Raw genomic sequence first — 57,671 nt, 5'->3', positions numbered from 1 at the left:
TCGAGACGCTGCAGCAGCAGGCAATGCAGGCTGCCAACCAAACCTGATTCTGTGTTTTGTCGTGCCGTCGACACGCTGTCGGACAGCTGATTTTCAGCTGTCCGACAGCGTGTCGACGGCACGACAAAACACCAAGACAATCTACAATCGGCACCATGGATTCCCGCATCGTCGCACCGCACATCACCTCCACCACCCAGGAACCGCCGACGCTCACGGACAGCGCTCCCGCCATCTCCATCAACCGCGAGTCGACCTACGACGGCATGAGATTCACGGTCCCCACCGCCAGCGACTCCCCCATCCGGAATCTGCACGGACTGCTGTGCACCTTCCTCGACTGCGCCTTCCCCCAGCTGCGCGCCGACCACGCGGATCTCGACCAATCGCACGTCCAGCACTGCAGCTTCGACACCTGCAGCGTCACCGAGCTGTCGGCCGTGCGCGCCCAGTACGGCGAAAGCCTCTTCACCGGCTGCCGCATCGGCGCCTTCGACGCCATGGATGCCTCCTGGACGTCGATCATCGTCGAGAACTGCAGGATCGGCTACCTGAACCTGCGCGCCGCCACCTGGCGCGACGTCGCGTTCCGCGACTGCATCATCGACGACTTCGACGCTGCCGACGCACGCCTGACACGCGTCGCCTTTCCCGGTACGGCCATCGGCAGACTGTCGACGCGGCATGCCCGGTTGGAGCACGTCGACCTGCGCGGGGCGCAGCTGCGGCAAGTCGAGGGAGTGGAACACCTGTGCGGCGTGACCATGGACGCCGCACAGGTCGCCGACCTGGCCCAGGCTTTCGCCGAGAACCTGGGCATACGGGTCGATTGACGGTCAGTGCGGGAAACGGAAACGCCGCACCGGCTGATCCGCGCTGTCGGTCACTTCGGCGTCGACAATCGTCGTCTTGTCCTGTTCCGCGTGTGCCGTGTCCGGCATGTCCGACCGCACTGACTGGCGACGCCGGTGCACCACGTAGCTGGCACCGACCAACGCACCGATCTTCGCCAAACTCCTGGCCTTGTTCGGCGACATCAGCGCACCGCCCAACACAGCAGCCACGGATGCGGCACTGACCTGTTTGATCTCTGGCAGCATTGCCTCGGCGACGTCGAGCAGGCTGCTGTCTTTGCTTAGCTTGCCGACACGCACGCCTTGGATGGCCCTGTTGATGACCATGTGTCCGATGGCGAGCCTGTCGATCTTCGATTTGCCCATGGCGCCTCCCTTCGCGGTCGTACCGGCGCTCACTGCACCTGGATGTCGAGCGCGATGTTCGACAGCAGCATCTCGCCCTGGTGCGCGATGGCGTCACGCTCCGCCTTGCCCATGGTCAGCTTGTTGTCCATGAAGTTCTCGCGGGCCAGCGGCACGCCGGTGAAGGACGACGGCGCAATGACCATCTTGAGGAAGTTGAGCGTCGGGATCAGCGTGGCGAAGGCGTCGCGCACGCAGTTCATGCCGCCGGCGCCGCTCACGGTCACGTTCTTGCCCAGGATTACGGCGGGCGCGCCGTCCTCGAGCGGTCGCGATAGCCAGTCGAGCAGGTTCTGCAGCGGGCCGGGCACGCCGTGGTTGTATTCCGGCGTGAAGATCCACAGGCCGTCGGCGGCGGCGACCTCGGCGCGGGCGGCAGCCACCGGCTTCGGCGCCGGGAACTCGTCGTCCTGGTTGAAGATCGGCACGTCCTTCCAGTCGAGCATGCGCACGTTCGCCTTGCCTTCCAAGGTAGTGGCGGCGACTTCGGCGAGCTGCCTGTTGAAGGACTGCTTGCGCAGCGAGCCTACGATCATGAGGACAGTCGGCAGGCTGCCGTCGTTCTGCGAGATGCGTTCCTGGGTGGTCATTGTGTCGGTCATGGACCTTCCTTCCGTTGGGGTTCCATCTGACTTCCACTATCCCGGCTTCGTGCATGCGATGCACACGATTATCTCCAGTGGCATACAGTCGCGCGTTTCGGGAATAACCGGCCGCGTCCCGCTGTTTTCGATGCCCCATCGATGGCGTTCGACGCCTCTTCGAGTGAGCAAGCGGCGCGACTGGCGCCGCTTGCTCACTGCGTCTCCGGCACCGCCAGGATCGTGCACTTGTTCAGATCGCGGCGCAGGTCGCGCCAACGGGGCAGGGCGTCGTCCATGCGTGCCTGGAAGCCGGCGCCGTGGCCGCCCTCCCACAGGTGCACCATTTCGTGCACCAGCACATACTCCAAGAACTTCGGGTCCATCAGTCCCAACTGAAGATTGAGGCGGATGCGGGCTGTCTTGGGGGTGCACGAACCCCAGCGCGAAGTCATGGTGCGCACGGTGACCTTGGAGGGACCGCGGCCGATAATCGGTTCCCACTTGCGCAGCAGGTCGGGCAACTGGCGGTCGATGGCAGTTCGCGCCTGTTCCACCGCACGTTCGTTCCAGGTGAAGTCATCCGTCGGCTCGGCATGGGAAGCATGTTCGACGTCGGAACCGGAGACGGTGGCGGTGACGCGCAGCACGGACTCCTGGGCCTCACCGCCGGCGAAGGTGCGGGCACGGGCAGTCGCCATCTTCGCGAGTGCCTGTTCGATCCACGGCCGCCGTTCGCGCACGAAATCCTCGATGGCACGCACGGGCATGTGTACGGGCGCGGTGACCTCGACCGCCCCGTAGGGCGGCCTGACACGCAGGTACATGTTGCGGTTCTTCTTGCGCAGCACGGTCACCTGCATGCCGTCGATGCGCACGGTTTCCCGGTTGACGAGGGAATGGGCGGATGCGGTCTGGCGCCCCAGGGAGCGCGCCCGCGGAACGGAGCGGAAAGCCATGCGAACAATTGTTCGCATCCTCAAGGACAAAGCAGTGGTTTCCGTCGTACCCGCAAGCGACACGCCGGACTTGCGCTCGTCTGACTCGCTGGCTATTCTTTATCTCTGTTGCGTAACGCGACTGATTGGGCCCGTAGCTCAGGTGGTTAGAGCGCATCCCTGATAAGGATGAGGTCGGAGGTTCAAGTCCTCCCGGGCCCACCGGGGAAGATCTTCTCACGGATTTTCCCTTTTCGGGGCTATAGCGCAGCTGGTAGCGCATCTGCTTTGCAAGCAGAGGGTCCCCGGTTCGAACCCGGGTAGCTCCACCCGTGATTCCCTTGAAACCATGCGGTTTTCAAGGGTCTTTCCGTTTTCTGGGCACCATGTGGTTCTGGGCGTTTTCAGGTGTTTTTCCGATGTCAAATTGCACGTTGGGCGCACGCTGGACAATGAAGGGCGCTGAAAGGCGCTGACCTGGTGCCAAGGCAGATGCACGCCGTTGGCCGTAATGCCCTTTTGAGAAATCTCGCGAAGCAACGAGAGATTTCTCAAAAGGGCATTACGGCCAACGCTTACAGGTCGAAGGTATGCGCCACCTTGGCCTTGTCGTCCATCGAGAACAGGTCGGTCACCTCCACGGTCACCGGCGAATCGTCCTTGAGTACGTAGGCCTGGGTCACCGTACCGGTGGCGCCGGGCTGCAGGTCCTTCATGCTCGAACCGGAGTCGTAGCCTTCCGGCGCGTCCATGCCGTACATCGCGGTGTCGAGCTGCTGGCCGTTCTGGAAGACCTTGTCCGAGGTCGCCACCATGAACGAGGTGTTCTTGTCGGTCTTGTTCGTCCACTCATAGGTCACGAGCACGGTCGGCTGCCCCTCGTAGTCGTCCACGGACTTCACGGCGGAGACGATCTTCACGTGTGCATCCTCGAGGTCGCCCTCCTGGTCCTGCACGCCGTCCTGCGCATCGTCGCCGGCGGCGCTGCCGTCACTGTCAGCCGAGGCCGACGTCGAGGATGACGTCGACATCGAAGACGACGCCGTGCCGGTCGCCTCGTCGATGGCCTTGCTGAACGATGCCTGCATGCTCAGGGTGATCACGATCGACAGCACGGACAGCACCGCGCCGACGATGGCCAGCACCTTGCCGTTCCTCTTGCCGCGGAAGGTGCCGACGATGGCCACGATGGCCAAGATCGCGCCGATGAGGCCGAAGAAGAAGGCGGCGTTGTTGATGATCGGGATGAAGCTCAGCACGAGGCCGATCGCGCCGAAGATGACGCCGAGGATGCCGCACACGCTGGTGCCCTTCGGCTGCTGCGGCATCGGCTGCTGTGGCGGTTGCACCGGCTGTCCCTGCGGTGCCATGGGTTGCTGTGTCATGATGCGTCCTTCTTTCTCCCCGGCCGCCAGACACGGCCACTGATGTCCCTGACTCTAGGGGTTCCGGGCCGCCGGCACCAGTGTCCGAAAGGACATACCTGAATGCCCGACCGGGCAAGACATGCCACGCATCCATGCCCCATCCGCCCTGTCCGTGTCGCGGCCTCGCGTGGCATGATGGACAGCATGAGCAGCATGAGCACCCCCACGGACATCCCCGTACGCACCCGTCGGTGGTGCACTGCACTCATGGTGCCCATTGCCAGTTTCATGAACCTCCTGCAGGTCGCCTACGCCGCCAACAATGCCACACAGTCGAGCCCTTGGTTCGTCTGGCTCACGCTGTGCACCCTGCTGGCGATTCCCTCCGGCCTGGTGCTGTTGGCCCGCAACGAACATCCCGTGGGCACGTTCTGGACGGCCTGCGCGCTTTCCGTGCTGCTGCCCTTCGGTTCCACGATGACGCTGATGGCGCTGAGCGCACTGATTGCGCGGCGCAACGACCAGCGCACCATCGGCTGGGCGATGGCCGCCGGTACGGGCACCGCCGTCGCCTGCCAGCTGACCGACGCACTGCGCGCGCCCGACGCCTCGATCTGGCAGCTGGTCTTCGCCAGGCCCGGGACCGGCCCCAGCTACAACGTGCCCGTCGAGACGATGGTCACGCAGCCGGTCCTCGTCGCCGTGACCATCGCGGCCGGTGTCGCCATGAGCGTGGCGGCCATGTTCATCGGTTTCTACATCCGTCAGCGCGCCGCCGCCCACCTGGCCCACGAACAGGCCACGGCCGCCGAGTCGCACATGACGACGCTGCGGCAGGACCTCGACGCGCGCGCCTTCGCCGATGCAGTGGCTGCGGAGGCACACGACACGCTCGCCCATTCCCTGTCGCTGCTGGCGCTCAACGCGAGCGCCTTGCAGGCCGGCGTACACCGCCTGGCCACGCAGATGGAGGACAGTCCCGAGGCGGAGGACTGGCTTCCCCAGATGAGGCAGCTGTCGGTCAGCGCGCAGGATATCCGCCGGCAGGCGGCAGGCGCTCTGGACGAGGCGCACATGGTGATCGACACGCTGCGCCATCCGGACGCACATCGGGAGCTGTTCGAGCCGACCGATGGGACGGCGTTGACGCGCGAGGCGCTGGACGCGCTGGTGGGTGACGTGCGGGCCGCGGGCATGCAGCTCAATACGTGGATTGACGTACGCAGCCTGGGATCGCTCGACGAGGGCGTCGGAAAACTGGCGTACCGCGTGGTGCAGGAAGGGCTGACGAACGCCCGGCGGCATGCACCCGGCGCGCCGGTGAGCCTGCAGGTGGACGCCGGACCCGCTGCCGGCATTCACGTACACGTGAGCAATCCGACCGGAGCCCCGGCATCGACGGCCCCGATGCCGGCCAGGGCACCGACGGCGACGGCATCGGGGAGAGAGGCCGCACCTGCCGGACGTCCTGCCGGGCGCAGTGGCACTGGCTTGGCGGGCCTTGCCGAGCGGGTGCGCCAGTGCGGAGGCCAATGCCGGTACGGCTTCGACGCCCACCGCGTCTTCCACCTGGATGTCATGCTGCCTTGGAGTCCGCAGACGGAACGGACGGCCGCGGATGAGGCGTAGGAGTGTAGGATGCGATGCTGCCGGGCCCGTGGCGCTATGATGGTGAACCGTGTCCGAGAGCAACCAGAACCAGCCCATCCGTGTGGTCGTCGTCGACGACGACCCGTTGATCGGACAGGCCATGCGCTTGATCCTCGGCGACTACTCCGACGGCACCATGACGGTCACGGCCATCTGTACGTCGGGACTTCAGGCGGTCCAGACCGTGCAGGAAGGCGGTGTGGACGTGGCGCTCGTGGACATCGCGATGCCGGACATGGACGGCATCGCCACCACGCGCCATCTGCGGGCACTCCCCCATCCTCCACACGTACTCATGCTCACGTCGCTGGGCACTTCCGGCAACGTGGACCGGGCCGTCGAGGCTGGGGCTGAGGGGTTCATCTCGAAGACCGACTCCCCGGAAGACATCATCCGGCGCGTCACGGGCGTGGTGCACGGCGAGCCGCAGTTCAATCCCGCCAGCCAGCGCCAGCTCATCAACGACATCTACCTCGACCAGCCGGCCAGCCGTCGCCAGGAGGCCCGTGCACTGCTGGACGCCCTGCCCGAGCGTGAGCGTGAGGCCGTGCTCCTGGCCGCGCAAGGCTGTACGAATGCACAGATCGCCCAGCGCATGTTCATTTCGGAGCGCACCGCGAAGGCGCACCTGTCCGCCGCAAGCGAGCGTCTGGGCATGGGCAGGATCCAGATGGCGCGGCTGGTGGAGCGTGCTGATCTCGACTGAGCCCCAAGTCCATATACACAATACACTCATCCACTCACTGAATTAAAGCGGGCACCCGCACGAGGGTGATTCCGAAGTTAAAGCGGGCACCGAGTCGAAGGTTTTCTCCGTTCTTCGACTCGGTGCCCGCTTTAATTTCGGAATCACCCTCGTGCGGGTGCCCGCTTTAATTACGAAGGGGGAAAGAAAAGGACATCGGCAACGATGGAAGGCTTGCTGCCTACTTCTGGGCCGGCTCCACGGTCACGCTCGCCTTGGCGGCATCGGCGGCGCCGTTCTGCGCGGCCAGCTGGTTGCGGATGTCCTGCAGGAGTATCACGGTCTGTTCCTCCGGGCTCAGGTCGGGCTGGGAAGCGGCCACGTCGGCGTCGTTCTTCTTGAGCTTGGCCATGGCCTTCTCGGAGAGGTCACGCATCTTGTTGATCGGCACGATGATGCAGAAGTACACGGCGGCCGCAATGATCAGGAAGTTGATGATCGAGCCGAGCACCATGCCGAAGGACACGGTGGAGTTGTTCACGGTGAAGGCGAGCAGGCCGTCCATGTTCGGCTTGCCGAAGATCATGGCAATGAACGGGTTGATGACGCCCTCCACGATGGCGTTGACCACTGCGGTCACGGCACCGCCCATGACGACACCGACCGCCATGTCGACCATGTTGCCTCGCGCGATGAATTTCTTGAAACCGTCCAGCATGATTACACTCCTTTTGTGTTTTCTCTTGCTCCTGTTGCACGCACACCACTGCCCCTGACGGGCGTTCGGTGGGCGAGGAGGCCCCGGGCGGGGATGTTGTACCCGGAAGCTACTGGTTTCATTGTGGTCGTGCACCGGCCAGGAAACGCCGTGACCTTCCATCTTCAAGCGTTCAGCGCAAAAGCTTTTACGAAAACCCGTATTTTTTTCGAGAACCGACCGGCCTCGCGATGCTGCGCTGTGGGCGTCACACCCGCGCAGCCCTTACAATGAGCCGCATGCCCAGCCCCCAACCCAAGCCTCGTCCCGCGCGCCTGCTCAGCCGCGATATCGTGCTGATCATGGCCGCCACCTTCTGTTTCATGAGCGCCAGCATGCTCGCATCCCCCATCATCGCGGGCTTCGCAGGCAAGCTCGGCGCCGACGGCACCGTGATGGGACTGGTCGCCGGCGCCCTCTCGCTGACCGCGCTGTTCTGCCGCCCCGTCGCCGGCCGCCTCGCTGACCGCACCAGCAAGCGCCGGCTCGCCATCGTCGGCGGCGGTCTCTACGTCATCGCGAACGTCTGGTACGCCTGCTGCACGAACGCGGCGATGCTGCTGTGCGCGCGCATCCTCAACGGCGTGGGCTTCGCATGCATCTCCGTATGCCTGTCCGCATGGCTGGCGATGCTGCTGCCGATCGAACGCATGGGAGCTGGCATGGGGCTCTACGGTACGATGAATGCGTTGGCACAGGCAGTCGGCCCCGACCTGGGCATCCGCGCCTCGGCGACAATCGGCTACCGGCCCGCCTTCCTCATCGCCGCCGCGCTGGCCGCCGCGGTCGTCGTGCTCGCCCTGTGCGTCCGCGATGCCGGCCGCCCGTTGGCCACGGCGCAGGCGCAGCGTACACCGCTGCGCCTGCACACGCTGTTCGAGCCGCGCGTCGTGCCCATCGCCGTCATCTTCATGATGTTCGGCATCCCCTACTTCGCCAACCAGTCCTTCCTCGTGAGCATCGCCGCCGAGCGTCACATGGGCACCGACGTCTCCGTCTACTTCCCGATCTACGCGGTCGTGCTGCTCATCGTGCGCATCCTGCTGCGCAACTGGTTCGACACGAAATCGTTTGCATTCTGGATGGTCACCTGCACCGCCTGCAACCTCGGCATGCTCGCCTGCCTGACCTTCATGCGCAGCCTGCCGCTGCTGGCGGCGGCGGCCGTGCTCACCGCGGGCAGCTACGGCCTGATGAGCTCGGTCACGCAGGCCAACGCCGTCACCATCGCCGGCAAGGAGCGCAGCGGCATGGCGAACACGACGTATTACGCGGGCATCGACCTAGGCATGTTCATCGGCCCGCTCATCGGCGGCGCGCTCTACCAGTCGCTGCCCGACCTGTGGTTCTACCCGCTGCTTGCGCTGACCATGCCGGTGGCGTGGGCGATCTGGTTGCCGTGGCATGCCCGGCAATCCAAAAACTGAATAAGCACTTGTGCAATCGTTCACAGCGTCTTTAGAATGATGCTGATTTTGCCCATTCGCAAACAGAAATGAGGGACCATGCTCACTGATGAGTACGTGAAGCGCGTGTATGCCAAGGTCGAGGAACGCGATCCTGACCAGAAGGAGTTCCTGCAGGCCGTGCAGGAAGTCTTCGAGAGCATCGAGCCTGTCTTCGCGAAGCACCCCGAATACGAGGCGGCAGGCGTCCTGCAGCGCTTCGTGGAACCCGAGCGCCTGGTGAAGTTCCGTGTTGCCTGGGTCGATGACGAAGGCAACGTGCAGGTCAACCGCGGCTACCGCGTGCAGTTCAACTCCGCGATCGGCCCGTACAAGGGCGGCCTGCGCTTCCACCCGACCGTGACCGAGAGCGTCATCAAGTTCCTCGGCTTCGAGCAGATCCTCAAGAACTCCCTGACCGGACTGCCCATGGGCGGCGGCAAGGGCGGCTCCGACTTCAACCCGAAGGGCCGTTCCGACGCCGAGGTCATGCGTTTCTGCCAGGCCTTCATGACCGAGCTGCAGCGGCACATCGGCCAGTTCACCGACGTGCCGGCCGGCGACATCAATGTCGGTGCCCGTGAGGTCGGCTTCCTCTTCGGCCAGTACAAGCGACTGCGCAACGAGTTCACCGGCGTGCTCACCGGCAAGGGCCTGGAGTTCGGCGGCTCGCTCGCCCGTACCGAGGCCACCGGCTATGGCCTGTGCTACTACACGCAGGAGGCTCTGCGCGTGCTGCGCAACGACTCCTTCGAAGGCAAGACGGTGTGCGTCTCCGGCTCCGGCAACGTGGCGATCTTCGCCATCGAGAAGGCGACCCAGCTGGGCGCCAAGGTCGTGACCTGCTCCGACTCCAACGGCTACGTCTACGACCCGAACGGCATCGACCTGGACGTCGTCAAGGACATCAAGCTGGGTCACCGCGGCCGCATCAGCGAGTACGCCGACCGCGTCGAGGGCGCCGAATACCACGAGGGTTGCGCCGGCGTGTGGACCGTGCCGTGTGACATCGCGCTGCCCTGCGCCACGCAGAACGAGATCGACGGCGATTCCGCCCAGAAGCTCGTGGACAACGGCTGCACCGTGGTGTGTGAGGGCGCGAACATGCCGTCCACGCCGGATGCGATCGAGGTCTACCAGAAGAACAAGGTGCTCTACGGCCCCGCGAAGGCCGCCAACGCCGGCGGCGTGGCCGTCTCCGGCCTGGAGATGAGCCAGAACTCCTACCGCCTGTCCTGGAGCTTCGAGAAGGTCGACGAGGAGCTCAAGGGCATCATGAAGAACATCGTGGCCGAGTCGCTCGACGCAGCCAAGGAGTACGGCCATGACGGCGACCTCATGTTCGGCGCCAACGTCGCCGGCTTCGTGAAGGTTGCCGACGCCATGGTCGCCCAGGGCATCTTCTAGTTCGCTGCGCTGCGTCCCGGATGTCCGCATTGGTCGTCTTTTTTTTCGTTAGGGCGGGCACCGGAATGGTGTGCTTTCCGCGATTAGGGCGGGCACCGGAATGGGGCTCTCCCGCGTTAGAGCGGGGAGAGCCCCATTCCGGTGCCCGCCCTAATCGCGGAAAGCACACCATTCCGGTGCCCGCCCTAACGAAAAAAAAGACATAAAACGCAAGGTCACCCGACAGCAAGGTCACCCGACAGAGGAACCCCACGTGTCATATTGACGTCGTTTCTATGCTGGTGGCTATGGTCATGGTTCATAGGAACGTGCATCGCATCGGATCCGCCCGCAGAACGGATCGCCCCCGGAAAGTCCTCACCGCCCGTCGTCTTCGCCAGAACAAGGCGCGCGACGCCCACATCGAAGTCATCCGCAAGCAGACCCGCGAGCGCAACGCGCTGCGGCAGATGCTCGCCGAGAAACCGCTCACCCGCGGCTGGCTGCACACCCTCGCCTTTCCGTTCTCCATCGCCACGTCGGTCATCCTCATCTGCCTTGCGTCCGGCGGCTGGATGAAGGCGGCCATCAGCGTCTACGGCGCCACCATCATGCTGCTCTTCGGCGTCAGCGCCGCCCTTCATCTCGGTCACGGCCACTTCCCCACCAAGGTCGACGACGTCCTGGTCCGCCTTGACTACTCGAACATCTTCCTGGTGATTGCCGGCACTTGCACGCCGTTCCTGTTCGCACTGTCCAACCGCGTGGTGTGCTGGACGTACATCGGCATCATCTGGATCACCGCCATCGTCGGCACGCTCGTCCACCTGGTGTATCCCGAGGGACTCGACTGGCTCTTCACCATCGTCTACGTCGTGCTCGGGCTAGCCCCGATCACCATCATCCACCTGTTCTGGCAGTCGCCGTTCATCGGGCCGGTCGCGACGGTCCTGGTGATCGCAGGCGGCGCCTGCTACATCGCGGGTGCGGTCTGCTTCGCCCTGCGCAAGCCCAACCCCTGGCCGAAGGTCTTCGGCTACCATGAGCTGTTTCACCTGGGTACCATCGGCGGCTATGTCTGCCACGTGATCGCCCTGTTCATGGTGGTGCTGAGCATGAGGTAGGCAGTGCATCTCCCCTTCCATCTCCCCTTCCATCTCCCCTTCCATCTCCCCTTCCATCTCCCCTTCCATCTCCCCTTCCATCTCCCCTTCCATCTCCCCTTCCATCTCCCCTTCCATCTCCCCTTCCATCGGTGGTTGTGAGTTGTGACCGGGTCACAACTCACAACCACCGATTCGTCGCTCGCCGGCGCCGGCGCATCCTAGTCGTCCTTCCCCGCCGGCCCCGCCGGCACCAGGTCCCACGGCATGCGCTTGGCGAAGAGCCACCACACCAGCAGGCCGAGCATCAGCAGCCAGAACCACCGGCCCATGCCATCCACCAGCAGCACGTACCAGGCGCCGAGCACCACCGTGCGCACCGCATAGAAGCCCACGCGCCGGGCGCCCCGCCGCGGCACGGTCTCGCACGTCATCTGCGTGTAGGAGCCGCCCAGCGTGCGCCCCTGATGCTTCCACGGGATCCACACCTCGAAGACCAGGAACGCCAGGATGGCCAGCACGCGCGGCACCCACCGGGTCATGTCCGTGTCCACGACCAGTTCGCCCAGCGTGTAGCGGCCGTCCTCCAGGCGCGTGGCGACCTGGGTGAACGCGAACATGATTGGCATGGTGAGCGCCCACACGCAGATCTGCATGATGACCACGTCGATGATGAGCGCCACCATCCGGTGCACGAAGCCGGGGTGGTCGTTGATGCCCGTCTCCTCGTGGTCCTTGGTAGGCCAGATCCGCCCCACGAGCATCGCAACCAGGTAGCCCAGCACCGCCCCCGTGGTGTTGGTGAGCATGTCGTCCACGTCGAACTGCCGGTAGGCGCAGGGGTAGAGGCCCCAGAAGCCGGTGAGCTGGGACGTCTCGATGAAGACGGAGCAGCCGAAGCCGAAGACCGCGGCGATCCAGAACGGCCAGCGTGCCCAACGGCGCAGCATGAAGCCCATCGGCAGGAAGAACACGACGTTCATGACCAGCTGCAGCACCCCGTCGAGCCCGCTCATGGCGTCCGGCACGATCTGCATGATGTTGAGCTGCGGCAGCAGGCGGTGCGTGGCACAGAACATGGCCGGATCGTCCGGCATGGGGTAGAGGGTGAAGGTGAGCAGGCCGACCGCGTAGAGCACGGCGACGTAGGCGATGAGCCCGCTGGACAGGTAGAGCCGGTGGTCCCTGTGGTACATCACCGCGAGGATGGGCAGCGTAAGCACTGCCGCGACGAAGGGCCACAGCGTAAGCGCGAAGAGGAAGGAGTGGCTGAACAGTCCGATATACGAGAGCATGATGCCCCAGTGTAATACACGCGAGAAATTGTTCATTTTTTCGAACAAAATCTAGGGGAGGGGCGCAGTTATAGGGGGCGTCGGCACGCCGTCGGACGGTTGTCCGACGGCGTGCCGACGCCCCCTATAACTGCGCCCCTCCCCTAGATTTTGTTCGAAAAAATGAACAATTTCTCGGAGCTGTCAGTCGTCGCCCAGCGTGATGTGCACACCGCCGACCAGCGCGCTGACCACGTTGTAGAGCAGCGCGAAGATGGTCACCAGCACGGTGACGAGCACCATCTCCACGATGGAGAAGATGGTCACCGCGGACAGCACGGTGGGCAGCGACAGGATGTTGGTCAGGTCGAAACCGCCTGCGTCGAGGCCCGCGGACGAGACGATGGTGGTGACCTGGTCGAACACGCCGACCACCTTGAGCATGCCCCACAGCAGTGCCACCGCGATGACCTGGATGATCGCGCCGGCGAGTGCCAGCATGAAGGTCACCTTGGCCACGGACCAGGCGCTGACGCGCGTCAGCGACAGGTTCATGCGCCGGGCTCGCGGCTTCTTGCCGCGCTTCTTGATGGGGCGCACCGGGCGGTTGCTTTCCGGGTGGTCCTTGTCCGCGATCAGCGGCTGGTTGGACGCCGACCGGGCAGTGCGCGGGGCCTGCGGATCAGGCGCCGGCTGCTGCGGCTGCGGCGCGACAGTATCGCTCATGTCGCTCATAGCATGTGCTCCTTGATGGTCAAAGCCTAAGGTTCGAGATTACCAACGGTTCGTGACTGCCTACTCCTCGTCCGTACGCTCGATGGCGGCGGATTCCTCGGTGACGACGGGCATGTCATGGTCCTCGTGCACCTCGAAGGTCGGCTCTCCGGGTGCGGGTTCGGTGGAGGTAGCGCCGGCGGCGTCGGCCACCGTGGCGGTCTCGCCGTCGGCGGCGTCCTCGGTCTCGGCGTTGCGGGCGATGGAGATCAGCTCGTCGCCCTTGTCGGGCTTGGCGAAGGTCACGCCCTGCGTGGTGCGGCCGGTGCGCTTGACCTCGGCGACATCGGAGCGGATCACCTTGCCGGACTTCATGATCGCCATGATCTGGTCCGACCCGGACACGACGAGCGCGCCGATGAGGTAGCCGCGGCCTTCCACGAGCTGGACGGCCTTGACGCCCAGGCCGTTGCGGCCCTGCAGGCGGTACTCGGAGAGCGCGGTGCGCTTGGCGAAGCCCTCGTTGGTGACCACGAAGAGGTCCTTGTCGCTGTCGCCCCAGATGACATCCATGGCGAGCAACTCGTCGCCCTCACGGAACTTCATGCCCTGCACGCCGGCGGTCTGGCGTCCCATCGGGCGCAGCTGCTCGTCATCGGCACGGAACTTCAGGCTCATGCCGTTGCGGGACACGAGGATGATGTCGTCCTCGGCGTTGCACAGGTTGGCGCCGATCAGCTCGTCGGCCGGCTCGCCGCCCTCGCCGCCCATGAGGCGCACGGCGATGAGGCCGCCCTGGCGCGAGGAGTCGTACTCGCTCAGGCGCGTCTTCTTGACCTTGCCGGAGCGGGTGGCCAGCACCAGGTACTTTGCCACCTCGTAGTTCGGGATGGACAGCACGGTCTGGATGGTCTCGTCGGGCTGGAACTGCAGCAGGTTCGCCACGTGCTGGCCCTTGGAGTCACGCGACCCCTCGGGCAGCTCGTAGGCCTTGCAGCGGTAGACGCGGCCGCGGTCGGTGAAGAAGAGCAGCCAGTTGTGCGTGCTGGTGAGGAAGAAGTGGTCGACCACGTCGTCCTCGCGCAGCTTGGTGCCCTTGATGCCCTTGCCGCCGCGGTGCTGGGCGCGGTACTCGTCGGCCTTGGTGCGCTTGATGAAGCCTGCGTGCGTGACGGTCACCACCACGTTCTCCTCGGCGATGAGGTCCTCGACGTTCATCTCGCCGGAGAAGGGCAGGATCCTGGTGCGGCGGTCGTCGCCATACTTGGCGACGATCTCGTCGAGCTCGTCGCCGACGATGGCGCGCTGGCGCTCCGGGCGGGCGAGGATGTCCGCGTAGTCGGTGATGCGGCGCATGAGCTCGTCGTGCTCGTCGAGGATCTTCTGGCGTTCGAGCGCGGCCAGGCGGCGCAGCTGCATGGCGAGGATGGCATCGGCCTGCACCTCGTCCACGTCGAGCAGCTTCATGAGGCCCTCGCGGGCGATGTCGACGGTGCGCGACTCGCGGATGAGGTGGATGACCTCGTCGATCATGTCGAGCGCCTTGAGGTAGCCCTGCAGGATGTGGTCGCGTTCCTCGGCCTCGCGCTTGAGGTAGGCGGTGCGGCGTGCGATGACGTCGAGCTGGTGGTTCACCCAGTGGCGGATGAAGGCGTCCAGGCTGAGGGTGCGCGGCACGCCGTCGACTAGGGCGAGCATGTTCGCGCCGAAGGTCTGCTGCAGCTGCGTGTGCTTGTAGAGGTTGTTGAGCACGACCTTGGGCACGGCGTCGCGCTTGAGCACGAGCACGAGGCGCTGGCCGGTGCGGCCGGAGGTCTCGTCGCGCATGTCGGCGATGCCGGTGATCTTGCCGTCGCGCACGGACTCGCGGATGGAGGCGACGAGGCGGTCCGGGTTGACCTGGTAGGGCAGTTCGGTGACCACCAGGCACATGCGGCCCTTGATTTCCTCGGTGTTGACGACGGCGCGCATGGTGATCAGGCCGCGGCCGGTGCGGTACGCCTGCTCGATGCCCTTGTGGCCCAGGATGGTGGCGCCGGTGGGGAAGTCTGGTCCCTTGATGCGTTCGATGAGCGCGTTGAGCAGCTCCTCGCGGCTGGCTTCGGGATGGTCGAGTGCCCAGTGCACGCCGTCGGCGACCTCGCGCATGTTGTGCGGGGGGATGTTGGTGGCCATGCCGACGGCAATGCCGGAGGAGCCGTTGACCAGGAGGTTGGGGAAGCGCGCGGGCAGCACGGTCGGCTCCTGCGTCTTGCCGTCGTAGTTGGGCACGAAGTCGACGGTGTCCTTGTCGATGTCGCGCACGAGCTCCATGGCGAGGGGCGCCATGCGGCACTCCGTGTAACGCATGGCGGCCGCGGGGTCGTCGCCGGGGGAGCCGAAGTTGCCCTGGCCGTCGACGAGCAGGTAGCGCATCGACCACGACTGCGCCATGCGCACGAGCGTGTCGTAGATGGCGGCGTCGCCGTGCGGATGGTACTTGCCCATGACGTCGCCGACGACGCGCGAGCACTTGTTGTAGCCGCGGTCGGGGCGGTAGCCGCCGTCGTACATCGCATACACGACGCGGCGGTGCACCGGCTTCATGCCGTCGCGCACGTCCGGCAGGGCGCGTTCGACGATCACGGAGAGCGCGTAGGAGAGGTACGACTGGCGCATCTCCTCCTGCAGGTCGACCGGCTGGACGCGCTGGCCCACCAGCAGGCCGTAGTCGGTGTTGTCCGCTTCCTGCGGGCTGAGGGGCTCGAGCGAGCCGTCGGGGAGGATCAGGTCGTCGTCGGCCCCGTCGTTGTACTGGTTGTCGTCTGCCACTTCAAAGGTCCTTTATGTTGGTGTTGGTCACGTTGCGCAGGTGGTTGGTGTGGTGTCTGTCGGTCGGTCTGCCGCCCTGCCGGTGCCCGCAGGCACCGGCAGGGCGGCAGACCGACCGACAGACACCACACCAACTCTCACGCGTCGATCCAGCGGGCGTTGTGCGCGTTGCGCTGGATGAACAGGCGGCGGGGCTCCACCTCGTCGCCCATGAGCATGGAGAAGGTCTCGTCGGCCTGGATGGCGTCCTCGATGTGCACCTGCTTGAGGATGCGGTTGTCGGGGTCCATGGTGGTCTCCCACAGTTCCTGGTAGCTCATCTCGCCCAGGCCCTTGTAGCGCTGGATGCCTTCGCCCTTGGGCAGCTGGCGGCCCTTGGCGCGGCCTTCGGCGAGCACGCGGTCGCGCTCGGCGTCCGTGTACACGAAGTCGTGCGGGCCCTTCGTCCACTTGAGGCGGTACAGCGGCGGCATGGCCACGTAGACGTAGCCGGCGTCGATCATGGGGCGCATGTAGCGGAAGAAGAGGGTGAGGTTCAGGGTGGCGATGTGGGCGCCATCGACGTCGGCGTCGGCCATGATGATGACCTTGTGGTAGCGCACCTTGTCCAGGTCGAAGTCCTCGCCGTAGCCGCCGCCGATTGCGGTGATGAGCGACTCGATGGTGTCGGACTTCATCATGCGGTCGAGGCTGGCGCGCTCCGTGTTGAGGATCTTGCCGCGCAGCGGCAGGATGGCCTGGGTGATCGGGTTGCGGCCCTGGATGGCGGAGCCGCCTGCGGAGTCGCCCTCCACGATGAACAGCTCGCATTCGCCCGGGTCGTTGGACTGGCAGTCCTTGAGCTTGTCGGGCATGCCGGCGGACTCGAAGATGGACTTGCGGCGCGTGTTCTCGCGTGCCTTCTTGGCGGCCAGGCGGGCGCGGGAGGCCTCGATGGCCTTCTGGATGATGTTCTTCGCCTCGGTCGGGTGGGAGTCGAACCAGTCGCTGAGCTTGTCGTTCATGACGCGTTGCACGAAGGTCTTCGCCTCGGAGTTGCCGAGCTTCGTCTTCGTCTGGCCCTCGAACTGCGGGTTGGTCAGCTTCACGGAGACCACCGCGGTCAGGCCCTCGCGCACGTCGTCGCCGGAGAGGTTGTCGTCCTTGTCCTTGAGGATGCCCTTCTCGCGCGCGTATCGGTTCACCATGCCGGTGAGCGCCGCGCGGAAGCCCTCCTCGTGGGTGCCGCCCTCGGTGGTGGAGATGGTGTTCGCGAAGGTGTGCACGGATTCGGCGTACGCGCTGGTCCACTGCATGGCGATCTCCGCGGAGACGCCCAGGTCGAGGTCCTCCGCCTCGATGTCGATCACCTCCGGCTCGATCGGCACGGCCTTGCGGATCCGGACCATGTAGTCCACGTAGTCCTTGATGCCGTTCGCGTACTGGTAGGTGACGGTCTGGTGTTCCTCGTCGGAGGCGTCCTGCGCGCCGGTGATCTCGTCGCCCGTGGATTCGGTCTCGCGCAGGTCGGTCAGCGAGATCTTCAGGCCTTTGTTGAGGAAGGCCATCTGCTGGAAGCGGGCGCGCAGCGTCTCGAAGTCGTAGACGGTGGTCTCGAAGATCTCCGGGTCAGCCCAGAAGGTCACGGAGGTGCCCGTGGATTCGCCGTCCTCCATGGCGCGGCCCTGCTTGAGGGGTGCGGTGGGGTGCTGGTCGACGTAGGTCTGCGTCCACACGTAGCCCTGGCGACGCACTTCGATGTCCACGCGCGTGGAGAGGGCGTTGACCACGGAGATGCCGACGCCGTGCAGGCCGCCGGAGACGGCGTAGCCGCCGCCGCCGAACTTGCCGCCGGCGTGCAGCTTGGTCATGACGGTCTCCACGCCGGAGACGCCCTCTCCGGGCACTTCGTCCACGGGGATGCCGCGGCCATCGTCGACCACGCGGATGCCGTTGTCGGGCAGGATGGTCACCTCGATGTGCGAGGCGTAGCCCGCGAGCGCCTCGTCGACGGAGTTGTCGACGATTTCGTAGACCAGGTGGTGCAGGCCGCGCGGGCCGGTCGAACCGATGTACATGCCCGGACGGATGCGCACTGCCTCGAGGCCTTCGAGCACGCGCAGGTCGGATGCGTCGTAGTGCTCGGGAGAGAGGGTGTCGTCGAGCTGTTCTTCCTGGGTGGTCTGGTCCTCCGCATTCGTGGAGTCGGCTGCAAGGTCTGCCACAGAGATTCCTTTCTCTGATTCGGTTGCACGAGAGGGGGTTCTCGCAGAGCGATATGCCCTGTAACACGAATAAAACGCCCGTGTGGGCGTTTACCTGTTCTACTGGATATTCTACTCATGCATAGGGACCTCGTCAGCCAGAGAGGAATCTGCGCATTCTGTCCAAGACGGCGGTGAGTTGTGTGGCCCTGTTGCCCCCTCCGCCCCGCCCCTAGTTTTTGTTCATTTTTTCGAACAAAAACTAGGGGCGGGGCGGAGGGGGCAACAGGGCCACACAACTCACCGCCGACCCCGCCCCCTTATCTGGCTCTGCACATACATCCGCTTGCGCATGCCGGGGCCGTGGGCCTGCGGGCCTATGACGCGCACCTCGTCGATCCGCAGGCCCTCCAGCTTGACGGCGATTGTCTGCCTCACCTGGGGCAGGATGCCCTTGAGGGTGGTCGTCCAGGCGGGGGAGTCGGCGCGGATCGTCAGCACGCCGTCGCGCAGCGAGTCGACGCGCGTATGCGCGCCCAGTGCGGGTCCGACGATGGACGCCCAGTCGCCTCCCAGCTGCGCCATCTGCATGTGCGGTTTCCAGCCGTTGCGCTCGATGAGCTCGCCGAAGAGGCCGCCGAGCCGTGCGGCGTCGCGGCCTGGCTTGCCGAAGTTCTCGAAGGCTTCCCGACGGGCCTGTTCGCTGGCCGCACGCCGCTCGGCGAGCACGCCGGCGCGTTCGGTGATCCGTTCGTATTCCTCGGCGGCGAGGGTGCGCTCGTCGAGCCTGAGCGTGACGACGATGGGCGGGCGCACGTCAGTCCTCCCCGCCCAGCTGCGCCACGTCGACGACCCGCGCGTCGCCGAGCGGCGGGATGTCGCTGGCCGCGGCGACGGTGACGAGCACCTGTGGCTGTCCCTGCGCGAAGTCGAGGATCTGTGCGCGGCGTGCCTCGTCGAGCTGCGAGAAGACGTCGTCGAGGATGACGATGGGTGGCTCGCCGTGCATGGCGGACAGCAGCTCGTGGACGGCCATGCGCAGGGCCAGCGCCAGGGTCCACAGTTGCCCGTTGGAGGCGAATTCGCGTGCCGGGACGTCGTCGATGAGCACGGCCAGGTCGTCGCGCTGCGGTCCGATGAGGTTCTGTCCGCGCGCGACCTCGCCGGCGTAGAGCCGCTGGAAGTGCGCGCTGACGGCGGTTTCCGGGCTGTCGGAGGCGACCTCGGTGAAGGACGGCTCGTACTGCAGCCGCACGTCTTCGCCGGCGAGCCGCTGCACAAGCCGGGAGAAGGGTTCCTGCAGCCGGTCGATGAGCCGCTGGCGTGCACGCGTCAGTTCGAGGCCGAGCGTGATGTAGTGGCCGGTCCAGGTCTCCAGGCCGCTCAGGGCGGCGTCGCGCGCCGCATCGAAGGAGTCGGACTGCGCGAGCTGGCGCAGCAGGGCGGCACGTTGCTTGGCCACGTGCGTGAACTGCTGGAGGGACTGCGCGTAGCCGGGGATGAGCTGGCAGGCCGCCTGGTTGAGGAAGGTGCGGCGTGCCGACGGGTCGCCGGCGACGATGGCCTGGTCCTCGGGCGTGAAGGCCACGACGGGGATGTCGCCGACGATCTGCCTCATGTAGAGCGACGGTCCGCCGTTGATGCGCGCACGGTTGGCGCCTTTCGCGCGGATCGTGGCCTCGTAGGTGACCGTGCGGTCGCCATCGGTGACGTTGGCGCGTATGGTGGCCGCAGGCTGCCCGCGCTGGACGAGCGGCAGCGACGAGGAGGTGCGGTGCGAGCCGCCCGTGGCGAGCACCTCCACCGCCTCCACGATGTTGGTCTTGCCCAGCCCGTTCGGTCCCTGGAGGATGGTGACCCCGGGCCCCAGGTCCAGGACCAGGTGGTCCCAGGACCTGAAGTGGTCCAGGGCGAGGCGGGAAAGATGCATGGATATGGCGCTTCCGTTGGTCAGGGAAGTTTTTGTTCATTTTTCGAACAAAAACTAGGTCAGCTGTTGAACCTCATCGGCACCAGCAGGTACCGGTAGTTCATCGACTCCTCGGAGTCGGCTTCCTGCTGGCCGTTGAATTCCACGGGCTTGACGGCGGTGGTCATCTTCATGCGGATGAAGGGCTCGGCGATCGCGCTCAGGCCTTCGCGCAGGTAGTTCGGGTTGAAGGCGACGGTGATGTCCTCGCCGTCGAGGTCCACGTCGAGCACGTCGTTCGCGGCTGCCTCGTCGGCGGCGCCGCCAGCGGTGAGCGTGACCTCCTGGCCGGCGAAGACCATGCGGATCGGCGCGTTGCGTTCGGCGACCAGGGCCACGCGCTTGATGGCGTCGATGAGCTTGTGCTTGTCGAGCACGGCGTGGATGGGGTAGGAATCGGCGTAGAGGCGGTCGACGGCCGGGAACTCGCCGTCGATGAGTTGGACGGTGGATACGCGGCCGGCGTTCTCCACACCGATCAGGCTGGGGTGTTCCGTGTCGAGGTAGACCTGCACGTTCTGGTGTTCGTCGATGGAACGGGAGATGTCGCGCAGGTGCTGGCCGCCGACGAGGGCCACGGCGTCGAGATCGGCCTGCTGCGGGGTCCACTGGAAGATGGAGCGTGCCAGGCGGTAGCGGTCCGTGGAGGACATGGTCACCGTGTCGCCCTGGAAGCGCATCTGCACCGCGGTGAGCACCGGGCGGGTTTCCTCGCGGGAGACGGCGACCGCGGCCTGGTTCACCGCCTGGGTGAAGGTCTGTGCGTCGACTTGGCCGAGCAGCGGCGGCAGGGCGGGCAGGTCCGGGTATTCGCTTTCCGGCATGAGCTGCAGCGTGAAGGTCGACTTGCCGGACGTGATGGTCATCGTGGAGCCGTCGGTGGCCAGATACGCTTTCTCTGAGGGCAGCGACTTGCTGATGTCGGCGAGGAGCTTGCCCTGCACGACGACCGTGCCGGCCTCGTCAACTCCGGCCTCGATGTGGTCGCGTGCGGACAGTTCGTACGTGAAGGCCGACAGTTGCAGTGCTCCGTCCGCGGCCTCGAGCTTGATGCCTGCGAGGATCGGGTTGGTCGGGCGGGCATCGAGCACGCTCGTGGTCCATGCCACTGCATCCGCGAACGACGTCGAGTTGACTTCTACTTTCATGCTGCTCCTTCAATGCGCACGGGTCAGGTAGTCGCTGCAGTTCATTCTATCCGCTCCATTGCTTTTCCGCTCGCGATCCGCAGATGTCCGCTTTCGAAGGGTTCCATGATGATGGTGAAAGGAAAAACTCTGATAAGTAATCATCATCATAAGCGCGGTGGATATGTGGATAACCGCGGAAAGCCATACGCGTCGGTGGATTGTGGCCGATTCGAAGATGTGGATGGCATCTGGATTCCGTGTGGATAAAAAGGCGATTTATCCACAGCCGTGGAAGGCCTTCCTAGTTATCCACAATTTTTGTGGATTTATCCACCGTTCATCCCCTGATTTTGGTCATTTACCCACGGGATTTCCCCCGAGTTTACCCACATTTGTGGATAACTATGTGGATAACTTTCCCCAAAAAATCTCATCGTTCGGTGTGTCGCCTGAGTTGGTTTTCCCCAGTGGGAGGGTGGCAGGGGTGAAGTCAGGCCTTGGAGGGAATCATCGTAGGACATGGTTCTTTTGATTAAGGCCTATAGAAAGCTCTCGTTTTTTCGTGATATTTCCAAGGCGGCCCGCACGAGCGGGCCGCCTTGGAAATATCACGAAAAAACGAGAGCTTTCTGCTTTCACATGCGGAAGCTTGGTTCGAGGCATGCGCTCTCAGTCCATCCGCTGCCGCAGCTGGATTGTCAGTTCGGTCACGTAGTTGTAGATTTCCTGCTTCTCCTGCATGTTGTCGGAGATGATCTTGCAGTTGTGCATCACCGTGGTGTGGTCGCGGCCGCCGAAGACCTGGCCGATGTTCACCAGCGACATGCTCGTCAGGTCGCGCGTGAGGTACATGGCGATCTGACGGGCCAAGGTGATGTTCTTCTGGCGTCCCGGCCCGACGAGGTCATCGAAGGTCAGGTGGAAGTACTTGGCGACCTTGGCGATGATGTCGGTGGGCTTGAGCTCGACTTCAACGGAGAAGAAGTCCTGCAGGGTCTGCTCGGCCAGGGCGCGCGTCACGGGCTGTCCGTTGAGGGAGGCCAGGGCGGTGACGCGGTTGAGGGCGCCCTCGAGCTCGCGGATGTTCTCGGTGAAGCGTTCCGCGATGAGGTCGAGCACGTCGTTGGGGATGCGCGCGTCGGCGCTGGCCGCCATCATGCGCAGGATGGCGATGCGCGTCTCCAGGTCCGGCGGCTGCACGTCCACGGTCAGGCCCTGCTGGAAGCGCGAGAGCATGCGCTCCTCGAAGTCCTTGAGGTTCCTCGGAGCCACGTCGGAAACGATTACGATGCGCTTGCCGGCACGGTACAGCGAGTTGAAGATGTTGAAGAACTGCTCCAAGGTCTCCTTCTTGCCACCCAGGAACTGGATGTCGTCGATGAGCAGGACGTCCACCTCGCGGTATTTGCGGTTGAAGGCGCCGATGCGGTTGGAACCCGGCTTGTCCGGGCGCAGGGAATCGATGTACTCGTTGGTGAACTCCTCGCTCGTGGCGTACAGCACGCGCGTGTTCGGCTGCTTGAGCAGCGCGTAGTTGCCGATCGCGTTGAGCAGGTGCGTCTTGCCCAGTCCCGAGCCGCCGTAGATGCACAGCGGGTTGAAGTTCTTGCCGGATCCCTCGGCCACCGCCAGGGCGACCGTGCGCGCGAAACGGTTCGAATCGCCCGGCACGAAGGTGTCGAAGGTGTCGTTGAGGTTCAGGTGGGTGGCCGGGTCGATCCGGGGCTGCTTGCCCGTGCTGCCGAAGGACGCCGGGACGAAGTTCGGCGACGTGGTCGCCGGTGCGGTCTCGGCGGCCGGGAAGCCGGTGGTGCCGGGCATGATGTCGTCGAAGGTCTGGACGACGGCGTCGTCGTAGTGCGAGACGGTCGGCTGTGCGGGGAAGGTGGCCGTCACGGGCTTGCGAGGCTGTGTCGGACGCGGCGCCGGTGTCTGCTCGGGCACGTTCACCGGGAGGGTCTCGTTGTCTTCCGCAGGCGTCTCCTGCGCGAGGATCTTGAAGGCCGGGAACAGCGGCACGCCGCCGTTGGCGAGTTCCAGCGCCTGCAGCAGCTGCGTGTTGAGCTCCGACTGCAGCACGTGCTGCGTCTCCGTGTTCTCCACGGCCAGGATGATGGTGGTCCCGTATACCGCCTCGGGCAGCACTCCCTCGAACCAGCCCTTCTGGCGGCTCGTCAACGCGGAGTTGCTGCGCAGCAAGGTCAGTGCGTTCGACCAGATCATGGCGGACTTCGCGCCCGGGTCTGCCTGTTGTGCGCTCATCTGCTTTTCTTCTTCCACGGGTCGTCTTTGAAACTTACAGCATATGTTTACTCCTTCCGGCAGAAGTTATCCACAGGCTCGCGTGTTGAAAACAGTGGATTTTCGAATGACACCAGTGTCGTTTGTGGATAAGCGCGCCACGTCTTCCCCACCGTTGCAGCGGTTTTGTGGACGCCGCCGGCGGACCGTGCACCGCGGACGGGGGAGAGGTCGAGCGACCCGTCCCCCGGTCCTGGCTTGCCGTTGGGGTATGGGTACCACTATCCTTGACAGAGCTTGTTTTATAGAGGGCCGCGCGCAAGCGTGGCCAAAACACAATCGGGAGCTATTGAACCATGAAGAGGACTTTCCAGCCGAACAACCGCCGTCGTCACATGAAGCACGGATTCCGCGCACGCATGCGCACCCGTTCCGGCCGTGCGCTGATCAACCGTCGCCGCGCCAAGGGCCGCAAGACCCTCGCAGCCTGACACCCCGCCGGGGCGAACGCATGATGGAACGGCTCAAGAGCCATGAGCAATTCGTGGCCGTGCTGCGTCGCCGCCGGAAAGTCAGCGAGCGTGACATCGTGGTCCACTACCGCATGAGGCCGGTCGTGGACGGAGTCGCCATACCCGAACGGCGTTTGGGACTCGCCGTATCCAAGGGAGTCGGCAATGCCGTGACGCGCAATCGCGTGAAGCGGCGTTTCCGCGTATTGGCGGCCAGACACCAGGACGGCCTGCCGGAAGGCATCGACATCGTCCTGAGGGCCAAGCCAAGCGCGGCCGCCGCGGATTTCATATCCCTGGACGGACAGGTGGATGCCGCGTTCCGCGCAGTCTCACGCAGGACGGAGCAGCAGTGACCTCACGAACCGGGCGGCACATGGTCCGCGCCATCCGCTGGTACCAGCGGACGATCAGCGCAGGCCGGCCGCCCGTCTGTCGTTACTACCCCTCCTGTTCCCGCTATGCCATCGAGGCGATCGAGCGTTTCGGTGCGCTCAGGGGCGGCATGCTCGCCATGCTGCGCATCCTGCGGTGCCGTCCGTGGAGTGACGGCGGCATCGACGACGTCCCGGCACGCTTCTCGCTGCTGTACCGCTTTTCCTGGTCAAGGGCGCATGAGGAACCGCGTCTGACGCCAACCCGCGAGAATTGAGAATCCGACTATGCAAGAGAACTTCTTCCTTGACAGTGGCGTGTGGGGCTGGCTCTACAAGCTGCTGACCCCCGTGGAATGGCTCATGACCCAGGTCATGTACTGGTTCCACAAGCTGCTCACGCTCATCGGCATGCCGACCGTCGGCCTGTCGTGGGTGCTCTCCATCATCTTCCTCGTCATCGTCGTGCAGGCCTGCGTCTTCCCGCTGTTCTACAAGCAGATGAAGTCGATGCGCGGCATGCAGGCCATCCAGCCGCAGATGATGAAGATCCAGAACAAGTACAAGGGCAAGAACGACCCCGCCAGCAAGGAAGCCATGCAGCGGGAGATGATGAAGCTCTACCAGGACAACCACGCGAACCCCGCGGGTTCCTGCCTGCCGATGCTCATCCAGGGTCCCGTGTTCATGTGCATGTTCTACGTGCTCTCCGCCATCCCCTACATTGCGAACGGCAAGCGCGCGCCGCTGGGTGCCTTCGACGTCGCCACCGCCCAGGAGTTCTCGCAGACGAGGTACTTCGGCGTCGGCGTCGCGGACACCTTCAACACCTCGGACACTGGCGGCAAGATCGTCATCGGCATCTTCGTGGCCGCCATGTGCGCCTGCCTGTGGTACACGCAGTGGCACACCATGAAGCGCAACACCGCGCCCGCCGCCATGAACAAGCAGAGCGAACGCATGCAGAAGATGATGCTGTGGATCTTCCCGATCATGTACATCTTCTCCGGCATCGCGATGCCCTTCGCCGTGCTCGTCTACTGGCTGGCGAACAACCTGTGCAACCTCGCCCGCTCCTTCTGGCAGTTGCACGAGTTCCCGACGCCCGGCTCGCCGGCCGCGCTCGACAAGGAGAAGCGTGACCACGACAACGAGAACCGCCGACGCGAGAAGGAGGGCCGCCCCTCCCTGGAGGACGAGGCGCTCATCAAGGCCCGCGAGGAGGCCGAGCGCCGCGAGACGCAGGGCTTCCAGCGTGCCCAGCCGCAGCGCAAGAACCGCAAGAAGAAGAAATAGCCCGAATGACGCGACGTGCGCATGCGAGGAGCATGCGCACGTCGTACACTATGACTACCCATCTGCCCGAGCCGCACGCACGACGTGCGGGAATGCCGACCAAGACCTGAACACCAACCACAAGGAGGACCCCATGGCGCAAGACGAGGAACGTACCCTGGACCAGCTCAACGAGGAGGCGGACATCGCCGCCGACTACCTCGAGGGCCTGCTGGACATCGCCGACTACGAGGGCGACATCGAGATGGGCGTGCGCAACGGCCGCCCGATGGTGCAGATCGTGGCCGACGACGACATCGACATCAAGCACCTGATCGGCCGCAACGGCGAGGTGGTGGACGCCCTGCAGCAGCTGACCCGCCTGGCGGTGCAGCAGCAGACCGGCGAGCGCAGCCACCTGATCGTGGACGTCGACGGCTACCTCAAGCGCAAGCGCCAAGTGCTGCGCGACATGGCGCTGGACGCCGTGGACGACGTGCGCGAGACGGGCGAGCCCGTGGACTTGAAGCCCATGAACTCCTTCGAGCGCAAGATCATCCACGACGTGGTGCGCGACGAGGGCCTGCGCTCCCGTTCGCACGGCGAGGAGCCGAAGCGCTACGTGACGATCTATGCCAAGCACACGGCCGACGAGGACGACGAGGACGAGTTCATCGTCGAGGACTGAGTGCCTGGGGTGAGGACCTGAGGGGCGGCAAGGCGTGGATTGTGCCTTGGCGCCCCTTTTTGCGTGGGGGGCTTGAGAAATCTCTCGTTTTTTCGTGATATTTCTGCTCCATGTGGATGCCGGGGCCTTTCGAATGAGGTTTCTGATGCTTGGCGCTAGGATGGTGCCTTATGACTGACGACATCCATGACGACGCATCCTTGGCGTCCTCGTCCATCCTGCACGCCGTCTTCGGCGAGGCGCTCCCGAAGATCGAGGTGTTTCACGGGAAACTCAAGGAGGAAGGGGAGCCGCGCGGATTGATCGGCCCGCGTGACGTGAATATCCTCTGGGAGCGGCACCTGCTCAATTCCGCGGCTTTGGCGCCCTTCATCCGCAAGGCGACCGACCGTGCACGGTTCAAGTCCGTGGCAGATCTCGGCTCGGGCGGCGGCTTCCCCGGGCTGGTGCTGGCGGCCATGCTGCCGGACCATGCCTTCACGCTCATCGAGCCGATGGAACGGCGCGTGGAATGGCTGGGCGAATGCGTCGAGGCCATGGGGCTGGAGAACGTGCAGATCGTGCGCGCCCGTGCCGAGGAGGCCATCGCCGCGCTGGGCCGGGCGCGCGCCGCTGCAAGCAGGGGCGGGCACAACGGCAAGCGCAGGTCCGCCGGCACCGCCCCGGCCACTGTCCCGGTGAGCGACGAAGTCCGTGCAGCCATCCGTCACCCCTTCACCGTGGTCACCTGCCGTGCGGTGGCGCCCATGACCAAACTGGCCGGCTGGACGCTGCCCCTGGTGGGCCGTGGCGGCGAACTCATCGCGCTCAAGGGGCGCTCCGCCCAGGCCGAGATCGACAAGGCGCGCAAGGTGATCGCCCAGTACGGCGGCACCAGGCCGCGCGTGGAGCTTGCGCCGGTGGCCGACGGCCTCGAGCCGACCCATGTGGCAATCGTGGACAAAAGGTAGGAGACGAGGTGCGGCGGAGACGCGCGCTGTGAGCGAAGCGGTGGCAAGACACCCGGGTTATCCACAATCGCCGGTGGCGATGTGCACAAGCTATCCACAGCCGTCCACTGCGAACGTGGATGGTCGCAAACGACAGTCAACACAACGAAAACCGCACCTCAGGAACCTGTGAGAGCGCCGAGTTATCCACATGTTATCCACATCGACTCCACATCCGGTCACCGCATCGCTACCTGTCCATACGAATGAAGAAACTTGAATACTGGTAAAGACGCAATAGGAGGGCTGTCTTCGTGACACAACAAGCCAACGTCCCCGGCATGGAAAGCGCCTCGGACACCATCGCCCGCATCTTCTCCGACGACCATTCGGGCGTCGGCTCGGAAATCGCCGACATCTCGCACCGCCTCGAGCGCATCAACGCGGCCGAGTTCAAGGCTCCCGCGGCCACGCGGCGCATCGCCGTGGCCAACCAGAAGGGCGGCGTGGGCAAGACCAGCACCGCGGTGAACGTGGCTGCCGCACTGGCGCAGGGTGGCCTCAACGTGCTCGTCGTGGACATGGACCCCCAGGGCAACGCATCCACCGCGCTCGGCGTACGGCACAACTCCGGCGACCCCTCCGTCTACGACGTCATCGAGGGCCGCGCCACCATCGCCGAGGTCATGCAGGACTGCCCCGACTACGCGAACCTGCAGGTGGTGCCCGCCTCCATCGACCTGTCGGGCGCCGACCTCGAACTCGCGGACATGCCCGACCGCAACAACCTCATGCGCATCGCCCTCGACAGCTTCCTCGAGGAATCCGACACGCACTACGACTACGTCTTCCTCGACTGTCCGCCGTCCCTTGGCCTGCTCGTCATCAACGCGATGTGCGCGGTCACCGAGATGCTCATCCCCATCCAGGCGGAATACTACGCGCTCGAGGGCCTCGGCCAGCTCATCAACACCATCGGCCTGGTCCAGTCGAACTTCAACCCCGAACTGCTCGTCTCCACGATGCTCGTGACCATGTTCGACAAGCGCACCCTCCTGAGCCGCGAGGTGTACGAGGAGGTCAAGACGCACTACCCGAGCATCGTGCTCGACACCACCATCCCGCGCACCGTGAAGATCTCCGAGGCCCCCAGTTTCGCGCAGAGCGTCGTCACCTACGACCCGCGCGGCATGGGCGCCGTCTCCTACCGCGAGGCCGCGCTGGAGATCAACGAGCGCTCCACAGTCGTCCTGGAAACCATCGCATCGAGGAGAAACGAGAACTGACATGGCATCGAAATCACGACTCGGGCGTGGGCTTGGCGCCCTGTTTCCCTCGCTGCCCGGCGAACCCGAGGAGGAGCCCACCAAGGCCGCGGCGCCGACCGCGGTAGCCGAGGCGCCGGCACCGCGCAAACCGAAGGCACAGCCCAAGGCCGCGCCGAAGGGGAAGGCGGCTGCCGCCGCGGCCACGCCGGCTGCCGAGGCACAGCCGACCGGCCCCATCAGCCCGCTGGAGTCCACCATCCCGTCGATGGGCACGATGACCCGCAACGGCGACACCGTCTCCAAGCTGTCGGCGCCGATGACGCTGCAGCCGGAAGCCGCCGAGCACAAGCCGGCGTCGGCGTCGACGAAGCGTGCGCCCATGCCCGCCATCGACGACATGCAGCACCCCAGCGACATGTTCTTCGCCCCGACGCCCGCGTCCGCCGCACAGGCGGCCGACGATGGCGACGTCCCCGAGCTCAAGCCCGTCGAGGGCGGCTACCTGGTGGAGCTCGACCTGGCGCAGATCGGCCCCAACCTGCACCAGCCCCGGACCGTGTTCCGCGACGAGGAACTGCAGGAACTCGCGGCGTCCATCAAGGAAGTCGGCGTCCTGCAGCCGATCGTGGTGCGCAAGCGGCCGATCGAGCAGATCCGCGCCGCCCGCCAGCAGCCGACGGAGAGCCACGGGCAGTTCGAGGACCGCATGGACAGCCCCTACGAGCTGGTCATGGGGGAGCGCCGCTGGCGCGCTTCCCAGCTCGCCGGACTGACGTCGATCCCTGCGATTGTCAAGACGACATCCGACGACTACATGCTGCGCGACGCCCTGCTCGAGAACCTGCACCGCGTGGCGCTCAACCCGCTCGAGGAGGCCGCCGCCTACCAGCAGATGATCGACGAGTTCGGCCTGACGCAGATGCAGCTGGCGAAGTCCGTCTCCAAGTCCCGCCCGCAGATCGCGAACACGCTGCGCCTGATGAACCTGCCGGCCAGCGTGCAGCGCGAAGTGGCCGCCGGACAGCTGTCCGCAGGCCACGCGCGCGCCCTGCTGGGCCTGCCGAACGACTCGATGATGGAGGAGCTGGCGCGGCGCATCATCGACGAGGGCCTGAGCGTGCGCAGCGTCGAGGAGATCGTCTCCATGCAGGCCGCCGGGCAGCCCAAGAAGCCGAAGGCCAACAAGCACAACCCCTGGGCCGGTTCGCCGATTCAGGAGAGCCTGGAACAGCGTTTCGCCACGAAGGTGAGCATCAAGGGATCCGAGAAGCACGGCCGCATCGAGATCGTGTTCTCCAGCCCCGAGGAGATGGAGCGCATCCTGGGCCTGCTGACACCGGAGCAGGCGTAACCTAAGATCAGCTTGAGAAATTGTTCATTTTTTGAACAAAATCTCATGGGAGTGCGCGTCGGCGCAATCACGCCTCCAGCTCGTCCAGGTACATCTGCACGTCCAGGGCGGCACGGCAGCCGGTGCCGGCGGCGGAGATCGCCTGCTGGTAGACGGGGTCGGCGCAGTCGCCGGCGGCGAAGACGCCCGGCAGCGACGTGCGCGTGGAGGCACCCTCCACCTGGATGTAGCCGCGTTCGTCAAGGGCCACCTGGCCGCCGAGGAAGGCCGTCTGGGGCACCTGGCCGACCGCCACGAACACGCCCTTGGCCTCGAGCTTCTCCTCGCCGTCCGTGGCCGTGTTGCGCACGCTCACGGAGGTCACGCCCTGCTTGTCGCCGTTGATGCGATCCGCCACCGTGTTCATCAGGACGGTGATCTTCGGGTTGGCCAGGGTGCGGTCGACCATGATCTTCGAGGCGCGGAACTCGTCGCGGCGCACCAGCAGCGTGACCGACTCCGCCAGGTTCGCCAGGAAGTTCGCCTCCTCGAGTGCGGAGTCTCCGCCGCCGACCACGACGACCGGCTTGCCGCGGAAGAAGAACCCGTCGCAGGTGGCGCAGTAGGAGACGCCGTGGCCGCCGAACTCCTCCTCGCCGGGCACGTCGAGGTGGCGGTAGTACGAGCCGGTCGTCACGATCACCGTGCGGGCGGTGTAGGTGTCGCCGCCGGAGCAGTGCACGGTCTTGGTTTCCCCGTCCAGCTCGGCGGACTCGACGTCGTCGTACACCAGTTCCGCGCCGAAACGCTCGGCCTGGCGCTGCATGTTCTCCATGAGCTCGGGGCCCATGATGCCGTCGGGGAAGCCGGGGAAGTTCTCGACCTCGGTGGTGTTGACGAGCTGGCCGCCGGGGGTCAGCGCACCAGCGACGACCAAGGGCTTGAGGCCCGCACGGCCCAGGTAGATGGCTGCGGTGTACCCTGCGGGACCCGAGCCGATGATGATGACTTCACGTGTTTCGCTCATGCTCCCCACAATAGACACAGGACGCGGTCCGTTCCCGGGTTCGCCTGTCAGCGTGCCGGCTCCGCACTCCCTGGCTGGCCGGAGCCGCCAGCGTGTGGACAGGTCGACGCCGTGGCCGCAGTGAACGGCTATGATGCTTGATGGAATCGGAACCGGGGTGCCGTGGTCCCTTCCGGAGCACCCCGCCGGCATCAGGACCAGGAAGGACCCACCATGTACGAGAACCTCCACGCCATCGCCACCACGCAGGCCCCCACGGCCCTCGGCGCTTACAGCCAGGCCGTGCAGGCCAACGGCTTCGTCTTCGTCTCCGGTCAGCTGGGCATCGACCCGGCCACCGGCGAGCTGGCGGGCGTGACCGCCGCCGAGCAGGCCGCCCAGGCCCTCAAGAATATCAACAACATCCTGGCCGCCGCCGGCTGTGGCATGGAGCACGTGTGCCGTGCCACCGTCTACCTGCGCAACGTGGAGGACTTCGCCGACGTCGACGCCGTCTACGCCAAGGCCTTCACCGGCAGCGTGAAGCCCGCCCGCGTCGCCTTCGGCAACAACATGATCCCCAAGGGCGCCCTGGTGGAGATCGACGCCATCGCCGCAGCGCAGGCGTAATGCGTCTGTGAGGAATCTTTCGTTTTCCGTGACTTTTCCGGGGCCTCCGAAATTAAAGCGGACACCCGGTCGGGAGTGAATCCCGACTTAAAGCGGGCACTGGTCGAAGAACTTTTTGAGTTCTTCGACCCAGTGCCCGCTTTAAGTCGGGATTCACTCCCGACCGGGTGTCCGCTTTAATTTCGGAGGCCCCGGAAAAGTCACGGAAAACGAAAGATTCCTCACAGACGCATTACGCCTACAGCACCTCCACCGAATTGATGTACAGCTGGTTGCCGGGCATGCTGTCCAGCGGCACCCACAGCATCAGGTCCTGCGTGTCCACGGCCTTGTCCAGCTTCACCTCGGTGGTGCCGCCCTCGGCGAAGGTGAAGTCCGCCACCTGCTCGCCGGCGTTCGGGTCGCCCGTCGTGTTCACGCGGATGTAGCCGCGGCCGCCGGAGGACTGGATCTTGATGATGACCTTGGAGACGTTCTCCTTCTGCTTGAGGTGGATGGCGTAGCCGTAGCCCTGCGCGCCATTGGGACGGTCGAGGAAGTTCGCGGACTCGATCGGGTAGGGCGTCGTGTTCTCCGGCTTCTTCGTCTCGGACGGGGTGGCCGTCGCCTTGGGCGTGGCGTCGTTCGTGGGGCTCTCCACATCCTCGCCGGTGCGGCTGCCGAAGGGCACGCTGTTCGCGTCGATCTTCGGCCAGTACGTGGTGTCCTGCTTGCCGAAGTTGAACAGGCTGCCCGTCTTCGCCACCGAGGTGACCGCCACCACCAGTGCCGCCACCACGGCGATGATGCAGACGATGAGCGCCACGCGCCGCGTCTTGGACGCCCCCTTGGCCTCGGTGTCGTCGAAGGCCTTCGGGGTGCTCGGCCGCTGGGCGCCTTCCTGGCTGCGCGGCGCGAAGCTCGGCGGCAGCGCCGGCGTACCCATCACGTACGTCTCGTCGATATCCCGCTTCTCCTGCTCGAGCGCACGCTGCGACTCGGGCACCTGCGGCACGGCATGGCCGGTGCGGTCCACCGCGGGCAGCTGCCCGGTGGTGGAGCTGCCGGTCGTGTCCTCCGGCGACGACGCCGTCAGGCGCGTCACGTCGGATGGCATCAGCATGCCGGAGACCAGCGTGTCCGTGGCGTAGTCGGCGCCCGGGGCGAAGGCGGAGAACATCTCCGTGGCGTCCTCCGGCATGATCTCCGGGCCGGCGCCGGTGGCCGCGCCTTCCGCCATGATTGTCTTGCTGCGGTTCCACAGTTCCTTGAGCGACGTGTTGTTTTCCGCCCCTGTCTTCTCGCCCGTGCCGTCCTCGGCCTGTCCGAACTCGTCGGAGGCGGCGTCGGGCGCCGGCGCGGCGGTGGCGAACTGGAAGGCCGGCATGGTCTGCTGGGACAGGAGCGTCTCGGGGATCGGCAGGATGTCGCCGGGCAGTGCCGGCTGGATCATGGCGCGCACGATCGAGCAGGCGCCATCCTGGTTGCCCAGGCGCAGTTCCTGGCGTCCCAGCGCGTGCAGCGGCTTGTATGGTCCCAGCAGCGCCTCGAGCTCGGCGAGCGTGAGCAGCGGCACCGTCGCCTTGCCGTCCTCGGACAGGTCGAGGCCGCGCTTGACGATGACGCGGAACTCCGCGGGGGTGTCCGCGGGCAGCGCGGACAGGTCAAAGGTGGGCCGCATGGTCGACGCGGTGCGCGTAAGCATGCAGTAGAGCACCGCCGCCAGCTGGCGCACGGCGCGACGCTCGTCGTTGTCGCCGGCCGCGCCCATGGACGTGTCGGCGAGCGCCTGGCTGACGGGCGCGTCGGCGACCTGCACGCCGCTCTTGGTCAGGCGGATCGTGTCCGTGGACAGCGCGTGGTGGGTGAGGTGTTCGCGGTGCAGGAAGCGCATGGCCTGCCCGGCCTCGCCGATGATGGTGCGCATCGCCTCGTGTCCGAGGGGAACGGCGTTGCCGGTGTGCAGGTATTCGGTGATGCTGACGCCGCCGTCGAGCTGGGTGAGGACCACGGCGATGGGGCCGTCGTGCTGCAGCTGGATGACGGGGGTGAAGCGCGGGTCGCGCGAGGCGGCGAGGGTGCCGGCGATGGCGTTGGTGCTGCGCAGCATCGCCTTGTTGTTCACGATGAAGAGCTGGCAGTCGCGTGCAAGGACACGGTCGTTCGCCTTCCACGCCTGCAGTCCGGCTTCCTCGCGCAATGGTGAGACGAGGGTGTACCGGTTGAGTACGGTGTCTCCGAGATGCGGCTTCATGGGCGTTGTCCTTGGTTCGTAGGCGGGGGGAACGGGCGTTGCAGTGGCCATTCTATCCGCGGCCGTGGTCGGTGGGAAGGATGGCGGGGCCGGCTCTTCCGGCAGCGCAATCGGCGCTTCCTCCTGCTGGCTGGGCATGGCAGTCGCGGCCATTTCCAGCTCGTCCGCCGGCACGCCTTCGGCGACGGCCGGTTGCCGGGACAGGCGTGCGCGCAGTGTGGCGACCAGCCCGGTGAGTTCCTCGGTGTGTGCGAGCCACAGCACGCCCACATAGACGGCGAGCATGACGATGCCGATGACGGCGGCGGTGATGACGTGGCCGGCCCAGTTGACCGCCCAGCCGTGCCCGTCGCCGAAGTCGGTGAGGCTGCCGACCGGCCCGGACAGCAGCACGCCGACGATGATGCTGGCGAGCGCGGCGAGCACCGCCTTGCCGTAGGTGCGTGCGATGCGCCGGCCGTCGAGGGAGCCGGCGAACTTGCGCCGCAGCATGAAGACGAGCGGCACGAAGGAGATGACGTAGGCCAGGGAGAGGCTGGCGCCGACGAGGTCGCACCAGTTCGTGGGGGCGAACACGAGCGTGCCCAGCCCGATGAAGACCATCTCCAGCACGTAGAGGATTGCCATGAAGGTGAAGGGGGAGCGGCCGTCCTCGAAGGCGTAGAAGGTGCGTTGGATGATCAGGTAGGCGGAGCTCAGCGGCAGGCAGACGCTCAGCGTGATCAGCGTGCTGGCGATGAAGGACACCTGCTCGGCGGGCACGGTGGGCAGCAGGCTGCCGACGATGGCGGTGGGCATGGCGATGAAGGCGGCTGTGAAGAAGCCCATGATGAGCCCGACGTTGCGCAGCGCGGAGCTCAGGGCGCCGCGCGCGCCTTCCATGTCGCGTTCCGCGATGGCGGCGGAGATGCGCGGGAAGATGGCCGTGGCCACGGACACGGCGATGAGCGAGTAGGGCAGGATGTAGATGGTGTAGGCGTTCTGGTAGGTGGCGTTTCCGGCCACGATGCCCGTGATGCCGGCCATCTGCGCCTTCATGGGGGCGCTGGTGAGCACGCGCGTGGAGACCACGTTCGCCACCTGGTCCATGAGCACGATGCCCAGGCTCCACGCGGCGATCGGCCCCATGGTGCGCAGGCCGATGCCGCGCACGCCGAAGCGCGGCCGGATTCTGATGCCGCTGCGCATGAGCGGGATGAACAGCACGAGCGCCTGGAAGGCCACGCCGAGGGTCCAGGTACCCGCGGTCAGGGCGATCTTGCTGCTGTCCCACTGCGCGAAGGTCGAGTCGGACATGTCCCCGAAGAGCGCGATGAACGTGGCGAAGCCGGCGCAGCTGATCACGTTGGCGCCCACCGAGCTCCACGCGTAGGCGCCGAACCTGTTCTGCACCGCCAGGATCTGCCCCAGCACCGTGTACAGTCCGTAGAAGAAGATCTGCGGCGTGCACCACAGGGTGAAGGCGTAGGAGAGCGCGACGAGCTCCGGCGACCCCGCCACGTACAGGCGCGTGACCAGGGGCGCGGCGACGGCCATGATCACGGTGACGCCCAGCAGCAGGCACACGGCGAAGGTGACCAGCTTGTCGAGCTGTTCCTTCGCATCCCTGCTTTTCATGGTGCGGACGATGTGCGGCACGAGCACCGCGTTGAAGATGCCGCCCGACACGAGCGTGTAGATCACCTGCGGGATCATGGAGCCCGCCTGGTAGGCGTTGGCGGCCAGGCCGGTGGTGCCCACCGCGGCCGCCAGCAGGATCGTGCGCAACTGGCCGGTGACGCGCGACGCCGCCGTGCCGGCCGCCATGATCAACGAGTTACGGCCTACTGAATCGCTCATTCGTCTGGATCCTTCTTGCGGGTGTACTGCCGGTAGAGCCCCACCACGCCCAGCACCACGGCGAGCGCGATAAGGACGACGCCGCTCTTGTCGCTGAGCTGCAGGGAGCTGGTGATGGTAGTCTGCGCGGACGCGCCGAAGGCCTCGCCCTCACGGTCCACCAACTGTTCGCGGGCCGTCGTCGTGCCCGACGTGGACACGCGGACCGCGATCGACGTCTGCGCCTCGGCGTGCGCGGGCACCGTGATGTCCGTGAACCGGGCGGTCACGATCTCCATGGAGTCGGTGATCGAGGAGACGCGCACGGCGATGGGGAAGGGCAGGTCGTTGGACACGGTTACCGGCATCGACGCCGTCTCCGAGACCACGTTCACGCTGCCTGACGGTACCAGTTTGACCTGCGCGTAGACGGTGTCCGCGAAGCCGGACGCTTCCTGCGCCATCCGCGTGGCCAGCGTCGCGCCGGGGCCGGCGGCCGCCAGCGCGAACCGGTCATGCGCCGTGACCAGCTTCGCTGCCCACTGCCGCGCCTCCTGCGCGTCGTCGTCCAGCACCGAGCCGTCGAAGCGCACCAGGCGTTCGCGGCTCGTTGCCAGCGAACGCAGCGCCTCGCGCAGGCTCGCCGGTTCCGTGGCCGTCGCACCGACGGAGCCGTCGATGAGGGCGGGCAGCATCGTCTCGTCGACCTGCATGGACGGCTGCGCCGCCAGCTCCTGCAGCGACTGCAGGTTGACCCAGCTGGCCTGCCCCAGTGCCTCCATGAGCGCGCTGACCTGGTCGGCGCCCACCGACTCGCCCACGCACATGAGCAGGGGCCGCGACTCGTACGGCTGTTCCATCTGGTAGAAGGCGCTCTGCGCGATGATGCGCGCCAGGCGCCCCGCGTCACTGTGTTCCGCGGTCGCCTGCGGAGCCGTCGCCCGGCCGCCGGCGAGCGTGGTGAGCGTGGCCTGCGCGGCCAAGACGGTGATCGTGCCGGCGTCGGTGGGTACGCGGTACACCTGCGTGACGGCGGTCGCGCCGTCCGTGAGCGCGAAGTCGTCGGTGGCGATGGCCGTTTCGTAGCCCTGCGTGCGGGCCGCCGTCAGCGCGTCCATCGTCCACGAATCCGCGCCCTGCCACGCATACACGTCGGTCTGCGCGCTCTCGTCGCCCAGGGCGTCGCGCATGGTCGCCCGTGCGGTGTCCGCGTTCCACGCCGCCATGTCGACGCCGGCCGCCGCATAGGCGGACGGGTCGGCCACGCGCGCGTACGTGGTGATGTCGAAGGCGGACGGCTGCATGATGCCGCTGTGGTGCGGCGTGCCGATCGCCTCCAGCACGTCCGGGTCGGCCACGGTCTGCAGGTCGGCGAAACGCTGGCCCAGCTGGTCCTTCGCCTTGAGTGCCTCGCGCTGTTCGTCGTCCAGGGTCACGACCGTGTCCGGGTCCTGCTTCGTGCCGGTCTCCAGTGCCTCCTCGGCCTTGGCGTCCGCCTGCCAGCCGTCGGTGGCCAGCGGCATCGCCACGGTCAGGTTGAGCGGCGGGGTGCGCTCGCCGCCCAGGCCGTCCTGGGAACGCGTGAGGAAGGTGGCGAGGCGTGCCATGGTGGCGCCGTCGTCGGTCGCGTAGTCGATGGACAGCGGCCGCGGCCCCCAGCTGGTGAGCGCCTTGAGCTGGTTGGCATCGGCGCCGAGCTTGCCGGTCACGCGGACCTGGTCGCCGGCGGCGACGGCGGGCACGGCCAGCCGCAGCAGGCTGTCGGGCGTGGGGATGCCGCCGGTGCCCTCGGCCCATTCCTGCAGGTCGGTGCGCGAGACGAAGACGTAGCCGGCGGCGACGCGCACGTCGAGGCTGCCGGCAGCCAGGTCCCGGGACGTGGTGTTGCGCACGCTGACGGTGAGGGAGAAGCCGGAGTCCTTGGTGACCACGGGCGTGATCCTTTCGACGCCCAGCACGACGCCGTCGTCGGTCGCGTCGTCCGCATGGGCCGCCACGGGGACGACGGCGATGAGGCACATGGCCACCACGGCGAAGGTCGCCTGGAGGAGTCGCCTGACGCGTGCGATGGCATGTCGTCGGTTCACTTTCAGCCCTGCCTGTTCAGTTTCCTTGCATACAGCCAAGCAATCTTACGCTCATTGGGGTAACTGAGCACGTCGTCCAGGTCCGCGAAGTCCACCCAGATGGCGTCCTCGGCCTCATGGTCAGGGTCGCCCTCCACGGTCAGCGTGCCACCGACCTGCTTCAGGGCGAAATGGTGCACCAGCTTGTGCACGCGCTGGCTGGTGCCAGTGAACCAGTAGTCGATGGTGGCGATGGAATCGACGACCTCGCCCAGGATGCCGGTCTCCTCGTGCACCTCGCGCACGGCGGTCTGCTCGGGCGTCTCGCCTTTCTCGATGTGCCCCTTGGGCAGGCACCATTCGAGGTGGCCGCTGCGCGAATGGCGCGCGATGATCGCCACGCGACCGTGGGCGTCGAAGACGAGGCCGCCGGCCGAATACTCGCGCACGACGGGCAGTTCCTGCGCGTCGAGGGAAGCGAAGGTGGCGGGACGGTCGTTGCTGCGGCGCGGCGGCATCATGGCCGGGGTAGGTGCGTCGGGGTCGAGGCCCTGCTGCGCGATGCGGATGCGCTGGCCGAATTCCTGCGGGTCCGACGAGTACAGCAGCTCGTCCTCCTGCAGGGGATTTTGGGTATGCTTGCCCGCAGCGTGCGCATGCATGCGTGCAACGTCTGCGGGTGTGACCATGACCTCCACCTTACTCTCCCTATGTATATGGGCAATCGGTATGCTTGGAGAGCAGAAAACCCAAGCGGGGCGGAAAGGTGTGGCGTGAACTTCGAAGTATGGCCCGAAGCCATGGAACTCGGGCGGATGTTTGCCGATGAGGGGTACGAGCTGGCGTTGGTGGGCGGTCCGGTGCGCGACCTGCTGCTGCACCGCGCGTCCCACGACCTGGACTTCACCACGGACGCGCGGCCCGAGCAGTTCGAGCCGATCCTGAAGCGCTGGGGGCATGACGGCTTCTGGGACATGGGGCGCAAGTTCGGCACCCTGGGGGCGATGCGCCGGCGCGAGGACGGCACCGAGGTGCAGGTCGAGGTGACGACCTACCGCAGCGACACCTACGACCCGGACTCGCGCAAGCCCGAGGTGAGCTACGGCGACACGCTCGAAGGCGACCTGTCGCGGCGCGACTTCACCGTCAACGCGATGGCGCTGCGCGTGCCGGACCTGGAGTTCGTGGACCCCTTCGGCGGTGCGAACGACCTGTCGCGCGGGGTGCTGCGCACGCCCGTCGACCCGCGCCAGTCCTTCGACGACGACCCGCTGCGCATGATGCGCGCCGTGCGTTTCGTGGCGCAGCTGGGCTTCTCGATCGAGCCGGAGACGGCGGAGGCGATCTGCGACATGGGCGAGCGTCTGTCGATCGTGTCCGCGGAGCGCGTGCGTGACGAACTCGTCAAGATGCTGCTCAGCGACCGGCCGCGCGAAGGCGTTGAGGCCTTCGTCGAGTCCGGCCTGGCGGACGTGGTCTTCCCGGAGATCCCCGCCCTGCAGCTGGAAATCGACGAACACCACCGCCACAAGGACGTCTTCGACCACACGATGATGGTGATCGACCGCGCCGTGGCCCTGGAGACCGGCACCGACGGCGCCGTGCCCGCCCCCGACCTCACGCTGCGCCTGGCGGCACTCATGCACGACATCGGCAAGCCGCGCACCCGCCGTTTCGAGCCGGGGGGCAAGGTGAGCTTCCACCACCACGACGCCGTGGGTGCGAAGATGACGCGCAAGCGCCTCAGGGCGCTGCGCTTCGACCACCACGTGGTCGACGACGTGAGCACGCTGGTGGACCTGCACCTGCGGTTCCACGGCTACGTGGACGAGCCGTGGACGGACGCCGCCGTGCGCCGCTACGTGAAGGACGCCGGCCCCCTCTACGAGCGCCTCAACCGCCTGACCCGCGCCGACGCCACCACCCAGAACAGGCGCAAGGCGCTCATGTTCAAGGAGGCGATGGACGAGATGGAGGAGCGTGTGCGCACGCTCAAGGAGCAGGAGGACTTCAACAGGATCCGTCCCGACCTCAACGGCGACGAGATCATGGCCGAACTGGGCCTGGCCCCCGGCCCCGAGGTCGGCAAGGCCTACCGCCACATGCTCGACTACCGCCTCGACCATGGCCCCGCCGACCACGAGGAGGCCCTGGCCGAGCTGCACCGCTGGTGGTCGGAGCAGCAGGCGGCCTGAAGCCCCCCCCTGCGGTGCCCTGAGCCACCCTTGTGCCCCCACTGAGAAATTGTTCATTYWYYGAACAATTTCTCAKKGGGGGGGCACAAGGGTGGCTCAGGGCACCGCCTAGCCGACCGCCGTATGCTCCGGGGCCTTCGGCAGGTCCTTGATCTGGTCGGCGGCCTTGCAGCCTTCGATGTTCTCGATCGGGGCGCCGGTCTTCGGCACCTTCTCCGTGTCCTGCAGGTCCTTGAAGGTGGAGCCGAGGATCACGTCGACGAGCTTGTCCTCGCGGTCGTCCATCTTGAGCTGCGCGTCGGGGAACTCGCCGGCGAGCGTGTAGGCCTGCGCGATGGCGTTCCTGCCGAAGACGATGGTGGTGCGCTCCACCTGGGTGTCGTAGTTGTCCACGCCCTGCACCACGAATTCGCGGTTCTCCAGCGCCTCGGCCACGGCCTGCGCGAAGCCGGCGAAGGTGGTGCCGTTGAGCACGCGTACCGTCACGGTGCGGTTCTCCGGGTACTTCGGGGTGGAGCCGTCCGCCGCAGGGGACGCGCAGGGCGCCACGATGCCGTAGTTGGCCTCCTGCACCTCGTCCTTGGACACCCCCAGGCCACCCACGTGGAAATACACGAGTAGCGAGACGACCAGCGCCGCCGCCAGCAGGGTGCCGACGACGCCGAAGACGACGGTCTGGCGTCGCCGTACGTACTGCTTGCGTGCCTCGCGTTCCGCGCTGTTGTGTGCCATGCCTGATTCCTTGGACGTGGGGTGGATGTCCCCTTACCTTACCGTAGAAGGCTGACGCTGCCAAGAGTCCTGAAGGGCCCTCAGGCCGCCGGTCTGCGCAGGATCGGGGTCGCCCCCACGCCGGCCTGGAACATGCGGTCCACGGCCCCCGTACGCGTCCAGGCGTCCGCGATGCGCCGTGCGCCGTCCTCGTCGGGGGCGAAGGCGACCACCGAGGGGCCGGAACCCGAGACGAAGGCCTGCGTGGCCCCCGCCTGCAGGGCCGCGTCGATCGCCTGGCCGCTGCGCGGGTGCAGCGAGACGGCCGCCGGCTGCAGGTCGTTGCGTGAACGGTCGTCGCCGCCGACCACGTCGAAGGTGGCATAGACTTCCGGGGTGCCCAGCTGTGCCTGGTAGGCGCCGATCATGGCCACGCCCGCATACCCGTCCGCGGCCAGGGCGGCCACCGTCGGGTCCTGTGCGGACAGCATCGTCACCTGTTCGCCGTAGCCGGTGCCGTGCGCATAGCCGCCCATCACACAGAAGGGCATGTCCGCGCCCAGCGTGGCCGCCACCTCGCACAGCCGCTCCCGCGGCCAGTCCAGCTCCCACAGGGCGTCCAGTGCGAGGATCGTGGCGCCCGCGTCCACGGAGCCGCCGCCGAGGCCCGCCGCCACGGGGATGCGCTTGTCGATGCGGACCGCCACGTCGGGCGCCCGGTCGGTGGCCTGCGCCATCGCCAGGAGTGCGCGAATCGCATGGTTGTCGCGCAGGTCCGCGTTCGAGGACGCCAGGTCGCCCAGGTGGGTTCCCGCCAGGTCCAGCCGGTAGCCGCTGCCCGGCTCGCGTTCCGTCACCGTCACCGTGTCGTAGAGTCCCAGCGCGCAGTACACCGTGTCGAGTTCGTGGCGGTCGCCCCACTCGGGGCGCGGCGCACCCACGCGCAGGGTCAGGTTCGTCTTCGCGGGGCCGTCCACCGCCACGCTGCGGCCGCTCATGCCACAGCCTCCTGAGCGGCGGCGGCCAGGCGCGCGAACTCGTCCACGGTGAGCGTCTCGCCGCGCCTCGTGGGGTCGATGCCGGCTGCCTCGAAGGCGCCGGCCGGCACGACCTTGCGCAGGGCGGCGTGCAGGGTCTTGCGGCGCTGCCCGAAGGCGGCGTCGACAAGCCGGAACGTGGCCTGCCGCCACCGTTCGTCGCGGGCACGGCGTCCCTCGGGCGAGTCGTCGGCATACCGTTCGAACAGCACGAGCGCGGAGTCCACGTTCGGCGCGGGCCAGAAGACGTTGCGGCCGATCTGCCCCACGGTGCGCGCCGTGCCGTACCAGGCGAGCTTCACGCTGGGCGTGCCGTAGATCCTGGAGCCGGGGCTCGCCGCCAGGCGGTCCGCGACCTCTTTCTGCACCATCACCAGGAAGGCGTCGAGGTGTGCGAAGTGTTCGAGCATGGTCAGCACGATCGGCGTGGCCACGTTGTAGGGCAGGTTCGCCACCAACGTCGTGCGCGCCTCGGGGTCGAACCGCGCGTCCCGTTCGGCGAGCATCGCCGGCGTCACCGCCAGCGCGTCCGCGTTGATCACCGCCAGCCGGTCGGCAGCGCCCGGCATGAACTCGGCCACCGTGCGCGGCAGCCGCTGCGCGACCGGCGGGTCGATCTCCACGGCAGTCACGCGCGCGCCGACCTCGAGGATCGCCAGGGTCAGTGAGCCGAGGCCCGGGCCGACCTCGACGACCTGGTCGCCGGCGCCCACGCCCGCCTCGCGCACGATGCGGCGCACGGTGCCGGGGTCGATCACGAAGTTCTGCCCGAATTTCTTGGTGGGGCTGATACCGGCGTCCGCGGCGATGCGCCGGATGTCGGCCGCGCCGAGCAGCTGCGCGGGGGGAGTGGTCATGGGGGTGCCTTCGGTGTCGTTCATGGTGGCTTTGGCGGCTTTCGTGGTGGGTGTCGAGAATGCGGGGGACAGTGCGGGGATCAGTACCAGCCGACCTGCTCCGAGTGCGCCCAGGCCTTCGACGGGGTGCCGTAGCGGCCGGCGATGTAGCTCAGGCCCCAGTCGATCTGCACGGCGGCGTCGTCGCGCCAGTTCGCGCCGAAGGCCGCCATCTTGTCGCCCGGCAGCGACTGCGGGATGCCGTAGGCGCCGGACCACGGGTTCTCCGCGCTCCAGCTCCAGCCGGACTCGCGATTCCACAGCTTGACGAGGTCCGTCCAGTTCTGCCCCGTCCAGCCGTACTGCGCGGCGGCGCCGGCGGCGTAGGCCTGCGCGGCGGCGGGCGTGGGATGGTACAGGCGGCTTCCCGTAGCCGCGTCCGGCTTGGTCACCGGCTGTTGCGTGGGCGTGGGGGACGGCTGCTGCGTCTGCGTGGGCGTGGGCGTCGGCTTGGCGGTCTGCGTCGGCGTCTGGGTCGGTGTCTGCGTCGGCTGCTGCGTCGGCTGCTGTGTCTGCGTCGGGGTGGGGGTCGGCGTGGCGGTCCCGGTCGGTTCCGGTGCCGCAGTGGTCGGCTCGGCCGTGGGCTCGGCGGCCTGGTCGTCCTGTTCGGGCTGCGTCGCCTCCTCGCTGGGCTCCTCGGTCGGTTCCGCGCCGGTGTCGGTACTCGGCTCGCCGCTGGCCTCGGCGGACGGCGTGTCCTCGGGCTCTTCCTGCTTCTCCGGGCCGACGGCGATCACTTCGTCGAGCGCCGTCTTCGTGACGGATTCGCCGGTCTGCGTACGCTCCTGCGCCTTGCCGTCCACGTAGGTCACGCGGTAGGTGATTGTCCTGGCGCCGTCGACGCCCTCGACCTGCACCTGGGTCTGCCCCGGTTCGAGGGAGTCGTCCACCACGTAGCGGGTCGTGTAGGGGATGGCCTCGGTGATGGTCTCCTCGCCGTAGGTCACGCGCTGGACGCGCAGGATGGTCTCGTCGCCGTCCTTGCTGACGGTGACGCGGTCGTCCTTGTTCAGCACGATGCTCTTCGAGTCGAGGATCGAGGCGGCCGGCAGCTTGCCGTTCGGTGCCACGGAGGTCTTGCCGTCGGCGATCACCGTCACGGGGCCGTCCTCGTTGATGACCATGCCGCCGGTGAGCTGGTTGTAGATGTTCCTGATGTCCACGGTGATGCGGTTCGCCTCCACGTGGTTCTGCTCGAAGAAGCCGAGCAGCTGCTCCGCACTGGTGGCGACCGTCCAGAAGGGCACCTCCTGGCCGTCGATGCTGATGGTGGTCTGGTAGGCGCTTTGCACGGTGACGTCGTCCCCGTCCGTCAGCGCGCCGCTGCGCGACGTGACCACGTCGTGGGTCCTGACCTGGATGCCCTGTTCGCGCAGCAATCCCATGACGGTCGTGGCGTAGGAGGTGACCTGCGTCGTGTGGCCGTTGACCGTGAGCGCCACCGCCTTGCGTTGGGTGAAGGCGAAGGTCACGCAGGACGCCAGCACCACCGCCACCACGCACGCCATGACGCGGATGCGGCGCAAGGCCACCAATCGTCGTGGGGTCCACCGTTTGCCCATAGTCAGTCCACCGTCCTTAGCCGCTTGTATCCCATCACGATTGTAGCGGTACCCTCCCGAGAAAAGTCACAGAAAAACGAGAGATTTCCAAGAAAAAAGGAGCCGGGCTGCCATAGCCCGGCTCCGAAGAAATAGGGGGCGAGAGAGAAGGGGATGTTCTCGCCCCCTAGAACACGAGGGGGCTGGTTGGGGGGATGCGCCCTCGTGCTACCTGAGAGCCATGGTTGGGGGAGCTCCCAGGATTGACTTACTCAGGGGTAAGTATTTATTGCATTGCATTGAATTATCAACCTGCGTTCAAGAGTATACACGCTTTTGACAAACCATGCAATCTTGAGCCCCCTGTCAGGATCGAACTGACGACCTGCCGCTTACAAGGCGGCCGCTCTGGCCATCTGAGCTAAGGAGGCACGACGAGTGACCAGCATACCACCTGTTCACGAATCGTCAAGCCGTGGCGGCGAAAAACTACTCGGAATATCCCAGCAGCGGCTTGCCGTCGGCGCCGATGGACGGCAGCATGCCGGCCTTGCCCATGTCGTCGCGGGGCAGCCCGATGGAGTCCAGCAGCGCGTTGATCAGGGTCGCCTTGTCGGCGCCCTCCTTCTCCTGGATCTCCGACTGCGCCTCGTGGAAGTTCCAGTAGTAGCCGTTGATCGTCATGGTCGGCGTGCTCATGCCGGACTGGCCGGGCGCGATGAGCTCGGTGCGGGTCGGCGTGTACGTGTTGACCGCCAGCAGCCAGTCGTCGTAGTTGCGTTCCAGGCCGGAGTCGATGACGTCCTCCGTCACGCCGGCGTCGCGCGCCTGCTCGCGGATCTGCTCGTCGCTCACCGGCTGGTAGTCAAGCTCGTCGGGCTGGAAGTCCTTCGCGTAGAGGTTCTCCATGTAGGCGAACAGGTGGGACGGGTCGGGGTCCTCCTCGGTGATCGCCAGCGCCACGTTCGCCGCGCGGATCGAGTATTCGTCGCCCTGGGTGAGGCGGTCCATGAAGGTCATGAAGTGCAGGTCCAGGTTGATCTGCCCGGCGTCCATCATGGTCACCAGGTCTTGGTCAAGCGAACGGTTGAGCTCGCCGCAGCCGGGGCACATGAAGTCCATGTAGATCGCCACCGTCGGCACGCCCTCCACCGGGTCGTCGTAGCCGTTCTTCGAGACGGAGATGCCGCCCTGGTCGTCCGCCTTGCCCGGCTTCGTCTTCACCGCCTGCAGCTCCGCGTACGCCGACTGCGAGCTGGTCTTGCTCACCGTCGTGTCGCCGGCCTGCTGCTGGTGAGTGGAGCGCCAGATGGCGAAGCCGCCCACCGCGACGAGCACGACCGCGACGACGGCCACGACGACGCCGATGATGGTCTGCTGGCGGCGGTCCCTGGCGCGCTGCTCGGCGGCGCGTCGCTCCGCCTCGGCGCGCTCCGCCAGGCGCTTGGCTCGCCGTTCGCGATTGCCGTTGTCTGCCATGCTTTTCCCCTTGTCTCGTGCTTACTTCGTGCTGACGTCGCCGACGAGCGGCTTGCCGTCGGCACCGATGGACGGCAGCTTGCCCGCCACGCCGACCTCGTCGTCCTTCAGGCCGATGGCCTCGAGGAGCGCTTGGCGCGAGTCGAGGTGCTGCTGCGCCATGACGTTCGCACGGTCCCAGTAGTAGCCGTTGATGGTCACCGTCGGCGTGCTCATCGACTCCTTGCCGCCGCGCAGTTCCTCGCGGCCGATGGTGTAGGAGTTGAGCGCGTACAGCCACTGGTCGTAGTTGCGGGTGATGGCACTGTCCGCCACGTCCTCGGCCACGCCGGCCGCCTTCGCCTGCTCGACGATCTCCTCGTCGCTCACTGCGGTCGCCTCGTAGTTGCCCTCCTCGGGCTGCACGTCCTCGGAGAACATGCGCTCCAGGAAGGACATGAGGTGATGCGGGTCGTCGTCGTGCTCGAGGATGTACACGGCCGCGTTCGCCACGCGCGACGAGTACTCGTCGGTGGAGTAGCTGTCCATGAAGGCCATGAGGTACAGTTCGAGGTTGATCTGCCCGGCGTCCACGAGCTCGACGAGCGTCTGGTCGAGGTCGCGGTGCAGCTGTCCGCAGCCCGGGCACATGAAGTCCATGTAGATGCCCACCGTGGGCACGCCCTTCACCGCCTTGCCGTAGCCGTCCTTGGAGATGAGCACGCCGCCTTGTTCGTCGGCGCGCGCCGGCTTGACGCTGTCGTCCTGCAGCGCCGCCTGTGCGCTCTGCGTGACGGCCGGGTCCTGCGCCTGCGCCTGCGGGTGCAGGCTGCGGTACACGGCGATGCCCGCGATGACGACGAGGACCGCGACGACCGCGACCACCACCACGCCGATGATGGTCTGGTGGCGCCGGTCCTTCGCCCGCTGCGCCTCGCGTCGGCGCTCCATCTCCTCGCGTTCGGCCTGTCGTGCGGCCCGCCGTTCCTGGTTGTTCTTCGCCGCCATCGGTCAGCACGGTCCTTTCCTTGAGATGTTCCTGTCTGGGAAGTCTAGGCCATTATGCGGCCAAGGGGAACGATTGTGGACGAATCTCCCCAATCTGCCGGGCCGCAGTCACAGCGGCCACCAGTCGACGGCGGGCATGAGCGCGCCGGCGAAGGCCGCCGCGACCGTGCATGCCGTCAGCAGCACCGCCCAGACGGTGCGCGCGCGGCCGTCGCCGCCGCCTACGCAGCTGCCTGCCCCCAGCCGCGGCTGCCAGGAATGCGGTCCCACGGCCACCGCCAGCCAACCGGCCGCGAGCGCCACGGCCATCGCCGCCCCGGTGGGCGACCACGGGGCGCCGGTGGGCAGCGGCATGCGCAACGAACTGCCGAATCCCTCCGCGACGAGGGTGACGGTGGGTAGGGGCGCGAACGCGGTGACGGCGGTCGCGATGGCCGCGGCGACGATCGCCATGACCAGGATGCGCAGCAGGGCGACCGGCAGGACGCGCAGCAGGTGCCAGGGGAAGGTGAGCGTGCGCATGAGGTGCGGCGCGCGGCGTCCGCGGCGGCGCAGGTGCATTTCCGTGTTGAGGCCGACGGCTTCGGCGACCCACAGGAGCGCGGCCGCCGTGGCGAGCGCGGGCAGCGGCTCGGCGGCCGCGAAGAACGCCAGGGGGATGGTGAGCAGGGCGAGGGCGACGCGTCCGCGGTGCGCCAGGGGCGGACGGGGGTCCTGGCCGGCCGGTGGCTCGACGTCGGCTTGTCCCTGGGGTGGTTGCGGCGGGACCTGCGGGTTGGTCGGCAGGACCTGCGTGGCCATGGGTGATGCCGGGTCGGTGTCGGCGTCCGTCGGACCGCCCTGCGGCATGGCCGTGGTGGGGGCGATCACGTCCGCCGGCGGTGCGGCCGGCCGCATCTCCATGGACATGGTGGGGGTGTCGGTGGCGGCGGCGGGGGTGGACCGGTTGTCGGTGACCCTGGCGGGCGCAGGCGTCGTGGCCGCAGCTCCGTCTGTCTCGGTCAGTGGGCTGGTGGCAGCGGGTGCCGTCTGGCTCAGTTCGGCCGCGTCCTGCAGCCGTTGCAGGCGCTGCGGGATGACGCGCGTGCTGCCCGGGACGGCCTGTGCGATGAGCGCGGTGGGCATCCCCTGGGCGCGCCAGAGACGGCGTGGGTTCTCCACGTCCTCATAGCGGCGCAGCGAGGTCGAAGGTCCCGGCCTGGGCGGCGGTGGCGGCCCTGCCGGGTCGTTGCCGTCAAAAGGGGGCATCGCCGCCTGCGCGTTCCAGGCATCCTGCGAGATGGCGTCCAGGAGCTGCTGCGGCGTGGCGCGGCGTGACGGGTCCGGGTCCAGCGCCGCCCGGAAGGCGGCCAGGGTGCGCGGCGGCAGGCCCTGCAGGTTCGCGTTGCCGGTCGCCTCGCGCTGGAGGACCGTCATCATCGGCGACGTGCCGAAGACGGGTTCGCCCGTGGCCGCGAAGGCCAGCACCGACGCCGTCGACCACCAGTCGGTCGCCTCCGTCGCCTCGCTGCCCTCGATCACCTCCGGCGCGATGAAGCCGGGGGTGCCCATCACCAGGCCGGTGCGCGTCACGTGGCTCTCCCCCTCGCCCATGGCGATGCCGAAGTCCACGAGCACCGGCCCGGTTACCGAGACCATCACGTTCGTCGGCTTGATGTCGCGGTGCACGATGCCCGCCGCGTGCACCGCACGCACGGCGTCGATGAGCTTGTCCGCCAGGCGCTCCAGGTCGCCGCCCGTGTACTTGCCGTTCTGGCGCACGTCCTCGCGCAGGTTCTTGCCCTCGATCAGCTCGGTGACGATGAACGCGACCGCGTCGTCGATCTCCATGTCCACGATGCCGCAGACGCCCGGGTCGTCAATGCGCTTGAGCGCCATCGCCTCGCGGCGCAGGCGCTCGCGGGCGGTGGTGCGCGCCCGCCGCGTGGCATCGTCCAGTTCCTCGTTGTCGTCCAGCGAGTCGCGCAGGACCTTCATGGCATAGGGCGTGCCGCCGCCGTCGACGACCCGCCACACCGATCCCATGGCGCCGGCCCCCAGCCGGGAGACCAGCGTGTAGCCGCCGACGATGTCGCCGGCCTCCAGGCTCAACGCGTGCATATCACTCATGTCCTCCATGGTAGGTGTGCGGCCCGGACGGCGCGCGTTTGCGCGCATCTGGTGAAATGCGCAGGCGGGTGCGTGCGTGGAAGCACTCGCCCTAGGGCGAGCGGGAGCCATGCGCACGAAAGATTCCTAGAGGCCACGGTTTGCGCTCGGCGGCTTGCACCGGCCCAGGGACGGATGGCGGTGTGGGCCGCGCGTGCGCGGCGGCTTCGGGCGGAAGCCCTGGGCACCGATGGCCGCCTCGTTCGCGGTGGCCGCGTGCTGCGCGTGCGCGGTGGCCGCGGCGCCTTGGGCGTGCGGGTGGCCGCCGGCAGTGCCCCGATGGTCGTGCGCGCCGCTGACATCGGTATGACGGTGCGGTTTCGCGGCAGTGTCGCGGGCTGCCGGCGTACCGGACGCCGGGGAAGTGGCCGCGGCGCTGCCGTCGGACTGTGTCGTCGAAGTCGCGGCAGCCTGTGCCGTGCCGCCCGTCGTCGCCGGCGCCACGCCGGCCACGGCCTCCGCGGTGGCGGCCGTGGCGGCACCGGCGGCGCGCACTTGGTCGATGATGCTCATCAGCGGGCCGTCTGCATCGGACGGGTCGTCGGTGTCGGAGGTCACCCCGTGGCGGCGGGTGATGCGGTGGGTGCGCTGCAGCTCGGTGTTGAGCTGGCTCACCGAGTCGGCCAGCCGCAGGATCTCCGCGCGCATGAGGCGCGTCTCCGCGGAGTTGTACTGGGTCTGCTGCTGCGTCTTCGCCGCCTGCACGGAACTGCGCGCGTCGACCTGGTCGATGATCCACGAGGAGATCATGGCGGAGACGATACCGATGAGGGCGATGCCCGTCATCATCAGGCCGACCGCCACGCATCTGCCCTCCGGCGTCACTGGGCAGACGTCGCCGTAGCCGACGGTCGTCACCGTCACGAAGGCCCACCACAAGGCCAGTGGGAAGCTCGTGATCGTCGCGCCGGGCGCGGTGTGCTCGGCCGAGTACTCGGCGAGCGCGCCCACGTAGATGAGCAGCGTGACCGCGCAAGTCGCGTACATGGTGATGCGGCCGCGGGTGGCGCTGCCGGTGCTGCGGTTGAAGATCTGCAGCATGGCGACGAAGCGCAGCAGCCGCAGCGGCCGGAACACGGGCAGGATGAGCGTGACCAGCAGGATGAGATTCTGCTTGAACCACTTCCACTTGTCGGGCGCCAGGAACAGCGAGACGAGGTAGTCGATGCCGTAGATGGCCCACACGACGTTGATGATGACGAAGCAGGCGGTCAGGTAGGTGCCTTTGAGAATCTGCCAGGAGTATGCGGCGAGGAACAGTACCGACAGGATGAACAGCGGTACGTTCGTCAAACGGTCCCATTTCTCTATTGTCATGGTGCTGATTGTAGGTGGGATGTCGAATTGGCGGGGCCATGTGCGCGTGTAGGGAATGCAAACGATTGCTGCGACGCGCCGAGGGGGCTTGCCAAGTTCGCCCGGTCGTGTATAGTGTGTCGAAGCTCAGCGAAGAGGCGACTCCAAGCGGAGTGAAAACAGAACGTAGAAGTTTGTTGCCGCTTCGAAGTCGACGGCACCAGATGGACACGCCACAAGTAATCCCCTCACAACGGATCGTTCGGCACGTACCTGCCGATGAAAGGATGAAGAATGGCAGAAGTCATTTTCGACCACGTCACCCGTATCTACCCCGGCAACGACAAGCCGTCGGTGGATGATCTCAACCTCGATATCAAGGATGGCGAGTTCCTCGTGCTCGTCGGCCCTTCCGGCTGCGGCAAGTCCACCACGCTGCGCATGCTGGCCGGCCTCGAGGAGGTCAACAAGGGCCGTATCCTGATTGGTGGCAAGGACGTCACCACCATGCAGCCCAAGGACCGCGACATCGCAATGGTCTTCCAGAACTACGCCCTGTACCCGCATATGACCGTCGCGGAGAACATGGGCTTCGCACTCAAGATCGCGGGCACCCCGAAGGACGAGATCCGCAAGCGCGTGGAGAAGGCCGCTGAGATCCTCGATCTCACCGAGTTCCTCGATCGCAAGCCGAAGGCCCTCTCCGGCGGCCAGCGCCAGCGCGTCGCCATGGGCCGCGCCATCGTGCGTGAGCCGAAGGTCTTCCTCATGGATGAGCCGCTGTCGAACCTCGACGCGAAGCTCCGTGTGCAGACCCGTACGCAGATCGCCGCCCTCCAGCGCCAGCTGGGCGTCACCACCCTGTACGTGACCCACGACCAGACCGAGGCCCTGACGATGGGTGACCGCATCGCGGTCATCAAGCTCGGCATCCTGCAGCAGGTCGGTGCCCCGACCGAGCTGTACGACCGCCCGGCGAACGTCTTCGTTGCAGGCTTCATCGGCTCCCCGTCCATGAACCTCAACACCCACCCGGTGGTGGATGGCAAGGCGAAGATCGGCGCCGACACCATGGACCTGCCGAAGGAAGCCCTCGCCAAGCTCACCCCGGAGGACAATAACGAGATCGTGGTCGGCTTCCGTCCCGAGGATGCCTCCCTGGCCGCCCCGGACGAGGCCAACGCCTTCTCCCTCAAGGTCGTGAACGTCGAGGACCTCGGTTCCGACGGCTACATCTACGGCAACATCATCACCGATGACTCCATCGCCGCGGAGCAGACCTCCATGATGTCCGACCAGAACAAGCTCACGACGATTCGCGTCAACCCGCGCGTCCTGCCGAAGGTCGGCGACACCGTCAAGATCAAGGTCAACCCGGCCAAGATGCACCTCTTCGCTCCGTCGACCGAGCTGCGCATCAACTGACCGTTGGATGGGACCGCGGTCCCATGCCGACCGACACACACGAGGATTTTCTCTCTCTTGTTGCCTCGTGGGAAGGACCCCCGCAGAGATGCGGGGGTCCTTCGCGTGGTGCGGCCATGTTGTTCCGTCGAGCCGTCCGGTTGCCCGCCTGCTGCGACTTCGTCCCCATCTGCCTTTATGGGTCTATCTGCCTTAAGTGCGGGTTTGCGCGCCCGCTCGGACGTCTATCTGCCTTAAGTGCGGGCCGGCTGAACTGCATTCATTTCTTATATTATTTATTTAGACATTGTTTTGCGATACTCGCTATTGTTCTTCTTTTTGATTGATGTTCCATGGTGTTGGGCGCCGAAGCCGACCCGCACTTAAGGCAGATAGACGTCCGAACGGGTGCGCAAACCCGCACTTAAGGCAGATAGGGAGCGAAGCCGCGGACAGGCAAGGCGTGCAGTAGAGTGGTGTGCATGAGTTTGACAGACCATCTCGATCCGCGCGCGTTGAAGGCGACCTCCGTGAAGTCGGACGGTCCCGGCGCGCCTGCCGAGGAACCTGCCTCGCTGAAGATCACGGCCGCCAGTGCCGATCCCAAGATGTTCATGCTGCCGTGGGAGAAGCCTCTCGCCACCTGGCCGCAGGAACTCCTGGTCAACCTGCCGCGAGGCATCTCCCGCCACATCGTGCGCTTCGTGAAGGTCGGCGACGAGATCTACGCCATGAAGGAGATCACCCGCACCGTGGCGGAGCGGGAATACGAACTCCTGCGCCAGCTGCAGAAACTCGACCTGCCCACCGTGCAGCCCATCGCCGTGGTGACCGGCCGACACGATGCGGAAGGCGAGCCGCTCGAGGCGATCCTTGTGACCAAGCACCTGCGCTTCTCCATGCCCTACCGCGCACTCTTCGCGCGCACGCTGCGTCCCGACACCGCGGAGCGTCTCATCGACGCCCTGGCCGTGCTCATGGTGCGGCTGCACCTTGCCGGCTTCTACTGGGGTGACGTCTCGCTGTCGAACGTGCTGTTCCTGCGCGATGCCGACGCCTTCTCCGCCTGCCTCGTGGATGCCGAGACCGGCGACCTGCAGGTGGAGCTGACCATGGGCCAGCGCGAATACGACATCGACCTGGCACGCACGAACATCATCGGCGAGCTGATGGACCTGAGCTCCGGTGAGCTGTTGCCGCCCGACGTCGACGAGATCGAGGTCGGCAACAGGCTGGTTGACCGCTACCATGCATTGTGGAGTGCGCTGACCGACACCGACCAGTTCTCCCCGGACGAGATGTGGAAGATCGAGAAGCGCGTCAATCGCCTCAACGACCTCGGCTTCGACGTGGACGAGCTCGAGATGAACACCACGGAGGACGGCAAGCGCGTGCTCGTGCGTCCGCGCGTGGTGGACGCGGGCTACGCGAACCGCAAGCTGCTGCGCCTGACCGGTCTGGACGTGCAGGAGAACCAGGCGCGACGCCTGCTCAACGACCTTGACGCCTATCGTGCCTCCACCTGGCGCGAAGGCGAGGACCTGGAGATCGTGGCCACCGACTGGATGCGCGAGGTCTTCGAACCGACCGTGCGCATGATCCCGCCGGAGTACCGTTCGCAGATCGAGCCCGCCCAGTTCTTCCACGAGGTCCTCGACCACCGGTGGTTCATGGCGGAGAAGGCCGGCCACGACGTGCCCATGGGCGTCGCTGTGCAGAGCTACGTGCAGGACATCCTGCCCAAGCAGCGCCTCGATTCCAAGACCATGGCCGAGCTCAACGCCGAAGCCGACTCCGGCGTCGTCGACGAGCGCTCCACCTACGACACCGATTCCGGTGAGGACTACAACCCCGAAATGGACCAGGACGCCGCCGTGTGGGCGCAGTGAATGGAAAATCCACGGGCGCCCCTGGATTTCCTATTCCGCCTCACGCCGCGCACGGTCCGTGGCATACAAGGAAATGCCGGCGGCGACGCTCGCATTGAGCGACTCCACGGCATTGGTCATCGGGATGCCGGCGATGCAGTCGCAGGCCTCACGCGTCAGCCTCGACAGGCCCTTGCCTTCCGAGCCGAGCACGATCACCAGCGGGTCGGTCTCGAAGCCGGTCTGGCCGACAAGTTTCGAGCCGCCGCCGTCGAGGCCCACCGAGTAGTAGCCGCGTTCCTTGAGCGCCTCGATCGCCTTGGTCAGGTTCACCACGCGGGCGACCGGCATGTGCGCGGCGGCGCCGGCCGACACCTTCCAAGCCGTCGCGTTCACCGAGGCTGAACGCCGCTCGGGCAGGATCACGCCGTTGGCGCCGAAGGCAGCGGCGGAACGGATCACCGCGCCCAGGTTCTGCGGGTCGGTGACGCCGTCGAGCGCCACGAACAGCGGACGCGCCAGGATGCGTGCACTGGCCGAGGAGGCCGCCTCCATGGCGTGCGCCTTGCGTTCGGCACGGTCCGCCAGCTCCGTGAGGGAGGAGTACTGGAAGGGCTCCGCCTTGAGAATCACGCCTTGGTGGTGGTCGGAACGCGCGATGCGGTCCATCTCCAGGCGGTCCGCCTCGAGCAGGTTGAGGCCGCGCTGGCCGGCGATGCGCACGATCTCACGGGTGCGGTCGTCCGGTTCCAGGCGTGCCATCACGTACAGCGTGCTCGACGGTACGCCCACGCGCAGCGCTTCGAGCACCGAGTTGCGCCCGAAGACCAGGTCGTCGGAGTCCGTGGCGAACTTCGCGGCGCGGCGACGGGCCGCCAGGCGCGGATCGGAGCGCTGGCGCTTCTCCGCTTCCTTCCTGGCCTTGAATGCCTTGTGGTAGACGCGGTCCTCGGCCTTGGGGGTGGGGCCTTTGCCGCGCAGCTTGTTCCTATGCTTGCCGCCCGACCCCTTGGTCGGGCCTTTCTTGTTAGCCATGTTCCTGATTCTCCCAGTACCCCGCGCCAAACGATGTACACATTTTGTGGCGGTCGGAAAAATGTGCATGCCCCAGGGCTGCACATATGCCAAAAGTGCGGGCCAGAGGCCTACACATTTTCCGCCGCCGAAAAAATGTGCAGGTTCCGGACCCACACCCCTGCTTTTGAGCGCTCGGGTCAAGTCCGGCACTCCGGACGGACCGCTATGCCATAATGGCATCCGAGTGCGCCGTCCCACGACGGCGTCCACATAACAATATCCGCGCAGTCATGTCAGCGGACACCCGCCGGGTGCCTCAACCGCGTGACGGACTGACTACTCCGCGGCCAACCGAGGAGATTACCGATATGGATGATCGCATCATTGATCCATCCGCCACTCCGCGCGAAACTCACGTGGAACCGGCGAATGCCGAGGAAACCCAGGAGGTGAAGGCGCAGGAGGCACTGCTCCGTGACGTCGACCCGTCGCTCGTCGACGGCGAGGAGGTCGCGAAGCTGCTCGACGTCGACCCCAACACCGGCCTGGGAGAGGACGAGGCCAAGCGTCGCCTGGCCAAGTTCGGCCCCAACGAGCTCGCCAGCGCACCGCCCGTCCCGAAATGGAAGAAGTTCCTGCAGCAGTTCCAGGACCCGCTGGTCTATCTGCTGCTTGCCGCCACCGCGATCTCTCTGGTCGCGTGGATCATCGAGAAGGTCAACGCGGCGCCGGGCGCCGAGGGCGGCGAGGCGCTGCCCTTCGACGCCATCGTCATCGTGCTGATCCTCATCGTCAACGCCGTCCTCGGCTATATGCAGGAGGCAAAGGCCGAGGAAGCCGTCAACGCGCTGAGCGAGATGACGGCGCCGACGTCGAACGTGTTGCGCGGCGGCCGCGTCGAGCGCATCGCCACGACGGACATCGTGCCTGGCGATGTGCTGGTGCTCGGCGAGGGCGACACCGTGCCCGCCGACGGCCGCCTGTTCGCCGCCGCCAGCCTGCGCATCGCCGAGGCGAGCCTGACCGGCGAGTCCGTGCCGGTGAGCAAGAAGCCGGCTACGCTGGAGAAGGCGAAGGCGCTGGGCGACCGCTCGAACATGGTGTTCAACGGCACGTCCGTCACGCAGGGCACCGGCCGTGCCATCGTGACCGGCACCGGCATGAACACGCAGGTCGGCAAGATCGCCGACCTCCTGCAGTCCACCGAGGACGAGGACACGCCGCTGCAGAAGGAGATGAACCGCGTCTCCAAGATCCTGGGCATCGCCGTCGTCATCATCGCCGTCGTCGTGCTCATTGCACTGGCCGTGCTCGAGGGCTTCCACAGCGTCCATGACGTGATCGACTCCCTGCTGCTGGCCGTCTCGCTGGCCGTGGCCGCCGTGCCCGAGGGCCTGGCCGCCATCCTGACCGTCGTGCTCGCGCTGGGCGTGCAGCGCATGGCGCAGCACCACGCGATCGTCAAGAAGCTGCACTCGGTGGAGACGCTGGGTTCGGCTTCCGTGATCTGCTCCGACAAGACCGGCACGCTGACCCGCAACGAGATGACCGTCGAACGCGTGGTCGTGCCGTCCGGTGAAGTCGAGCTGACCGGCACCGGCTACTCGCCCGAAGGCACCATGGTGGCGCTCGACGGCCAGGCGGTCCCGGAGAACGTCAAGCAGGAAGTGCTGGCGACGCTGGGCGCTGGCACGCTCGCGAACGACGGCGAGCTGCGCGCCGGTGCCAAGCCGGGCACCTGGGAGATCGTCGGCGACCCGACCGAGGTCTCGCTCGTCGTGGCCGCCCGCAAGACGCGCGCCGACAGGAAGTACGAGCACTTCGAGCGCGTGGCCGAGATCCCCTTCACCTCGGAGCGCAAGCGCATGTCCGTGATCGCCCGCAACGCGACCGACTCGGGCAACCTGACCGTCTTCGCCAAGGGCGCACCGGACGTGCTCCTCGGCTACTGCGACCGCATCGCCGTCAACGGCGCCATCCGCCCCCTGACCGAGGGCGACCGGCAGGACATCCTGGACACCGTGGAGAAGCTGTCGCGCGAGGCGTACCGTACGCTGGGCGAGGCCTACCGTCCGCTGGAGACCACCTCGCTGGCGCAGGTGCCGGGCATCCGCACGAACTCCGCCGGTCAGATTTCTGACATCTCCGAGCAGTCCGAGGCCATCGAGACGAACCTGATCTGGAATGGCATGGTCGGCATCATCGACCCGCCGCGCACCGAGGTGCGCGACGCCGTCGCCGAGGCGCACCGCGCGGGCATCCGCACGGTGATGATCACCGGCGATCACCCGCTGACCGCCGCCCGCATCGCCTCCGACCTGGGCATCATCGCCAAGGACGGCAAGGCCGTCACCGGCGACGAGCTCGACGCCATGGACGACGCGCAGCTCGACAGGACGACCTCCGAGGTCTCCGTGTACGCCCGCGTGGCGCCGGAGCACAAGCTCAAGATCGTCGAGTCGCTGCAGCGCCAGGGCAACATCGCCGCCATGACCGGCGACGGCGTCAACGACGCCCCCGCCGTCAAGGCCGCCGACATCGGCGTCGCGATGGGCATCACCGGCACCGAGGTCACCAAGCAGAGCGCGAAGATGATCCTCGCCGACGACAACTTCTCCACCATCGTGGCCGCCGTGCGCGAGGGTCGCGGCATCTTCGACAACATCCGCAAGTTCCTGCGCTACCTGCTCAGCTCGAACGTCGGCGAGGTCTTCACCGTGTTCTTCGGCGTCGTGTTCGCCGGCTGGCTGGGCATCAAGAACCCTGAGTCCGTGGGCGTGACCGTGCCGCTGCTGGCGACCCAGCTGCTGTGGATCAACCTGCTGACCGACGCCGCGCCGGCACTGGCCATGGGCGTCGACCCGATGACCGAGGACGTAATGGACCGCAAGCCGCGCAAGCTCACGGACCGCGTGATCGACGGCGCCATGTGGGGAGACGTCATCTACATCGGCATCATCATGGCCATCGTCACGCTCATCGGCATGGACATGCACCTGACCGGCGGCCTGTTCACCGACCGTTCGGTGAGCGACCTGGGCCACGACGCGCAGATGGTGGAGGCCCGCACCATGGGCTTCACGATTCTCGTGTTCGCCCAGCTGTTCAACGCGCTGGCCTCCCGTAGCCACCTGCAGAGCGCCTTCGTGGGCCTGTTCTCCAACAAGTGGCTGTGGGGCGCGATCGGCCTGTCCGTCGTGCTGCAGCTGCTGGTGATCTACGTGCCGTTCCTGAACACGGCCTTCGGCACCACGCCGCTGCCGCCGATGGCATGGCTCGAGTGCATCGGCCTGGCCCTCTTCGTGCTCATCGCCTCGGAGATTCGCAAGGTCTTCCTGCGCATGCGTGCGAAGTGATCCCCGTTCCCTTCGTGTATTGAAGCGGGCACCCGCCCGGGATCAAAACGCGAATTAAAGCGGGCACCGGGTTGAGGAAACATGAGTTCCTCAACCCGGTGCCCGCTTTAATTC

Annotated in this window: 45 protein-coding genes, 3 tRNA genes and 1 pseudogene (1 of these 49 running past the window's edge); 22 read left to right on the top strand and 27 right to left on the bottom strand. The window is 66.5% G+C overall.

Translation table 11 applies throughout. From position 1 onward, the window contains the following. On the top strand, nucleotides 1-47 hold the final stretch of the coding sequence (locus BCUN_RS09185; RefSeq protein ID WP_033517924.1) for a hypothetical protein. The gene continues 514 nt to the left of window position 1, outside the view; only the last 47 of its 561 coding nucleotides appear in the window; the start codon falls outside the window, past its left edge; the stop codon is at nucleotides 45-47. A 108-nt stretch (nucleotides 48-155) separates the two neighbouring features. Then, nucleotides 156-833, top strand: a complete 678-nt coding sequence (locus tag BCUN_RS09180) for a pentapeptide repeat-containing protein (RefSeq protein WP_033517925.1) — start codon at nucleotides 156-158, stop codon at nucleotides 831-833. Nucleotides 834-836: 3 nt separating this feature from the next. Here the strand turns inward: BCUN_RS09180 and BCUN_RS09175 are convergent, their stop codons facing one another. The 3 genes from BCUN_RS09175 to BCUN_RS09165 form a co-directional block, all read right to left on the bottom strand. Next, nucleotides 837-1,220 carry a hypothetical protein gene (locus tag BCUN_RS09175; RefSeq protein ID WP_033517927.1) on the bottom strand — a complete coding sequence of 128 codons (384 nt, stop codon included), beginning with the start codon at nucleotides 1,218-1,220 and terminating at the stop codon, nucleotides 837-839. A 29-nt stretch (nucleotides 1,221-1,249) separates the two neighbouring features. Next, nucleotides 1,250-1,861, bottom strand: a complete 612-nt coding sequence (locus tag BCUN_RS09170; protein ID WP_238552383.1) for an NADPH-dependent FMN reductase — start codon at nucleotides 1,859-1,861, stop codon at nucleotides 1,250-1,252. A gap of 194 nt (nucleotides 1,862-2,055) precedes the next feature. Continuing rightward, nucleotides 2,056-2,799, bottom strand: coding sequence for a M48 family metallopeptidase (locus BCUN_RS09165; RefSeq protein WP_081895654.1), 744 nt, complete (start codon nucleotides 2,797-2,799; stop codon nucleotides 2,056-2,058). Between the two features lie 127 nt (nucleotides 2,800-2,926). Between BCUN_RS09165 and BCUN_RS09160 the strand changes: the two genes are divergently transcribed. Continuing rightward, a tRNA-Ile gene (locus BCUN_RS09160) sits at nucleotides 2,927-3,000 on the top strand. A 34-nt stretch (nucleotides 3,001-3,034) separates the two neighbouring features. Further along, nucleotides 3,035-3,107: transfer RNA gene (locus BCUN_RS09155), tRNA-Ala, on the top strand. Nucleotides 3,108-3,353: 246 nt separating this feature from the next. Here BCUN_RS09155 and BCUN_RS09150 read toward each other — a convergent pair. Further along, a complete protein-coding gene (locus BCUN_RS09150) occupies nucleotides 3,354-4,163 on the bottom strand; it encodes a DUF5067 domain-containing protein (protein WP_033517928.1) in 810 nt (269 codons plus the stop codon). A 186-nt stretch (nucleotides 4,164-4,349) separates the two neighbouring features. On the opposite strand from BCUN_RS09150, the gene BCUN_RS09145 reads away from it, so the two are divergent. Together BCUN_RS09145 and BCUN_RS09140 are read left to right on the top strand one after the other, a co-directional pair. After that, nucleotides 4,350-5,774: a sensor histidine kinase gene (locus BCUN_RS09145; RefSeq protein WP_051920992.1), complete on the top strand. Its 1,425-nt coding sequence runs from the start codon at nucleotides 4,350-4,352 to the stop codon at nucleotides 5,772-5,774. Nucleotides 5,775-5,895: 121 nt separating this feature from the next. Beyond that, nucleotides 5,896-6,501, top strand: a complete 606-nt coding sequence (locus tag BCUN_RS09140; protein ID WP_420796477.1) for a response regulator — start codon at nucleotides 5,896-5,898, stop codon at nucleotides 6,499-6,501. A gap of 220 nt (nucleotides 6,502-6,721) precedes the next feature. Here BCUN_RS09140 and mscL read toward each other — a convergent pair whose 3' ends face one another. Then, on the bottom strand, nucleotides 6,722-7,198 hold the full coding sequence (mscL, locus tag BCUN_RS09135) for a large conductance mechanosensitive channel protein MscL (protein WP_033518604.1): 477 nt from the start codon (nucleotides 7,196-7,198) through the stop codon (nucleotides 6,722-6,724). 278 nt (nucleotides 7,199-7,476) lie between these two features. Between mscL and BCUN_RS09125 the strand changes: the two genes are divergently transcribed. From BCUN_RS09125 to trhA, 3 genes are all read left to right on the top strand, one after another. Continuing rightward, nucleotides 7,477-8,664 carry an MFS transporter gene (locus BCUN_RS09125; RefSeq protein ID WP_238552381.1) on the top strand — a complete coding sequence of 396 codons (1,188 nt, stop codon included), beginning with the start codon at nucleotides 7,477-7,479 and terminating at the stop codon, nucleotides 8,662-8,664. A 78-nt stretch (nucleotides 8,665-8,742) separates the two neighbouring features. Further along, the gene (gdhA, locus tag BCUN_RS09120; protein WP_033518602.1) at nucleotides 8,743-10,089 is read left to right on the top strand and encodes an NADP-specific glutamate dehydrogenase; all 1,347 of its coding nucleotides are present in this window, start codon (nucleotides 8,743-8,745) and stop codon (nucleotides 10,087-10,089) included. A gap of 287 nt (nucleotides 10,090-10,376) precedes the next feature. Then, the gene (trhA, locus tag BCUN_RS09115; protein WP_238552379.1) at nucleotides 10,377-11,192 is read left to right on the top strand and encodes a PAQR family membrane homeostasis protein TrhA; all 816 of its coding nucleotides are present in this window, start codon (nucleotides 10,377-10,379) and stop codon (nucleotides 11,190-11,192) included. 200 nt (nucleotides 11,193-11,392) lie between these two features. Here trhA and BCUN_RS09110 read toward each other — a convergent pair whose 3' ends face one another. From BCUN_RS09110 to dnaA, 8 genes are all read right to left on the bottom strand, one after another. After that, on the bottom strand, nucleotides 11,393-12,466 hold the full coding sequence (locus BCUN_RS09110; protein WP_033518740.1) for a VanZ family protein: 1,074 nt from the start codon (nucleotides 12,464-12,466) through the stop codon (nucleotides 11,393-11,395). Between the two features lie 183 nt (nucleotides 12,467-12,649). Continuing rightward, nucleotides 12,650-13,171 carry a DUF3566 domain-containing protein gene (locus tag BCUN_RS09105; protein ID WP_033517273.1) on the bottom strand — a complete coding sequence of 174 codons (522 nt, stop codon included), beginning with the start codon at nucleotides 13,169-13,171 and terminating at the stop codon, nucleotides 12,650-12,652. 69 nt (nucleotides 13,172-13,240) lie between these two features. Then, the gene (gene gyrA / locus BCUN_RS09100; RefSeq protein WP_051920990.1) at nucleotides 13,241-15,970 is read right to left on the bottom strand and encodes a DNA gyrase subunit A; all 2,730 of its coding nucleotides are present in this window, start codon (nucleotides 15,968-15,970) and stop codon (nucleotides 13,241-13,243) included. Nucleotides 15,971-16,107: 137 nt separating this feature from the next. After that, nucleotides 16,108-18,174: a DNA topoisomerase (ATP-hydrolyzing) subunit B gene (gene gyrB, locus BCUN_RS09095; RefSeq protein WP_274518386.1), complete on the bottom strand. Its 2,067-nt coding sequence runs from the start codon at nucleotides 18,172-18,174 to the stop codon at nucleotides 16,108-16,110. A 279-nt stretch (nucleotides 18,175-18,453) separates the two neighbouring features. Continuing rightward, nucleotides 18,454-18,969, bottom strand: a complete 516-nt coding sequence (locus tag BCUN_RS09090; protein WP_033517259.1) for a DciA family protein — start codon at nucleotides 18,967-18,969, stop codon at nucleotides 18,454-18,456. A gap of 1 nt (nucleotide 18,970) precedes the next feature. Further along, nucleotides 18,971-20,083, bottom strand: coding sequence for a DNA replication/repair protein RecF (recF, locus tag BCUN_RS09085; protein ID WP_033517260.1), 1,113 nt, complete (start codon nucleotides 20,081-20,083; stop codon nucleotides 18,971-18,973). A 59-nt stretch (nucleotides 20,084-20,142) separates the two neighbouring features. Next, nucleotides 20,143-21,270: a DNA polymerase III subunit beta gene (dnaN, locus tag BCUN_RS09080; protein ID WP_033517261.1), complete on the bottom strand. Its 1,128-nt coding sequence runs from the start codon at nucleotides 21,268-21,270 to the stop codon at nucleotides 20,143-20,145. A gap of 651 nt (nucleotides 21,271-21,921) precedes the next feature. Continuing rightward, nucleotides 21,922-23,514 (bottom strand): chromosomal replication initiator protein DnaA, encoded by a 1,593-nt coding sequence (gene dnaA, locus BCUN_RS09075; protein ID WP_033517277.1) that lies wholly within the window; start codon nucleotides 23,512-23,514, stop codon nucleotides 21,922-21,924. 335 nt (nucleotides 23,515-23,849) lie between these two features. On the opposite strand from dnaA, the gene rpmH reads away from it, so the two are divergent. From rpmH to BCUN_RS09035, 8 genes are all read left to right on the top strand, one after another. Beyond that, on the top strand, nucleotides 23,850-23,984 hold the full coding sequence (rpmH, locus tag BCUN_RS09070) for a 50S ribosomal protein L34 (RefSeq protein WP_033517263.1): 135 nt from the start codon (nucleotides 23,850-23,852) through the stop codon (nucleotides 23,982-23,984). 23 nt (nucleotides 23,985-24,007) lie between these two features. Then, on the top strand, nucleotides 24,008-24,361 hold the full coding sequence (gene rnpA / locus BCUN_RS09065; RefSeq protein ID WP_033517265.1) for a ribonuclease P protein component: 354 nt from the start codon (nucleotides 24,008-24,010) through the stop codon (nucleotides 24,359-24,361). Nucleotides 24,362-24,381: 20 nt separating this feature from the next. Continuing rightward, entirely contained in the window at nucleotides 24,382-24,657 is a 276-nt protein-coding gene (gene yidD / locus BCUN_RS09060; protein WP_033517267.1) for a membrane protein insertion efficiency factor YidD, read from the top strand. Nucleotides 24,658-24,667: 10 nt separating this feature from the next. Continuing rightward, entirely contained in the window at nucleotides 24,668-25,675 is a 1,008-nt protein-coding gene (gene yidC / locus BCUN_RS09055; RefSeq protein WP_033517269.1) for a membrane protein insertase YidC, read from the top strand. A gap of 133 nt (nucleotides 25,676-25,808) precedes the next feature. Beyond that, on the top strand, nucleotides 25,809-26,342 hold the full coding sequence (locus BCUN_RS09050; protein ID WP_033517271.1) for a Jag family protein: 534 nt from the start codon (nucleotides 25,809-25,811) through the stop codon (nucleotides 26,340-26,342). A gap of 170 nt (nucleotides 26,343-26,512) precedes the next feature. Beyond that, entirely contained in the window at nucleotides 26,513-27,292 is a 780-nt protein-coding gene (locus BCUN_RS09045; protein WP_033518609.1) for a 16S rRNA (guanine(527)-N(7))-methyltransferase RsmG, read from the top strand. Between the two features lie 320 nt (nucleotides 27,293-27,612). Continuing rightward, on the top strand, nucleotides 27,613-28,557 hold the full coding sequence (locus tag BCUN_RS09040; RefSeq protein WP_033518614.1) for a ParA family protein: 945 nt from the start codon (nucleotides 27,613-27,615) through the stop codon (nucleotides 28,555-28,557). 1 nt (nucleotide 28,558) lies between these two features. Next, the gene (locus BCUN_RS09035; protein ID WP_033518612.1) at nucleotides 28,559-29,890 is read left to right on the top strand and encodes a ParB/RepB/Spo0J family partition protein; all 1,332 of its coding nucleotides are present in this window, start codon (nucleotides 28,559-28,561) and stop codon (nucleotides 29,888-29,890) included. 67 nt (nucleotides 29,891-29,957) lie between these two features. Here BCUN_RS09035 and trxB read toward each other — a convergent pair whose 3' ends face one another. Further along, on the bottom strand, nucleotides 29,958-30,896 hold the full coding sequence (trxB, locus tag BCUN_RS09030) for a thioredoxin-disulfide reductase (protein WP_033516914.1): 939 nt from the start codon (nucleotides 30,894-30,896) through the stop codon (nucleotides 29,958-29,960). Nucleotides 30,897-31,109: 213 nt separating this feature from the next. On the opposite strand from trxB, the gene BCUN_RS09025 reads away from it, so the two are divergent. Beyond that, the gene (locus BCUN_RS09025) at nucleotides 31,110-31,505 is read left to right on the top strand and encodes a Rid family detoxifying hydrolase (RefSeq protein WP_033516916.1); all 396 of its coding nucleotides are present in this window, start codon (nucleotides 31,110-31,112) and stop codon (nucleotides 31,503-31,505) included. Nucleotides 31,506-31,743: 238 nt separating this feature from the next. Here BCUN_RS09025 and BCUN_RS09020 read toward each other — a convergent pair whose 3' ends face one another. The 3 genes from BCUN_RS09020 to BCUN_RS09010 are packed head-to-tail and all read right to left on the bottom strand — an operon-like array spanning nucleotide 31,744 to nucleotide 38,311. Beyond that, nucleotides 31,744-35,577 carry a murein biosynthesis integral membrane protein MurJ gene (locus BCUN_RS09020; protein WP_033516917.1) on the bottom strand — a complete coding sequence of 1,278 codons (3,834 nt, stop codon included), beginning with the start codon at nucleotides 35,575-35,577 and terminating at the stop codon, nucleotides 31,744-31,746. Then, nucleotides 35,574-37,643, bottom strand: a complete 2,070-nt coding sequence (locus tag BCUN_RS09015) for a DUF6049 family protein (RefSeq protein ID WP_033516919.1) — start codon at nucleotides 37,641-37,643, stop codon at nucleotides 35,574-35,576. Before BCUN_RS09015 ends, BCUN_RS09020 begins: the two co-directional genes overlap by 4 nt. 2 nt (nucleotides 37,644-37,645) lie before the next feature. Next, nucleotides 37,646-38,311 carry an NUDIX hydrolase gene (locus tag BCUN_RS09010; protein WP_033516921.1) on the bottom strand — a complete coding sequence of 222 codons (666 nt, stop codon included), beginning with the start codon at nucleotides 38,309-38,311 and terminating at the stop codon, nucleotides 37,646-37,648. An 84-nt stretch (nucleotides 38,312-38,395) separates the two neighbouring features. Here BCUN_RS09010 and BCUN_RS09005 point away from each other — a divergent pair, with 84 nt between their 5' ends. After that, on the top strand, nucleotides 38,396-39,817 hold the full coding sequence (locus tag BCUN_RS09005; protein ID WP_033516922.1) for a CCA tRNA nucleotidyltransferase: 1,422 nt from the start codon (nucleotides 38,396-38,398) through the stop codon (nucleotides 39,815-39,817). A 108-nt stretch (nucleotides 39,818-39,925) separates the two neighbouring features. On the opposite strand, the gene BCUN_RS09000 is transcribed toward BCUN_RS09005, so the two are convergent. From BCUN_RS09000 to BCUN_RS12945, 9 genes and pseudogenes are all read right to left on the bottom strand, one after another. Continuing rightward, entirely contained in the window at nucleotides 39,926-40,549 is a 624-nt protein-coding gene (locus BCUN_RS09000; RefSeq protein ID WP_033516924.1) for a LytR C-terminal domain-containing protein, read from the bottom strand. An 80-nt stretch (nucleotides 40,550-40,629) separates the two neighbouring features. After that, entirely contained in the window at nucleotides 40,630-41,526 is an 897-nt protein-coding gene (locus BCUN_RS08995) for a 4-(cytidine 5'-diphospho)-2-C-methyl-D-erythritol kinase (protein WP_033516926.1), read from the bottom strand. Then, the gene (rsmA, locus tag BCUN_RS08990; protein WP_420796476.1) at nucleotides 41,523-42,446 is read right to left on the bottom strand and encodes a 16S rRNA (adenine(1518)-N(6)/adenine(1519)-N(6))-dimethyltransferase RsmA; all 924 of its coding nucleotides are present in this window, start codon (nucleotides 42,444-42,446) and stop codon (nucleotides 41,523-41,525) included. Before rsmA ends, BCUN_RS08995 begins: the two co-directional genes overlap by 4 nt. A gap of 56 nt (nucleotides 42,447-42,502) precedes the next feature. After that, nucleotides 42,503-44,023: an aggregation-promoting factor C-terminal-like domain-containing protein gene (locus BCUN_RS08985; protein ID WP_033516928.1), complete on the bottom strand. Its 1,521-nt coding sequence runs from the start codon at nucleotides 44,021-44,023 to the stop codon at nucleotides 42,503-42,505. A gap of 336 nt (nucleotides 44,024-44,359) precedes the next feature. After that, nucleotides 44,360-44,433, bottom strand: a tRNA-Thr gene (locus BCUN_RS08980). Between the two features lie 58 nt (nucleotides 44,434-44,491). Beyond that, nucleotides 44,492-45,481, bottom strand: a complete 990-nt coding sequence (locus tag BCUN_RS08975) for a DsbA family protein (RefSeq protein ID WP_033516930.1) — start codon at nucleotides 45,479-45,481, stop codon at nucleotides 44,492-44,494. A gap of 21 nt (nucleotides 45,482-45,502) precedes the next feature. Next, nucleotides 45,503-46,468, bottom strand: a complete 966-nt coding sequence (locus tag BCUN_RS08970; protein WP_033516932.1) for a DsbA family protein — start codon at nucleotides 46,466-46,468, stop codon at nucleotides 45,503-45,505. Nucleotides 46,469-46,576: 108 nt separating this feature from the next. Further along, entirely contained in the window at nucleotides 46,577-48,586 is a 2,010-nt protein-coding gene (locus BCUN_RS08965) for a serine/threonine-protein kinase (protein WP_420796475.1), read from the bottom strand. A gap of 591 nt (nucleotides 48,587-49,177) precedes the next feature. Continuing rightward, a pseudogene (locus BCUN_RS12945) lies at nucleotides 49,178-49,933 on the bottom strand (potassium channel family protein); the annotation flags it as partial. A 273-nt stretch (nucleotides 49,934-50,206) separates the two neighbouring features. Here BCUN_RS12945 and BCUN_RS08955 point away from each other — a divergent pair. Together BCUN_RS08955 and BCUN_RS08950 are read left to right on the top strand one after the other, a co-directional pair. Continuing rightward, on the top strand, nucleotides 50,207-51,337 hold the full coding sequence (locus BCUN_RS08955; RefSeq protein WP_034258624.1) for an ABC transporter ATP-binding protein: 1,131 nt from the start codon (nucleotides 50,207-50,209) through the stop codon (nucleotides 51,335-51,337). A 461-nt stretch (nucleotides 51,338-51,798) separates the two neighbouring features. Beyond that, a complete protein-coding gene (locus tag BCUN_RS08950; RefSeq protein ID WP_033518020.1) occupies nucleotides 51,799-53,205 on the top strand; it encodes a DUF4032 domain-containing protein in 1,407 nt (468 codons plus the stop codon). Between the two features lie 30 nt (nucleotides 53,206-53,235). Here the strand turns inward: BCUN_RS08950 and rlmB are convergent, their stop codons facing one another. Next, complete coding sequence (gene rlmB / locus BCUN_RS08945) at nucleotides 53,236-54,219, bottom strand: 23S rRNA (guanosine(2251)-2'-O)-methyltransferase RlmB (RefSeq protein WP_033518022.1); 984 nt, start codon at nucleotides 54,217-54,219, stop codon at nucleotides 53,236-53,238. A gap of 350 nt (nucleotides 54,220-54,569) precedes the next feature. Between rlmB and BCUN_RS08940 the strand changes: the two genes are divergently transcribed. Next, entirely contained in the window at nucleotides 54,570-57,557 is a 2,988-nt protein-coding gene (locus BCUN_RS08940) for a cation-translocating P-type ATPase (RefSeq protein WP_033518024.1), read from the top strand. Nucleotides 57,558-57,671: the final 114 nt, after the last annotated feature.

The sequence above is a fragment of the Bifidobacterium cuniculi genome (assembly GCF_000741575.1).
Taxonomy (GTDB): Bacteria; Actinomycetota; Actinomycetes; order Actinomycetales; family Bifidobacteriaceae; genus Bifidobacterium; species Bifidobacterium cuniculi.
This window is presented reverse-complemented; position numbering and strand designations above follow the sequence as displayed.

Bases quoted from the DNA above. Each gene is read 5' to 3' on its own strand.
- BCUN_RS09025 (WP_033516916.1), top strand. From the start codon at position 31,110: ATGTACGAGAACCTCCACGCCATCGCCACCACGCAGGCCCCCACGGCC.
- BCUN_RS09140 (WP_420796477.1), top strand. From the start codon at position 5,896: ATGCGCTTGATCCTCGGCGACTACTCCGACGGCACCATGACGGTCACG.
- gdhA (WP_033518602.1), top strand. From the start codon at position 8,743: ATGCTCACTGATGAGTACGTGAAGCGCGTGTATGCCAAGGTCGAGGAA.
- BCUN_RS09050 (WP_033517271.1), top strand. From the start codon at position 25,809: ATGGCGCAAGACGAGGAACGTACCCTGGACCAGCTCAACGAGGAGGCG.
- rpmH (WP_033517263.1), top strand. From the start codon at position 23,850: ATGAAGAGGACTTTCCAGCCGAACAACCGCCGTCGTCACATGAAGCAC.
- BCUN_RS09125 (WP_238552381.1), top strand. From the start codon at position 7,477: ATGCCCAGCCCCCAACCCAAGCCTCGTCCCGCGCGCCTGCTCAGCCGC.
- recF (WP_033517260.1), bottom strand. From the start codon at position 20,083: ATGCATCTTTCCCGCCTCGCCCTGGACCACTTCAGGTCCTGGGACCAC.
- dnaA (WP_033517277.1), bottom strand. From the start codon at position 23,514: ATGAGCGCACAACAGGCAGACCCGGGCGCGAAGTCCGCCATGATCTGG.
- trxB (WP_033516914.1), bottom strand. From the start codon at position 30,896: ATGAGCGAAACACGTGAAGTCATCATCATCGGCTCGGGTCCCGCAGGG.
- BCUN_RS09020 (WP_033516917.1), bottom strand. From the start codon at position 35,577: ATGAGCGATTCAGTAGGCCGTAACTCGTTGATCATGGCGGCCGGCACG.
- mscL (WP_033518604.1), bottom strand. From the start codon at position 7,198: ATGCTGGACGGTTTCAAGAAATTCATCGCGCGAGGCAACATGGTCGAC.
- BCUN_RS09035 (WP_033518612.1), top strand. From the start codon at position 28,559: ATGGCATCGAAATCACGACTCGGGCGTGGGCTTGGCGCCCTGTTTCCC.
- BCUN_RS09145 (WP_051920992.1), top strand. From the start codon at position 4,350: ATGAGCAGCATGAGCACCCCCACGGACATCCCCGTACGCACCCGTCGG.
- BCUN_RS09010 (WP_033516921.1), bottom strand. From the start codon at position 38,311: ATGGTCACACCCGCAGACGTTGCACGCATGCATGCGCACGCTGCGGGC.
- BCUN_RS08985 (WP_033516928.1), bottom strand. From the start codon at position 44,023: ATGGGCAAACGGTGGACCCCACGACGATTGGTGGCCTTGCGCCGCATC.
- BCUN_RS09170 (WP_238552383.1), bottom strand. From the start codon at position 1,861: ATGACCGACACAATGACCACCCAGGAACGCATCTCGCAGAACGACGGC.
- dnaN (WP_033517261.1), bottom strand. From the start codon at position 21,270: ATGAAAGTAGAAGTCAACTCGACGTCGTTCGCGGATGCAGTGGCATGG.
- BCUN_RS08955 (WP_034258624.1), top strand. From the start codon at position 50,207: ATGGCAGAAGTCATTTTCGACCACGTCACCCGTATCTACCCCGGCAAC.
- BCUN_RS09045 (WP_033518609.1), top strand. From the start codon at position 26,513: ATGACTGACGACATCCATGACGACGCATCCTTGGCGTCCTCGTCCATC.
- rnpA (WP_033517265.1), top strand. From the start codon at position 24,008: ATGGAACGGCTCAAGAGCCATGAGCAATTCGTGGCCGTGCTGCGTCGC.
- BCUN_RS09040 (WP_033518614.1), top strand. From the start codon at position 27,613: ATGGAAAGCGCCTCGGACACCATCGCCCGCATCTTCTCCGACGACCAT.
- BCUN_RS08970 (WP_033516932.1), bottom strand. From the start codon at position 46,468: ATGGCGGCGAAGAACAACCAGGAACGGCGGGCCGCACGACAGGCCGAA.
- BCUN_RS09165 (WP_081895654.1), bottom strand. From the start codon at position 2,799: ATGGCTTTCCGCTCCGTTCCGCGGGCGCGCTCCCTGGGGCGCCAGACC.
- BCUN_RS08995 (WP_033516926.1), bottom strand. From the start codon at position 41,526: ATGAGCGGCCGCAGCGTGGCGGTGGACGGCCCCGCGAAGACGAACCTG.
- BCUN_RS08950 (WP_033518020.1), top strand. From the start codon at position 51,799: ATGAGTTTGACAGACCATCTCGATCCGCGCGCGTTGAAGGCGACCTCC.
- trhA (WP_238552379.1), top strand. From the start codon at position 10,377: ATGGTCATGGTTCATAGGAACGTGCATCGCATCGGATCCGCCCGCAGA.
- BCUN_RS08965 (WP_420796475.1), bottom strand. From the start codon at position 48,586: ATGGAGGACATGAGTGATATGCACGCGTTGAGCCTGGAGGCCGGCGAC.
- BCUN_RS09175 (WP_033517927.1), bottom strand. From the start codon at position 1,220: ATGGGCAAATCGAAGATCGACAGGCTCGCCATCGGACACATGGTCATC.
- BCUN_RS08975 (WP_033516930.1), bottom strand. From the start codon at position 45,481: ATGGCAGACAACGGCAATCGCGAACGGCGAGCCAAGCGCCTGGCGGAG.
- BCUN_RS09000 (WP_033516924.1), bottom strand. From the start codon at position 40,549: ATGGCACACAACAGCGCGGAACGCGAGGCACGCAAGCAGTACGTACGG.
- rlmB (WP_033518022.1), bottom strand. From the start codon at position 54,219: ATGGCTAACAAGAAAGGCCCGACCAAGGGGTCGGGCGGCAAGCATAGG.
- BCUN_RS08940 (WP_033518024.1), top strand. From the start codon at position 54,570: ATGGATGATCGCATCATTGATCCATCCGCCACTCCGCGCGAAACTCAC.
- yidD (WP_033517267.1), top strand. From the start codon at position 24,382: ATGGTCCGCGCCATCCGCTGGTACCAGCGGACGATCAGCGCAGGCCGG.
- BCUN_RS09150 (WP_033517928.1), bottom strand. From the start codon at position 4,163: ATGACACAGCAACCCATGGCACCGCAGGGACAGCCGGTGCAACCGCCA.
- BCUN_RS09110 (WP_033518740.1), bottom strand. From the start codon at position 12,466: ATGCTCTCGTATATCGGACTGTTCAGCCACTCCTTCCTCTTCGCGCTT.
- rsmA (WP_420796476.1), bottom strand. From the start codon at position 42,446: ATGAACGACACCGAAGGCACCCCCATGACCACTCCCCCCGCGCAGCTG.
- yidC (WP_033517269.1), top strand. From the start codon at position 24,668: ATGCAAGAGAACTTCTTCCTTGACAGTGGCGTGTGGGGCTGGCTCTAC.
- BCUN_RS09105 (WP_033517273.1), bottom strand. From the start codon at position 13,171: ATGAGCGATACTGTCGCGCCGCAGCCGCAGCAGCCGGCGCCTGATCCG.
- BCUN_RS09180 (WP_033517925.1), top strand. From the start codon at position 156: ATGGATTCCCGCATCGTCGCACCGCACATCACCTCCACCACCCAGGAA.